Annotated in this window: 52 protein-coding genes, 1 pseudogene and 1 riboswitch (1 of these 54 running past the window's edge); of the genes and pseudogenes, 33 read left to right on the top strand and 20 right to left on the bottom strand. The window is 49.8% G+C overall.

Annotated features, from left to right (window positions below):
- The 3 genes in view from Q0852_RS15195 to Q0852_RS15185 are tightly spaced (each overlapping or abutting the next) and all read right to left on the bottom strand, a layout consistent with a single transcriptional unit that may run on beyond the window.
- Nucleotides 1–840: the 5' portion of an efflux RND transporter permease subunit gene (locus tag Q0852_RS15195; protein ID WP_299019367.1), read on the bottom strand. 2,283 nt of this gene lie to the left of the window's left edge; 840 of the gene's 3,123 nt are visible here — the first part of the coding sequence; the start codon lies at nucleotides 838–840; the stop codon falls past the left edge of the window.
- On the bottom strand, nucleotides 837–2,180 hold the full coding sequence (locus Q0852_RS15190; protein WP_299019365.1) for an HlyD family secretion protein: 1,344 nt from the start codon (nucleotides 2,178–2,180) through the stop codon (nucleotides 837–839). The genes Q0852_RS15195 and Q0852_RS15190 overlap by 4 nt, the downstream gene beginning before the upstream one ends.
- On the bottom strand, nucleotides 2,167–2,820 hold the full coding sequence (locus Q0852_RS15185) for a TetR/AcrR family transcriptional regulator (protein ID WP_299019364.1): 654 nt from the start codon (nucleotides 2,818–2,820) through the stop codon (nucleotides 2,167–2,169). Before Q0852_RS15185 ends, Q0852_RS15190 begins: the two co-directional genes overlap by 14 nt.
- A gap of 576 nt (nucleotides 2,821–3,396) precedes the next feature.
- Between Q0852_RS15185 and leuA the strand changes: the two genes are divergently transcribed.
- From leuA to thiQ, 8 genes are all read left to right on the top strand, one after another.
- The gene (leuA, locus tag Q0852_RS15180) at nucleotides 3,397–4,947 is read left to right on the top strand and encodes a 2-isopropylmalate synthase (RefSeq protein ID WP_299019363.1); all 1,551 of its coding nucleotides are present in this window, start codon (nucleotides 3,397–3,399) and stop codon (nucleotides 4,945–4,947) included.
- A 2-nt stretch (nucleotides 4,948–4,949) separates the two neighbouring features.
- On the top strand, nucleotides 4,950–6,038 hold the full coding sequence (gene leuB, locus Q0852_RS15175; protein WP_299019362.1) for a 3-isopropylmalate dehydrogenase: 1,089 nt from the start codon (nucleotides 4,950–4,952) through the stop codon (nucleotides 6,036–6,038).
- A gap of 20 nt (nucleotides 6,039–6,058) precedes the next feature.
- On the top strand, nucleotides 6,059–7,498 hold the full coding sequence (leuC, locus tag Q0852_RS15170) for a 3-isopropylmalate dehydratase large subunit (RefSeq protein ID WP_299019361.1): 1,440 nt from the start codon (nucleotides 6,059–6,061) through the stop codon (nucleotides 7,496–7,498).
- Between the two features lie 17 nt (nucleotides 7,499–7,515).
- Nucleotides 7,516–8,118 carry a 3-isopropylmalate dehydratase small subunit gene (gene leuD, locus Q0852_RS15165; protein WP_299019360.1) on the top strand — a complete coding sequence of 201 codons (603 nt, stop codon included), beginning with the start codon at nucleotides 7,516–7,518 and terminating at the stop codon, nucleotides 8,116–8,118.
- Nucleotides 8,119–8,259: 141 nt separating this feature from the next.
- On the top strand, nucleotides 8,260–9,048 hold the full coding sequence (locus Q0852_RS15160; protein ID WP_299019358.1) for a DUF547 domain-containing protein: 789 nt from the start codon (nucleotides 8,260–8,262) through the stop codon (nucleotides 9,046–9,048).
- Nucleotides 9,049–9,208: 160 nt separating this feature from the next.
- Nucleotides 9,209–9,317: riboswitch (TPP riboswitch) on the top strand.
- A gap of 103 nt (nucleotides 9,318–9,420) precedes the next feature.
- On the top strand, nucleotides 9,421–10,407 hold the full coding sequence (gene thiB / locus Q0852_RS15155) for a thiamine ABC transporter substrate binding subunit (protein WP_299019356.1): 987 nt from the start codon (nucleotides 9,421–9,423) through the stop codon (nucleotides 10,405–10,407).
- 13 nt (nucleotides 10,408–10,420) lie between these two features.
- A complete protein-coding gene (gene thiP / locus Q0852_RS15150) occupies nucleotides 10,421–12,010 on the top strand; it encodes a thiamine/thiamine pyrophosphate ABC transporter permease ThiP (RefSeq protein WP_299019354.1) in 1,590 nt (529 codons plus the stop codon).
- Nucleotides 12,010–12,741, top strand: coding sequence for a thiamine ABC transporter ATP-binding protein (gene thiQ / locus Q0852_RS15145; protein ID WP_299019457.1), 732 nt, complete (start codon nucleotides 12,010–12,012; stop codon nucleotides 12,739–12,741). The genes thiP and thiQ overlap by 1 nt, the downstream gene beginning before the upstream one ends.
- 97 nt (nucleotides 12,742–12,838) lie before the next feature.
- Here thiQ and Q0852_RS15140 read toward each other — a convergent pair whose 3' ends face one another.
- Nucleotides 12,839–14,215, bottom strand: coding sequence for a PhoH family protein (locus Q0852_RS15140; RefSeq protein ID WP_299019352.1), 1,377 nt, complete (start codon nucleotides 14,213–14,215; stop codon nucleotides 12,839–12,841).
- Nucleotides 14,216–14,522: 307 nt separating this feature from the next.
- On the opposite strand from Q0852_RS15140, the gene rapA reads away from it, so the two are divergent.
- On the top strand, nucleotides 14,523–17,441 hold the full coding sequence (rapA, locus tag Q0852_RS15135; protein ID WP_299019350.1) for an RNA polymerase-associated protein RapA: 2,919 nt from the start codon (nucleotides 14,523–14,525) through the stop codon (nucleotides 17,439–17,441).
- Here the strand turns inward: rapA and Q0852_RS15130 are convergent.
- Nucleotides 17,412–17,582: a hypothetical protein gene (locus Q0852_RS15130; RefSeq protein WP_299019348.1), complete on the bottom strand. Its 171-nt coding sequence runs from the start codon at nucleotides 17,580–17,582 to the stop codon at nucleotides 17,412–17,414. The two genes, rapA and Q0852_RS15130, sit on opposite strands and share 30 nt — an antisense overlap.
- Here Q0852_RS15130 and rluA point away from each other — a divergent pair.
- Entirely contained in the window at nucleotides 17,581–18,300 is a 720-nt protein-coding gene (gene rluA / locus Q0852_RS15125) for a bifunctional tRNA pseudouridine(32) synthase/23S rRNA pseudouridine(746) synthase RluA (RefSeq protein ID WP_299019347.1), read from the top strand. The two genes, Q0852_RS15130 and rluA, sit on opposite strands and share 2 nt — an antisense overlap.
- An 83-nt stretch (nucleotides 18,301–18,383) precedes the next feature.
- Nucleotides 18,384–19,336: pseudogene (locus Q0852_RS15120) on the top strand (D-2-hydroxyacid dehydrogenase).
- A 75-nt stretch (nucleotides 19,337–19,411) separates the two neighbouring features.
- Here the strand turns inward: Q0852_RS15120 and djlA are convergent.
- Nucleotides 19,412–20,248, bottom strand: coding sequence for a co-chaperone DjlA (gene djlA / locus Q0852_RS15115; protein WP_299019345.1), 837 nt, complete (start codon nucleotides 20,246–20,248; stop codon nucleotides 19,412–19,414).
- Nucleotides 20,249–20,449: 201 nt separating this feature from the next.
- On the opposite strand from djlA, the gene lptD reads away from it, so the two are divergent.
- The 6 genes from lptD (at nucleotide 20,450) to Q0852_RS15085 (ending at nucleotide 27,285) form a co-directional block, all read left to right on the top strand.
- Complete coding sequence (gene lptD, locus Q0852_RS15110) at nucleotides 20,450–22,810, top strand: LPS assembly protein LptD (RefSeq protein WP_299019343.1); 2,361 nt, start codon at nucleotides 20,450–20,452, stop codon at nucleotides 22,808–22,810.
- A gap of 68 nt (nucleotides 22,811–22,878) precedes the next feature.
- Nucleotides 22,879–24,183: a peptidylprolyl isomerase SurA gene (gene surA / locus Q0852_RS15105; RefSeq protein ID WP_299019342.1), complete on the top strand. Its 1,305-nt coding sequence runs from the start codon at nucleotides 22,879–22,881 to the stop codon at nucleotides 24,181–24,183.
- Nucleotides 24,170–25,162 (top strand): 4-hydroxythreonine-4-phosphate dehydrogenase PdxA, encoded by a 993-nt coding sequence (pdxA, locus tag Q0852_RS15100; protein ID WP_299019340.1) that lies wholly within the window; start codon nucleotides 24,170–24,172, stop codon nucleotides 25,160–25,162. The genes surA and pdxA overlap by 14 nt, the downstream gene beginning before the upstream one ends.
- Nucleotides 25,159–25,977 carry a 16S rRNA (adenine(1518)-N(6)/adenine(1519)-N(6))-dimethyltransferase RsmA gene (gene rsmA / locus Q0852_RS15095; RefSeq protein WP_299019338.1) on the top strand — a complete coding sequence of 273 codons (819 nt, stop codon included), beginning with the start codon at nucleotides 25,159–25,161 and terminating at the stop codon, nucleotides 25,975–25,977. Before pdxA ends, rsmA begins: the two co-directional genes overlap by 4 nt.
- Before the next feature lie 100 nt (nucleotides 25,978–26,077).
- Nucleotides 26,078–26,455 carry a Co2+/Mg2+ efflux protein ApaG gene (apaG, locus tag Q0852_RS15090; RefSeq protein ID WP_299019336.1) on the top strand — a complete coding sequence of 126 codons (378 nt, stop codon included), beginning with the start codon at nucleotides 26,078–26,080 and terminating at the stop codon, nucleotides 26,453–26,455.
- Nucleotides 26,456–26,463: 8 nt separating this feature from the next.
- Nucleotides 26,464–27,285, top strand: coding sequence for a symmetrical bis(5'-nucleosyl)-tetraphosphatase (locus tag Q0852_RS15085; RefSeq protein ID WP_299019334.1), 822 nt, complete (start codon nucleotides 26,464–26,466; stop codon nucleotides 27,283–27,285).
- Between the two features lie 62 nt (nucleotides 27,286–27,347).
- Here the strand turns inward: Q0852_RS15085 and folA are convergent, their stop codons facing one another.
- The 7 genes from folA to rplU form a co-directional block, all read right to left on the bottom strand.
- Nucleotides 27,348–27,830, bottom strand: coding sequence for a type 3 dihydrofolate reductase (folA, locus tag Q0852_RS15080; RefSeq protein ID WP_299019333.1), 483 nt, complete (start codon nucleotides 27,828–27,830; stop codon nucleotides 27,348–27,350).
- 18 nt (nucleotides 27,831–27,848) lie between these two features.
- Nucleotides 27,849–28,322 carry a threonine/serine exporter family protein gene (locus tag Q0852_RS15075; protein ID WP_299019331.1) on the bottom strand — a complete coding sequence of 158 codons (474 nt, stop codon included), beginning with the start codon at nucleotides 28,320–28,322 and terminating at the stop codon, nucleotides 27,849–27,851.
- Nucleotides 28,322–29,110, bottom strand: coding sequence for a threonine/serine exporter ThrE family protein (locus Q0852_RS15070; RefSeq protein ID WP_299019330.1), 789 nt, complete (start codon nucleotides 29,108–29,110; stop codon nucleotides 28,322–28,324). The genes Q0852_RS15075 and Q0852_RS15070 overlap by 1 nt, the downstream gene beginning before the upstream one ends.
- 154 nt (nucleotides 29,111–29,264) lie before the next feature.
- Entirely contained in the window at nucleotides 29,265–30,440 is a 1,176-nt protein-coding gene (gene cgtA, locus Q0852_RS15065) for an Obg family GTPase CgtA (RefSeq protein ID WP_299019329.1), read from the bottom strand.
- 90 nt (nucleotides 30,441–30,530) lie between these two features.
- Nucleotides 30,531–31,457, bottom strand: a complete 927-nt coding sequence (locus Q0852_RS15060) for a DMT family transporter (RefSeq protein WP_299019328.1) — start codon at nucleotides 31,455–31,457, stop codon at nucleotides 30,531–30,533.
- A 64-nt stretch (nucleotides 31,458–31,521) separates the two neighbouring features.
- Entirely contained in the window at nucleotides 31,522–31,779 is a 258-nt protein-coding gene (gene rpmA / locus Q0852_RS15055) for a 50S ribosomal protein L27 (RefSeq protein WP_007467532.1), read from the bottom strand.
- An 18-nt stretch (nucleotides 31,780–31,797) separates the two neighbouring features.
- On the bottom strand, nucleotides 31,798–32,109 hold the full coding sequence (gene rplU / locus Q0852_RS15050) for a 50S ribosomal protein L21 (RefSeq protein WP_299019322.1): 312 nt from the start codon (nucleotides 32,107–32,109) through the stop codon (nucleotides 31,798–31,800).
- 447 nt (nucleotides 32,110–32,556) lie between these two features.
- On the opposite strand from rplU, the gene ispB reads away from it, so the two are divergent.
- Both ispB and Q0852_RS15040 read left to right on the top strand, forming a co-directional pair.
- Nucleotides 32,557–33,528 (top strand): octaprenyl diphosphate synthase, encoded by a 972-nt coding sequence (ispB, locus tag Q0852_RS15045; protein ID WP_299019320.1) that lies wholly within the window; start codon nucleotides 32,557–32,559, stop codon nucleotides 33,526–33,528.
- A gap of 136 nt (nucleotides 33,529–33,664) precedes the next feature.
- Nucleotides 33,665–33,856: a hypothetical protein gene (locus tag Q0852_RS15040; protein ID WP_299019319.1), complete on the top strand. Its 192-nt coding sequence runs from the start codon at nucleotides 33,665–33,667 to the stop codon at nucleotides 33,854–33,856.
- Nucleotides 33,857–33,924: 68 nt separating this feature from the next.
- Here Q0852_RS15040 and mdh read toward each other — a convergent pair whose 3' ends face one another.
- Nucleotides 33,925–34,863, bottom strand: a complete 939-nt coding sequence (gene mdh, locus Q0852_RS15035; protein WP_299019317.1) for a malate dehydrogenase — start codon at nucleotides 34,861–34,863, stop codon at nucleotides 33,925–33,927.
- 377 nt (nucleotides 34,864–35,240) lie between these two features.
- Here mdh and argR point away from each other — a divergent pair, with 377 nt between their 5' ends.
- The 4 genes from argR (at nucleotide 35,241) to Q0852_RS15015 (ending at nucleotide 40,180) form a co-directional block, all read left to right on the top strand.
- On the top strand, nucleotides 35,241–35,711 hold the full coding sequence (argR, locus tag Q0852_RS15030) for a transcriptional regulator ArgR (RefSeq protein ID WP_299019315.1): 471 nt from the start codon (nucleotides 35,241–35,243) through the stop codon (nucleotides 35,709–35,711).
- A 296-nt stretch (nucleotides 35,712–36,007) separates the two neighbouring features.
- Nucleotides 36,008–36,976 (top strand): TAXI family TRAP transporter solute-binding subunit, encoded by a 969-nt coding sequence (locus Q0852_RS15025; RefSeq protein ID WP_299019313.1) that lies wholly within the window; start codon nucleotides 36,008–36,010, stop codon nucleotides 36,974–36,976.
- A gap of 130 nt (nucleotides 36,977–37,106) precedes the next feature.
- Nucleotides 37,107–39,689: a TRAP transporter permease gene (locus Q0852_RS15020; RefSeq protein WP_299019311.1), complete on the top strand. Its 2,583-nt coding sequence runs from the start codon at nucleotides 37,107–37,109 to the stop codon at nucleotides 39,687–39,689.
- 38 nt (nucleotides 39,690–39,727) lie between these two features.
- Complete coding sequence (locus Q0852_RS15015; RefSeq protein WP_299019309.1) at nucleotides 39,728–40,180, top strand: universal stress protein; 453 nt, start codon at nucleotides 39,728–39,730, stop codon at nucleotides 40,178–40,180.
- Nucleotides 40,181–40,248: 68 nt separating this feature from the next.
- Here the strand turns inward: Q0852_RS15015 and Q0852_RS15010 are convergent, their stop codons facing one another.
- Together Q0852_RS15010 and mpl are read right to left on the bottom strand one after the other, a co-directional pair.
- Nucleotides 40,249–40,866, bottom strand: a complete 618-nt coding sequence (locus Q0852_RS15010; RefSeq protein ID WP_299019307.1) for a flavin prenyltransferase UbiX — start codon at nucleotides 40,864–40,866, stop codon at nucleotides 40,249–40,251.
- 1 nt (nucleotide 40,867) lies between these two features.
- Nucleotides 40,868–42,235, bottom strand: a complete 1,368-nt coding sequence (gene mpl / locus Q0852_RS15005) for a UDP-N-acetylmuramate:L-alanyl-gamma-D-glutamyl-meso-diaminopimelate ligase (protein ID WP_299019305.1) — start codon at nucleotides 42,233–42,235, stop codon at nucleotides 40,868–40,870.
- A 207-nt stretch (nucleotides 42,236–42,442) separates the two neighbouring features.
- Here mpl and fbp point away from each other — a divergent pair, with 207 nt between their 5' ends.
- From fbp to Q0852_RS14990, 3 genes are all read left to right on the top strand, one after another.
- On the top strand, nucleotides 42,443–43,459 hold the full coding sequence (fbp, locus tag Q0852_RS15000) for a class 1 fructose-bisphosphatase (protein ID WP_299019303.1): 1,017 nt from the start codon (nucleotides 42,443–42,445) through the stop codon (nucleotides 43,457–43,459).
- A gap of 172 nt (nucleotides 43,460–43,631) precedes the next feature.
- Nucleotides 43,632–44,162, top strand: a complete 531-nt coding sequence (ppa, locus tag Q0852_RS14995; RefSeq protein ID WP_299019301.1) for an inorganic diphosphatase — start codon at nucleotides 43,632–43,634, stop codon at nucleotides 44,160–44,162.
- A gap of 89 nt (nucleotides 44,163–44,251) precedes the next feature.
- A complete protein-coding gene (locus Q0852_RS14990) occupies nucleotides 44,252–44,632 on the top strand; it encodes a rhodanese-like domain-containing protein (protein ID WP_299019299.1) in 381 nt (126 codons plus the stop codon).
- A 33-nt stretch (nucleotides 44,633–44,665) separates the two neighbouring features.
- On the opposite strand, the gene Q0852_RS14985 is transcribed toward Q0852_RS14990, so the two are convergent.
- The 3 genes from Q0852_RS14985 to Q0852_RS14975 are packed head-to-tail and all read right to left on the bottom strand — an operon-like array spanning nucleotide 44,666 to nucleotide 50,505.
- Entirely contained in the window at nucleotides 44,666–45,016 is a 351-nt protein-coding gene (locus Q0852_RS14985) for a gamma-glutamylcyclotransferase (protein WP_299019297.1), read from the bottom strand.
- 12 nt (nucleotides 45,017–45,028) lie between these two features.
- Nucleotides 45,029–48,787, bottom strand: a complete 3,759-nt coding sequence (locus Q0852_RS14980) for a translocation/assembly module TamB domain-containing protein (protein ID WP_299019295.1) — start codon at nucleotides 48,785–48,787, stop codon at nucleotides 45,029–45,031.
- Nucleotides 48,784–50,505, bottom strand: a complete 1,722-nt coding sequence (locus tag Q0852_RS14975) for an autotransporter assembly complex family protein (RefSeq protein ID WP_299019293.1) — start codon at nucleotides 50,503–50,505, stop codon at nucleotides 48,784–48,786. The genes Q0852_RS14980 and Q0852_RS14975 overlap by 4 nt, the downstream gene beginning before the upstream one ends.
- 174 nt (nucleotides 50,506–50,679) lie before the next feature.
- Between Q0852_RS14975 and msrA the strand changes: the two genes are divergently transcribed.
- Complete coding sequence (msrA, locus tag Q0852_RS14970; RefSeq protein WP_299019291.1) at nucleotides 50,680–51,315, top strand: peptide-methionine (S)-S-oxide reductase MsrA; 636 nt, start codon at nucleotides 50,680–50,682, stop codon at nucleotides 51,313–51,315.
- A gap of 30 nt (nucleotides 51,316–51,345) precedes the next feature.
- On the opposite strand, the gene Q0852_RS14965 is transcribed toward msrA, so the two are convergent.
- Complete coding sequence (locus tag Q0852_RS14965; RefSeq protein WP_299019289.1) at nucleotides 51,346–51,555, bottom strand: DUF1107 domain-containing protein; 210 nt, start codon at nucleotides 51,553–51,555, stop codon at nucleotides 51,346–51,348.
- A gap of 322 nt (nucleotides 51,556–51,877) precedes the next feature.
- Between Q0852_RS14965 and Q0852_RS14960 the strand changes: the two genes are divergently transcribed.
- The 6 genes from Q0852_RS14960 (at nucleotide 51,878) to Q0852_RS14935 (ending at nucleotide 57,229) form a co-directional block, all read left to right on the top strand.
- Nucleotides 51,878–52,429, top strand: coding sequence for a YtfJ family protein (locus Q0852_RS14960; protein WP_299019287.1), 552 nt, complete (start codon nucleotides 51,878–51,880; stop codon nucleotides 52,427–52,429).
- Nucleotides 52,430–52,865: 436 nt separating this feature from the next.
- Nucleotides 52,866–53,558: a DUF2796 domain-containing protein gene (locus tag Q0852_RS14955; RefSeq protein ID WP_299019285.1), complete on the top strand. Its 693-nt coding sequence runs from the start codon at nucleotides 52,866–52,868 to the stop codon at nucleotides 53,556–53,558.
- 61 nt (nucleotides 53,559–53,619) lie between these two features.
- Entirely contained in the window at nucleotides 53,620–54,315 is a 696-nt protein-coding gene (locus Q0852_RS14950) for an ATP-binding cassette domain-containing protein (protein WP_299019283.1), read from the top strand.
- On the top strand, nucleotides 54,312–55,571 hold the full coding sequence (locus Q0852_RS14945) for an ABC transporter permease (RefSeq protein WP_299019281.1): 1,260 nt from the start codon (nucleotides 54,312–54,314) through the stop codon (nucleotides 55,569–55,571). The genes Q0852_RS14950 and Q0852_RS14945 overlap by 4 nt, the downstream gene beginning before the upstream one ends.
- A gap of 11 nt (nucleotides 55,572–55,582) precedes the next feature.
- Nucleotides 55,583–56,065: a DUF3299 domain-containing protein gene (locus Q0852_RS14940; protein WP_299019279.1), complete on the top strand. Its 483-nt coding sequence runs from the start codon at nucleotides 55,583–55,585 to the stop codon at nucleotides 56,063–56,065.
- A gap of 270 nt (nucleotides 56,066–56,335) precedes the next feature.
- Nucleotides 56,336–57,229 (top strand): TIGR03899 family protein, encoded by an 894-nt coding sequence (locus Q0852_RS14935; RefSeq protein ID WP_299019277.1) that lies wholly within the window; start codon nucleotides 56,336–56,338, stop codon nucleotides 57,227–57,229.
- Nucleotides 57,230–57,671 lie beyond the last annotated feature (442 nt).

Here is a 57,671-nt window from a genome sequence, read left to right as displayed (position 1 = left end):
ACTGATCTTCAACAGCGCCGACGGCTTGCCGTCAAACAGTATCTTTTGTTCATCAAGCTCAAACCGATCGGTGATCGTCGCTATATCGCCGAGGCGCAGTAAAGCCCCTCCACTATCGGCTCCGATCACCGTACGTGCCAGCTTCTCTGGGCTGATCTTCTGCTCATCAAAGCGGATCAGTAAGTTTTTCTCTGCCAGCTCAATATTCCCGCTGGGCAATTTAAGGTTCTGGCGAGACAAGCGATCCGCAACATCAGCAACACTCAGCCCCAACTGGCGCAATGGCGCCTCTTTAAGTTCAATTCGGATCTGATGGGTGGAAAAACCAGCCACTTCTACCAATGACACCCCGTAATCCAGCTTCAGCTTACGCTTAAGCTGCTCAGCATACGCTTTAAGGTGCGGCCAACTGGTATCTGCACTAATCGCCACGTCAACCACCGGCTCATTCCAGTCCAGCTCACGGACAATCGGTGACTCTATTTCGGCCGGAAAATCATTAATAGCGTTGATCTGGGTCTGAACATCCACCAGCATCCGCGACACCACATCGCTGCTGGTCAACTTCAGGATCAAAGAGGCCGAACCTTCAACTGCCTCACAGCGGGTTTCTTCTATGTTAGCAAGGCCATCAACCGCATCTTCCATCCGCATACAGATGCTTTCTTCAACCTCCTGCGGCGAAGCACCGGGATACACAACAGAAGCCAGAATATAGGGCGGGGAAAATTCAGGGAAGGTTTCCCGTTTGATCTGCGGCAGAGCCACGATACCGAAAATCAGCAGCGAGACCATCAACAGGTTAGCCGCTGTCGGGTGACGAGAGAAAAAACGGATCATGAGGCGGGCTCCTCTTTCTCCGAGCTCTTCTTAACTGACTCATTGTTTCGGGTGACAATCTGAAGCGACATCCCCGCCACCGCCGGCAACAAGTCATTAACGATCAATTCCTGATTGGCAGAAAGCTCACCGCGAATCGCCACTTTTCCTTCACGACGAAATAACACCGTTATCGGCTTGATCTCCAGTGTATTGCCTTCGCCGACCAGGTAAATCTTATCACCGTGCAAGGCCCGCTCTGGGATCACCCAATGTGCATTAGGCTGCCCGGCCAGACGAGCCTCAACAAACATTCCGTTCACCAAGGGAGGAGCGCTTTCCGGTGAAAGTTGGCTGTAATCCTGGCTCACTTCGAGGATCACCCCGACCGTGGCCTGATTGGCACTGACGGTATCGCTGATCCTGGCCACCTTTGCCGGCCACTGTTGAGTAAAGCTACCGCTGGAAAGTTGAATACTGGCAGTAAGATCCAGCTGATCGGCCCGCGGGCGACCATCGGCATGAGCTGTGTACTGGGTAAGGCTGGATGCCAGAACCTGCATATCATGCAGTGCCACTTGGGCATCAATTTCCACGGTATCAATCCCGTGTGCCACCACCATACTCTGCTGGGCATTGACGACTTGGTTCTGCTCGATACCAACACTGGAAATCCGGGCATCCACCGGCAAAGTGATCACTGTTTTCTCCAGCGAACGACGGGCCTCTGCAACCCGAGACTGGTTCACCTCGAGCTGCGCCTGCGCCACTTTGCGTTCATTAGGCAACACCGTCAGCTGATTTTCGATATCCTGCACCATTTTCTGGCTGGTCAGAGTATTTTGCAGTTCAAGATCAACGGCCGACTGCGAGGTCAGCCCTTTACGCCGAAGCTCCTTTTTGCGAGTCAGCTCTTTCCGGCTGATCTGCAAACGGTTTTTCTCGATTTTCAGAGTCGCACGCAGATTTTCTTCTTCCAGAGCTAATTTTGCCAGCTGCGCCTGACTTGAACTGACATCCGACTCAGCCTGGGCCAAACGCAACTCATAGTCCAGCGGGTCAATTTTGAGCAGTACAGTTCCTGCATCCAATACGCGTCCTTTTTCCAGCCCCGGATGGCGATAGATCACCTTGCCCGACACTTCCGCAATAGCCTGCCACTCCACTTTAGGCCTGACCCGGCCAAACCCCGTGACGACTGGCGCCAGCAGCAACTGTTGTAAATTAATCACATCCACCGGGCGGGCCTTATTCATCGTAGGGTTCACCGCCGGAGCCTGACGCAAATTTATCGCCAGCGCCAGAATGGCTAACCCGGCCAGGATCGCGGGAAAAATAAGATAGTTTCTATTGAACGTCATTAGATTCACTGCCTCCCTGTGCCAAAATTCCCCGGAGCAGGACATTGACGTTATGATCCGCCAGCTCCATCAGCCACTCCTCGTTCAGGTCAATGCCGTGGAAACCAAGCAGCGCCGGCGGCACCAGAAACGGAAATATCATCATGCTCATAAAAGTCATCCGAGCCTTTACCGGTGACACGCCATCCCGCAATATCCCGATATTTTTCATTTTATCGAACATCAGCTGTTCAGCAGGCAGAGCTATCTCATTAAACATTTTTTCAATAGTGGCTCGCTGCAGATCACCGGGCTCCATCATCATCGTTCGGGCAATCAACTTAGGCAGATCCGGTGTCGGAGCCATAATGCGATAGTAAGTACGCATTAACTCACCAATGCTCTCCATATCACCGATGTTAATCGCCTGCTGAAATTTCTCTCGGATCGGGGCCAGCGTTTCCCGCAACATGGTTTCGAACAGCCCGGCCTTGTTACCAAAGTAATAACGAATGAGCGCCACATTTACATCAGCTCTTGATGCAATCATCCGGGTTGATACCTTACTGTAGGGAAGCGCGACAAAAAGCTTTCTTGCCTCAGTAATCAACCGCTCCCTGGCATCAGAATCCCCGCTTGGCCGCCCTGCTTTTCCTGCCATAATGTCTACCCGTCATCCCAATTTTATTAATCAGCTGATTAATAATTTACTCCACATCCCACCACAGCTCGCAGTAGATTTATTCAGCGATAATTAATCATTTGATTAATTTTATATCAGGACAACTTTTTATCAGTTGCCAGCCCCCGCAATCTGTTAAAAAAATGCGAAAAAGTATTCCTTGGTAATACCTTCGTTATACTGAAATATGTTCGGGCAAGCGGCCTTTCGTCGGTAACACTGCAAATAAAAAGACAGGCAAAAGCCATAACAATCAACAAATTAAACAAACAACAAAAATAAATCATCAATTTATGGTTGACGTTTAACCTGTCTATTTGGTATTCATTTGTTAAACAACATCGTGGATATCATTTAAAAAATGCAAAAATATTTCTCTCTACTCCTTAGCCTCCTCATTATCGTGAATAATTCGCGCGGGTAGCTATTGGGTGGGAAACACCACTAACGAATACAGCAAAACCCGCGCAACCTGCGCGGGTTTTTTCATATAGGGCCAGCGCAGCGGATGCAGACCAAGTCATATAACAGGCAGGCCAACATAAGGAAGTAGCAATGAAAGATCAGGTCATAATTTTCGATACCACCCTGCGCGACGGTGAGCAGGCCCTTTCGGCCAGCTTAACGGTAAAAGAAAAACTGCAGATCGCTTATGCGCTTGAACGCCTTGGGGTCGATGTCATTGAAGCCGGCTTCCCGGTCTCATCACCGGGTGATTTTGAATCCGTGCAGACCATTGCCAAACACATCAAGGACAGCCGAGTCTGTGCATTGTCCCGCGCCGTTGCCAAAGATATTGATGTCGCAGCTGAATCACTGAAAATAGCTGAAGCCTTCCGAATCCACACCTTCATTTCAACGTCAACCATCCATGTACAGGACAAACTGCGCCGCAGCTATGATGACGTTATCGAGATGGGCGTCGCGGCAGTCAAGCGGGCACGCAACTACACCGACGATGTCGAGTTCTCTTGCGAAGATGCAGGCCGTACCCCTATTGACAACCTGTGCCGGATGGTCGAATCCGCGATCAATGCGGGCGCTAGTACCATCAATATTCCAGACACTGTCGGCTACACCCTGCCCAATGAATTCGGCGGCATCATCACCCAGCTTTTCAACCGTGTACCCAACATCGACAAAGCCATTATTTCCGTCCATTGCCATGATGATCTGGGCATGTCAGTGGCTAATTCGATGGCAGCTGTCCAGGCCGGAGCTCGCCAGATAGAAGGAACGATCAACGGCATCGGTGAACGTGCCGGTAACTGCTCGCTGGAAGAAATTGCAATGATAATCAAGACCCGCGCCGACTTCCTGGGTGTCCAGACCAATATCAACCATGAAGAAATCCACCGCACCAGCAAAATGGTCAGCCAACTGTGCAACATGCCAATCCAAGCCAACAAGGCAATTGTCGGTGCCAATGCCTTCAGCCACTCCTCTGGCATCCACCAGGACGGCATGCTGAAGAACAAAAACACTTACGAAATCATGACGCCGGAGTCTATTGGCCTGAAGAACCAGGCACTAAACCTGACCAGCCGCTCCGGCCGGGCTGCAGTTAAAAGCCACATGGATTCGCTGGGATACACCGAGAAAGAGTACGACCTTGACCAACTGTACGCCGACTTCCTGAAACTGGCCGACCGCAAGGGACAGGTCTTTGACTATGATCTAGAAGCCCTGATGTATTTTGCCAACCTGCGCGAAGAAGACGACTACTTCAAACTGAACTACCTGAGCGTACAGTCAGGCAGTGTCATGGCTACAACCACAATCAAACTACAGTGCGGCGATGATGAAAAATGCGAGGCCGCTGTCGGCAACGGCCCGGTTGATGCGCTTTACCAGTGTATCTACCGCCTGACGGGCTATGACATTGTGCTGGATAAATTCGACCTGACCGCCAAAGGTGAAGGGGAAGACGGCTTAGGTCAGGCAGATATCATCGCCAACTATAAAGGCCGCAAATATCACGGTACCGGCCTGGCGACCGATATCGTCGAGGCCTCCGGCCAGGCGCTGCTTCACGTGATCAACAGTATTCACCGCGCCGAACAAATTGCAGAAATCAAACAAAAATCCCATATGGAGACAGTATAACCATGGCAGGTACATATAAGATTGCCGTTCTACCGGGTGACGGTATTGGCCCAGAAGTCATGCAGCAGGCACACAAGGTGCTGGCTGCAGTCCAGGAAAAATTTGGCTTCACGCTGGAGTACAGCGAATACGATGTTGGCGGTATCGCCATTGATAACCATGGCTGCCCGCTACCGGATTCAACTCTGAAAGGCTGTGAAGAGAGCGACGCTATCCTTTTCGGATCCGTTGGAGGCCCCAAATGGGAACACCTGCCACCCAACGATCAGCCTGAGCGTGGTGCCCTGCTGCCGCTACGTAAACACTTCCAACTGTTCTGTAATCTGCGCCCGGCAAAAATCCATACTGGACTTGAGCGCTTCTCGCCACTTCGTGCCGACATTTCCGAGCGCGGTTTTGACATTGTCGTGGTACGCGAACTCACTGGCGGGATCTACTTTGGCCAGCCGAAAGGCCGCGAAGGCGAAGGCCCGCAGGAAAAAGCATTTGATACCGAGGTCTACCACCGCTACGAGATTGAGCGCATCGCTCGTATCGCCTTTGAATCAGCCATGCTACGCAATAAGAATGTTTACTCGATTGATAAAGCCAACGTTCTGCAAAGCTCAATCTTATGGCGTAAAGTCGTCGAAGAGGTGGCGAGGGACTACCCGGAAGTAACCCTGAACCACATGTATATCGACAATGCGACCATGCAGCTGATCAAAGATCCTGCGCAATTCGATGTCATGCTGTGCTCCAATATCTTCGGTGACATTATTTCGGACGAGTGCGCCATGATCACCGGCTCAATGGGCATGCTACCGTCAGCCAGCCTGAACCAGGACAAATTCGGCATGTACGAGCCAGCTGGTGGTTCAGCACCGGATATCGCCGGCAAAAACATCGCTAACCCGGTCGCCCAGATCCTGTCTGCAGCCCTGATGCTGCGCTATAGCCTGAGAGAAGAAAACGCAGCCCAAGCCATTGAGCAAGCTGTATCTCAGGCACTGGAAGCTGGCGAGCTGACAGCCGATCTGGCAGGCAATGCCCCGGCACTGAGCACCAGCGAGATGGGTGACAGGATCGCCGCCTATATCCGTCAGGCATAACAACGAGGAGCAACCGAGCAATGTCAAATACCGAAACTAAAGCGCCCAAGACGCTATATGAAAAAGTATACGGTGCCCACGTTGTCGTCGCAGCGGAAGGCGAAAACCCCATCTTGTATATCGACCGCCATCTGGTCCACGAGGTTACATCTCCACAAGCCTTTAACGGCCTGCGTGAAAAAGGGCGTAAGGTACGCCAGACAGGAAAAACCTTCGCCACCATGGATCACAACGTCTCAACCCAGACCAAAGACATTAAAGCCTCTGGCGAAATGGCGCGGATCCAGATGGAAACCCTGGCCAAAAACTGCAAGGAATTCGACGTCACCCTGTATGATCTGAACCATAAATATCAGGGTATCGTCCATGTCATGGGCCCGGAATTGGGCATTACGCTGCCGGGGATGACCATTGTCTGCGGTGACTCACACACGGCCACCCACGGTGCGTTCGGCTCACTGGCTTTCGGTATCGGCACCTCCGAAGTCGAACATGTTCTGGCGACCCAGACCCTGAAGCAGGCGCGCGCCAAAACCATGAAAATCGAAGTCAAAGGCAAAGTTGCACCGGGAATCACTGCCAAAGATATCGTGCTGGCCATCATAGGTAAAACTACCGCATCAGGCGGAACCGGCCATGTGGTCGAATTCAGCGGCGAAGCCATTACCGAGCTGTCCATGGAAGGGCGGATGACGGTGTGCAACATGGCGATTGAATTAGGTGCCAAAGCAGGCCTGATCGCCCCGGATCAAACCACCTTCGACTATATCAAGGGCCGCCATTTTGCTCCGGTCGATAAAAACTTCGAAGCTGCAGTGAAATACTGGCAGACCCTGAAAACAGACGAGGGGGCACAATTCGACGCTGTTGTCACCTTAGATGCCAAAGATATCAAACCACAAGTCACCTGGGGCACCAACCCGGGCCAAGTCATTGCTATCGACGAAAACATTCCGTCACCGGATGACTTCAGCGATCCGGTTGAGAAAGCCTCAGCTGAAAAAGCCCTTACCTACATGGGCCTGGAAGCGGGCAAAAAGCTGGCTGATTTTGATATCGACAAGGTCTTCATCGGCTCATGCACCAACTCCCGGATCGAAGATATCCGCGCCGCAGCAGCCATAGCCAAAGGCCGTAAAGTTGCCCCGAATGTTCAGGCGCTGGTTGTTCCGGGATCAGAGCAAGTGAAAGCTCAAGCGGAACATGAAGGGCTGGACAAAATTTTCATCGAAGCCGGATTTGAGTGGCGCCTGCCGGGCTGTTCAATGTGCCTGGCAATGAACAATGACCGCCTTGGCCCGGGTGAGCGCTGCGCCTCTACCAGCAACCGCAACTTTGAAGGACGCCAGGGACGGGATGGCCGTACCCACCTGGTCAGCCCGGCGATGGCTGCCGCTGCTGCCTGCGCCGGACATTTTGTCGATATTCGCGAACTAAGCCCGGCTTCGGTAACCGCATAAAGGAGAGGAACACTACAATGACAGGTTTTAAACAACATACTGGTTTGGTCGTTCCCCTGGATGCAGCCAATGTCGACACCGATGCCATCATTCCCAAACAGTTCCTGCAAAAAGTCACCCGAACCGGCTTTGGCAAGCACCTGTTTCATGACTGGCGCTTTCTCGATGATGCCGGACAGCAGCCCAATCCGGATTTTGTCCTGAACGCCCCACGCTACCAAGGTGCCAGCATTTTGCTGGCCCGCGAAAACTTCGGCTGTGGCTCGTCGCGCGAACATGCCCCCTGGGCCTTGGCCGACTATGGTATTAAGGTCATGATTGCCTCGAGCTTTGCCGATATCTTCTACGGCAACTCGATCAACAACCAGATGGTACCGGTACGCCTGGCTGAGCAGGAAGTCGATGAGATATTCCAATTCGTTAATACCAACGAAGGGGCTGAGATCAACGTCAACCTGGAAACCATGACGGTCACAGCCAACGGAAAAGAGTACAGTTTCGAGATTGATGAATTCCGCCGCCACTGCCTGCTTAATGGGCTGGACAACATTGGGCTGACCCTGCAGCATGAGGACAAAATTGCTGAATACGAAAGTAAAATTCCGGCCTATCTTGCCTGATGTAACCAATGACTGACTACCGCCCCGGCCATGGTGCTGGGGCGTTTTATTTTCAATTGTGTATAAATGAAAGAAAGATAGCTCAAACAAGGTCATATATAACTAATGAGCCAACAGCATCCCAAAAACTAAGGACAGCCCATGCGACTGCTACTTGCTTTCACCTTGCTCATCACATCGGTCCTGAGCCCGGCTATCGCCGCCCCAAAAGCCGACTTATGGCCCTTCTGGCAACAGAGCAATGAAACGAACCCGACGACTATCGATCACAGCCGCTGGCAGCAAACACTGGATACCTATCTAGTGGAGCTGCCCCAGCAAACTTTATTCCGCTACAACGCAATATCAGAAAATGACAAATGGGAGCTCAATCGCTACATCCGCGATCTCGCCGCCATCGATCCCCGCCAGTATGCCAAGCCAGAACAATTTGCCTATTGGGTCAACCTCTATAATGCCCTGACCGTCCAGTTGATCCTCAATAACTACCCGGTAAAATCGATCACTAAGCTCGGCGGCTTTTTCAGTTTCGGACCCTGGGATGAGGAACTAATCACCATCGCCGGCAAAACGCTGTCACTCAACGACATCGAACACCGCATCCTACGGCCTATCTGGCAGGATGCTCGCATTCATTATGCAGTCAACTGTGCCAGCCTCGGTTGTCCCGACCTCCAGCCAACAGCCTTTACCGCTAAAAACAACGAAGCCTTGCTTGAGCAGGCTGCCAGCAGGTTTATCAACAGTCCCAAAGGGGTCGAGCTCTACGGCAATAACGTCCGGCTATCATCGATCTATGACTGGTACGGCAGCGACTTTGGAACGCAAAGTGAGCTACAACAACATCTCAACCAATACAGGAAAGAACAACCGGTTCAACTCAGCAGCGTTAGCTACGATTACAACTGGTCCCTCAACGAAGCAAAGTAAGTGCACGCTCACCAACCACCTGACATTAACTAAGCTATTAATATTATATGGCTTATTTTGCCAGCCGATATCAGCCACGGACATCACAGACCCGAGAAGCCCTAAGCCAGTGCAACAGTATTGCGCTGGCAACAAGCAGCATAGCGCATTACAATAGCTCTCGTTCTCATTGGGGTGTCTGGACACAAATCTAGACTGAGATTGCAACAGCAGAACCCACAGAACCTGAACCAGATCATGCTGGCGTAGGAATTGAGATAAACAGACAATGACGAACAGTCAGCGTTGCAGCACGATGCTTAGCGCCTGTCTCAACCCTGTGCCGCTCATTTTTATCTCCCTTGCAGGAAGCAAGGACATCAGGAGCGCATAGTGAAAAAAATTCTTCCGACTTTAGCCTTATCGATGGCGGCAGGCTCAGCCTGGGCGGCGACCGATACACTCACCGTCTACACATACAGCTCGTTTGCCTCAGACTGGGGACCGGGCCCGGCTATCGAAAAAGCCTTTGAGGCCCAATGCGACTGTAACCTTGAGTTTATCGCGTTAGAAGACGGCGTTTCTATCCTCAACCGCCTGCGCCTTGAAGGTAAAAGTACCAAAGCCGATATCCTGCTCGGTCTGGACAACAACTTACTGAGTGAAGCCAAGAAAACGAACCTGTTAGCAAAGCATCAGATCGATACCAGCAAGGTAACCCTGCCTAATGGCTGGGCGGACACCACATTCGTCCCATACGATTACGGCTACTTCGCCTTTGTCTATGATTCTGAAAAACTGACTAACCCGCCGAAAAGTCTTACTGAACTGATTGAGCGTGACGATCTCAGTATCATCTACCAGGATCCGCGTACCTCGACACCGGGCCAAGGACTGATGCTATGGATGAAATCTATCTATGGTGACAAGGCTAACTCCGCTTGGCAGCAGCTAGCGAAAAAGACAGTCACTGTCACCAAAGGCTGGTCGGAAGCCTACAATATGTTCCTTAAGGGCGAATCGGATTTAGTCTTGTCCTATACCACCTCTCCGGCCTACCACATCATTGCCGAGAATGAGAGCAAGTATAAAGCCGCAAATTTCAGCGAAGGCCACTACATGCAGGTTGAAGTGGCAGCTAAACTGAAAAGCAGCCCGAATCAGAAGCTGGCCGATCAGTTCCTGTCCTTCATCCTGACGCCGGAATTCCAGTCCGTGATCCCAACCGGCAACTGGATGTACCCGGTCACCGAGCAAGCGCTGCCGAAAGGATTCGATCAGCTTACACTTCCGGCAAAATCGCTGGAGTTCAGTGCCGAGGAAATCGCAGCACAGCGTCGTGGATGGATCCGTGAATGGCAACATGCCCTGACTCAATAATGGCCACTGACCTTTGAATACCCGTGTTACCCAAACTTTGCCCGGCATCCTGTCTGCCGGGCTGATTGTCGCCCTGGTGCTCAGTGCCATCAGCGCCCTGATCAGCCAGGCCAACGAGCTAAGCCCGTTTCTTATCTGGCATGATCCCTACCTGCGCCACGTCGCCGGATTCAGTTTCTATCAGGCACTGCTGTCGACACTGCTCAGCATTATCCCAGCCATTCCTGCCGCCTACGCCTTCTCGCGCCGCCAGTTTCCCGGTCGAAACCTGCTGCTACGGCTATTTGCCATGACCCTGGTACTGCCCGTTCTGGTTGCGGTGTTCGGCCTGCTGGCAATCTACGGTAAGAGCGGCCTGCTGGCTGAATTTTTCCAGGCTAACGGAGAGCCCCTGCCTTTTTCCATCTATGGCCTGAACGGCATCTTGCTGGCCCATGTATTTCTCAACTTCCCACTGGCTACCCGTTTACTGCTGCAAAGCCTGGAGGGGATCCCGTTCGAACAACATCAGCTGGCGACTCATCTCGGTATCCGAGGCTGGCACAAATTTCGTTTCATTGGTTGGCCGCGACTGCGCCAACAGTTACCCCATGTGATCGGCCTGATCTTCATGCTGTGTTTTACCAGCTTTGCCGTGATCATGTCGCTAGGCGGAGGCCCCAAAGCCACCACCATAGAGCTGGCAATATATCAGGCCCTGCGCTACGACTTCGATCTCGCTGGCGGAGCAATCCTTGCCCTATGGCAAATGCTCATCTGCAGCAGCTTGGTTCTACTAACCCAGCGCTTTGCCAAGCCGTTATCAACGCTCAGCGGCTCCGCGTCCCTGCATCCTCTTTACCTTCATGATAGCTGGCAAGCCAAGGCATGGGACGGGCTGTGGATAGGCTTTGCTATCTTGTTGGTACTGCCGCCAATGCTGGCCGTCGTCAGCGCAGGCCTTAACAGTCAACTCCCTGTTCTACTGGCCGAACCGGCACTATGGCAGGCAATGATGAACTCACTGAAAATCGCTATGCTATCCTGCATCGCCGCGGTAACCGCTGGCATCGCAATTCTGCTGACAAGCCGCCACTGGCGGCTACAAAAGAAAACCTTACCGGCAGATGGTATAGAGCTGCTCGGCACTATCATCCTCGTTACTCCTGGGCTGGTGCTCAGTACCGGGATCTTCCTGCTGCTACGCCAGTATACCGATGCCTTTGCCGCGGCTTTCTGGGTGGTCGTCAGTGTCAATGCCCTGATGGCGCTACCTTATGTCATCAAGACCTTGAGTCAGCCAATGCTGCACATCGCCCAACAATACAATCCGCTCTGCCAGAGCCTGGGAATGCACGGACTATCCCGGTTGCGACTCGTGGAATGGCGCGCCCTACGCAAACCGCTCGCCCAGGCGCTAGCGATAGGCTTTGTACTCTCGTTAGGTGATCTGGGAGCAATCGCCTTATTTGGCAGCAAGGACTTCCAAACCCTGCAGCTCTACCTGTTCCAGCTCATGGGCAGCTACCAGATGGATGCTGCAGCCGTTGCCGCGCTAATCCTGCTACTTCTGAGCCTGGGACTCTTTACCCTGGTTGAAAAAATTCTGATCCGGACACCATGATGCTGACCCTAAAACACCTCAGTCACAGCTATTGCCAACCAGGCCTGTCACAACAGGCAGGCAGCACACGACACACCTTTGATCTCACAGTAAATACCGGAGAGATTGTAGCCCTTATCGGCCCAAGTGGGGCTGGCAAGAGCACCTTGCTGGCAATGGTTGCCGGATTTCTAAAGCCCGATAGCGGAGAGCTCACTATTGCCGGGCAGGCCATCGAGCGCCAACTTCCATCAGAGCGACCACTCTCTTTGCTGTTCCAGGATCACAACCTGTTTCCCCACCTGACAGTCTTCGAAAATATTGGTCTGGGCCTGAATCCCGGACTCAAACTCAGTCAGGAAGATAAGGAAAACATCCAGGCCGCAGCGACCCGAGTCGGGATCAAGCAATACCTCGACCGCCTGCCGGAGCAGCTATCCGGCGGCCAGAAACAACGCGTAGCCCTGGCTCGCTGCCTGATCAGGAAACGTCCACTGCTGTTGCTTGACGAGCCATTTTCAGCCCTTGACCCGGCCTTGCGTAAAGAGATGCTGGAACTAGTCAGAAATCTCGCAGAAGAACAGCAAACGACAGTACTCATGGTGACCCATAACCCGGAAGATGCCCTGAAAATTGCCGACAAGTGTGCCTTTATCTGCAACGGCAGTATCAAGGTATTCGGCGACAGTAAGGCGTTGCTCACCCAGCCTGAAGATGAAGAGCTGAAGAAATATTTAGGCTATGACCAATAAGAAATAAAAAATAACAGCGGGTATCCCAACCATTGATATGGGAGCAAGAACTCTTCCTCTTGCTCCTCGAATCTCGTCATTTGAAATGAGTGGGAAATTATAAATTCTCTTCCGCAAATTCGGCCAAACGGCTGCGAATGACACCGTCGAGATAGATGTTGGCACTGCCCTCGAAATTCTTAAAACGCTCAACGATGTACGTTAAACCCGAGGTCACCGGAGAAAGGTAACTGGAGTCAATTTGCGCCAGGTTACCGGAACAGACAATCTTGGTGCCTTCCCCACAACGGGTAATTATCGTCTTGATCTGGGAGGCGGTTAAATTCTGACACTCATCCAGCAATACAAAGGCATTCTGAATTGAGCGTCCGCGCATAAAGTTAATCGACTTGAATTGAATATTGGCTTTGTCATAAATGTACTTCATCGAGCCATCAGTACAGACATCGTGTTTGTGAAGCGCTTCCATGGTATCGGTCACAGCTGCCAGCCATGGCATCATTTTTTCTTCTTCGGTACCCGGCAGGAAGCCGATAGATTCCGCGATTTCCGGGGTATTACGAGTCACAATGATCTTGTCGTACATTCCTTTTTCTATCACCTGCTCCAGGGCTGCCGCCATCGCCAGGATAGTCTTACCACAGCCTGCAGGGCCAGTCAGGATCACCAGGTCAATATCCGGATCCATCATCGCATCCATGGCCATACCCTGATAAATATTTTTCGGATGAATGCCCCAGGCCTGGCGGCTCATCAATCGCTCCTGGCCGATATCTTTCAAGGTCACGCTCACACCGTCAATAACCTTTATCCGTGCGGCAAAATCCGAACTTTCATCCAACAAGTACTGGTTGATAAATGGTTTATCAAAAAGCTCTGAAGGCAAGGTATGCAGCGTCGAACGCCCCTGGCTCTCAGACTGGCACTCGCCGACCCGCTCCCAAAACTCACCCGGATACTGGTAATACCCCTTGGTCAGCAGCTTCACATCATCGACCACCTGATCCGAACGGTAGTCATCCACATTGTAGACCCCGGCCCCCTTGGCGCGCAGCCGCATGTTGATATCCTTGGTGATCAGCACCACTTCCCTCGGCGCATGCTCGGCCTGCAAATAAAGCACCCCGTTCAAGATCCGGTTATCACCGGCCTTATCGGCAAAAGCATGAACCGTCTCTGTCACTTCATAGTCAGCAAAAATGGCAATCGTGCCCTGATTTTCTGCTTGTTCGGCAAAAGGGATCCCGGCAGCAATCTGCTCCGGCGTCGCATCTCGGAAAATATCTTCCAAGGCCCGAATAGCCACGCGGGCATCTCGTGATATATCGCGCTTACTGTCCTTGATGCGATCCAACTCTTCCAGCACGGTCATCGGGATGACGACATCGTGCTCTTTGAATGAATAAATAGCGAGGGGCTCGTGAAGCAGAATGTTCGTATCCAATACAAAAATTTTGCGTTCAACTGCGTCCATAGGTACCTCCTAGGTAACAATCAGACGGCAAAATCAATATGCCATCCTTCTTTTAGCGTACGCCAAATTAACCTGCTTACTATTTATGACCGGAGATAATTAAAAAATTGTGACACTCACACCTAAAATAGTTTGTTGGATCAAGGTCACTTTCGCCGTGACCTTAATCACAGCATGCAGTAACATAACTCCCCTTTTTTACCGGTGCGAATTCTGGCTTACACTTAACCTCAGTGTAGTTCAAAAATGTTAGGGCATCGGCTTAGCATTCTCATTAATATCAAATAATTAGAAGGTTTTAACCACTATGCCATTTGCTTTGGGCCAACGTTGGATCAGTGATACTGAAAGTGATCTGGGTTTAGGTACAGTTGTTGCGGTCGACGCCCGCACTGTTTCCTTAATGTTCTCCGCCAGTGAGGAGAACCGCCTGTACTCTCGAAATGATGCTCCCGTGACCCGCGTAATGTTTAATGTCGGCGATGTGGTTGAAAGCCATGAAGGCTGGTCACTGAAAGTAGAGCAGGTCGAAGAAGATGGCGGCGTGTTCACTTACATCGGAACACGTACAGATACCGAAGAAGAAAATGTTCAGCTACGCGAAATCTTCCTCAGCCACCAAATTCGTTTCAACAAACCACAGGACAAGCTGTTCGCCGGCCAAATCGACCGTATGGATCGATTCGCCCTACGTTACCGCGCACTGAAAAACCAGTACGAACAGCACAAGAGTTCGCTTCGCGGTCTGTGTGGTATGCGTGCAGGCCTGATCCCGCACCAGCTATTTATCGCCCATGAAGTTGGCCGTCGCTACGCGCCACGTGTACTACTGGCTGATGAAGTCGGTCTGGGTAAGACCATCGAAGCCGGTATGATTATCCACCAGCAGGTCTTGTCTGGCCGTGCCGAGCGTATTCTTATCCTGGTTCCGGAAACACTCCAGCACCAGTGGCTGGTCGAAATGATGCGCCGCTTCAACCTGCACTTCTCTATTTTTGACGAAGAACGTTGTGTTGAAGCCTACGCCGACTCAGCTAACCCGTTTGATACCGCCCAGTACGTACTGTGCTCACTGGACTTCCTGCGCAAGAGCCGCCGCCGTTTCGAACAGGCACTGGATGCCGACTGGGATCTGCTGGTTGTCGATGAAGCGCACCACTTAGAGTGGAGCGAAGACAAACCTAGTCGCCAATACCAAGTGGTAGAAGAGCTGTCAGAAAAAACCCCGGGCGTGCTGCTGTTAACAGCAACCCCGGAGCAACTGGGCCATGAAAGCCACTTTGCCCGCCTGCGCCTGTTAGATCCAGACCGCTTCTACGATTACGAAGCCTTTGTCGAAGAAGAACGCCAGTATGCACCGGTCGCCGATGCTGTATCACGCCTTCTGTCAGGCGAAAAACTTGATGATACCGCCAAAAACATTCTGACAGAGCTGCTGCCGGAACAGGATATTGAGCCGATGCTGCGTATCATCGAATCTCAGGATATTGACGACGATCAGCAAGAAACGGTGCGCCATGAGCTTATCGACAACCTGATGGATCGCCACGGTACCGGCCGCGTGCTGTTCCGTAACACCCGTGCAGCCGTTAAAGGCTTCCCGCAGCGTCATCTGAACATGTACCCACTAGCTCTGCCAAGCCAGTACCAAACCGCAATGCGTGTTGCCGGAATGATGGCTGGCAAGGTATCCGATGAGCAAAAAGCGATTAAACTGCTATATCCGGAAGATATTTACCAGGAGTTTGAAGGCGAATCAGCCACCTGGTGGAACTTTGACCCACGCGTCAACTGGCTGCTGGATATGCTCAAAGCCAACCGCAATGAAAAGGTTCTGGTGATCTGCTCCCGTGCCCAGACAGCGCTGACGCTGGAGCAAGCCCTGCGCGAACGCGAAGGGATCCGTGCAACTGTCTTCCACGAAGGCATGTCCATTATCGAGCGCGACAAAGCAGCAGCTTACTTCGCCCAGGACGAGGACGGCGCCCAGGTACTGCTATGTTCAGAAATCGGTTCTGAAGGTCGCAACTTCCAGTTTGCTAACCAGCTGGTGATGTTTGACCTGCCGAATAACCCGGATTTGCTTGAACAACGTATCGGCCGCCTGGACCGTATCGGTCAGCAACGCGATATCGAAATCCATGTACCGCACCTTCAAGGCACTTCACAGGCCCTGCTGGCACGCTGGTACAATGAAGGACTGAATGCCTTTGAGGAAACCTGCCCGACAGGCCGTGCTATCTACGATGCCTTCAGCAGTGACCTTATCAGCCTGTTAGCAAGCGAGAAGCACGACGAGGAAGCGCTGGAGCAGCTGATCGAACGCAGCGCAGACATGCACAAGGAACTCAAGTCGAAGCTGGAACAAGGCCGCGACCGCCTGCTGGAAATCCACTCCAACGGTGGCGACAAAGCTCATGAACTAGTAGAGAGCATTGCATCCAAAGACGGTGACACCAACCTGGTAACCTTTGCCCTTGGCCTGTTCGATACCATCGGCCTGAACCAGGATGACAAAGGCGAGAATGCCATTGTCGTTACGCCATCCGAACACATGATGGTCGCCAGCTACCCTGGCCTGCCATACGATGGGTGCACCATTACTTTCGAGCGTGATACCGCACTGTCACGCGAAGATATGCACTTCATCAGCTGGGAGCACCCGATGATCCAGGGCGGCATCGACCTGCTGCTATCTGAAGGTGTTGGCACAACTGCCGTATCACTGCTGAAGAACAAGGCGCTACCGGCTGGTACCCTGTTGCTTGAGCTGGTTTATGTCGTCGATGCACAGGCACCTAAACAGTCTGGTATTGCCCGCTTCCTGCCTAAAACGCCAATCCGCATCCTACTTGATGCCAAAGGCAATAATCTGTCGGCCAACGTGGAATTCGAAGGCTTCAACCGCCAGCTGAGTCCGGTTAACCGCCACCTTGGCAGCAAGCTGGTTAACTCGGTACAGAAGGATATTCATGTTCTGATCGAACATGCAGAAAAAGCGGTGGCTAAAGAACTGGTCAGCGTACGTGATGCAGCTCAAAGCGAGATGGAAGCCAACCTGCGCGCCGAGCTGGATCGCCTGCAGGCACTGAAAGCGGTCAACCCGAACATCCGTGATGACGAGCTGGAACTGATCGAATCTCAAATCCAGGATCTGACAGCCTACATTGCCAAGGCCCAGGTTCAGCTGGACTCGCTACGCCTGATTGTAGTCAGCCACGGCTAACCCGCCAACACCAAAGTCCAGTGCAAAAATAGCCGCCCGACAGGATCCCTGTCGGGCGGTTTTCTTTCGGCCCTGGTTAACCCTAACCGGGAAAGTGGTATGATGCTCAGCTTCATAACCCAGTAAGCCCGAGTGAAACATGAAACCAACGCCTATGCCGGAATATCATCCGCCAACAGATCCTTGGCTCGATATTTTGCACCTCGACAATGACATTATTGCGCTAAACAAACCATCAGGGCTGTTATCCAACCCGGGACGGGATCCGAAACACCATGATAGTGTCTATAGTCGGGTACTGCGGGATCAAGAACAAGCCCACCTTGTTCACCGACTCGACATGGCGACTTCGGGACTGATCATGCTGGCAATCAACAAAGATTCCGAGCGCAATCTGCACAAACAATTCAGAGAGCGCGAAACAGAAAAGGTCTACTACGCCCGAGTATGGGGCCGTATGGAGCAAGACAGCGGAACGGTTGATCTACCGCTGATCTGTGACTGGCCAAACCGCCCGATGCAAAAAGTCTGCTTCGAGGACGGTAAACCGTCTGTGACCCACTTCCAAGTCATCTCCCGCGATGAAAACAGCACGCTGGTTCGCCTGCGTCCGGTAACGGGCCGTTCCCACCAGCTACGAGTCCATATGCTGGCACTTGGCCACCCTATTCTGGGAGATGAATTCTATGCCCATGAAGAAGCCAGAGAATGCGTACCACGCCTACAGCTTCATGCCGCTGAACTGACGTTCTCCCAACCCGCGACAGGCGAGCCAATGCACCTGTTTGCCCCGTGTGATTTCTACCCTGATGCACCGCACAAAACGCTGCCGGATCAAATATCCAGCGACAAGGCTTGAGCACGCTTTTGAATTTCACAGTATAGAGGTTAGTGTTAACTACACTAACACTAACACTAACCTCACCAACAAAAGCCAAACGTATGGAAACAATCGTCTTTCTTGACCGTGCCACGATTCCCGCACATATCCAGCTCCCACGACCGCATATTGACCATCAATGGCTGGAATACCCGACAACCACTCCCGAACAAATTGTCGAACGGCTACAAGAGGCCACCATCGCCATCACCAATAAAGTAGTGCTGGATGCCAATATCCTCAGCCAACTGCCAAAATTAAACATGATTGCGATCGCAGCTACCGGTACCAACAATGTCGATCTCGACTACTGCAAAAAAACAAAATTGTGGTGAGCAATATCCGCGGCTATGCCACCAATTCAGTTCCGGAACATGTGATAACAATGATGTTTGCCCTGCGACGTAACCTGATGGGTTACCATCGAGATATAGCAAACGGAGTCTGGCAGCAGGAAAAACAGTTTTGTTTTTTTACTCACCCAATTGGAGATATCAACGGCGCTACACTGGGGATCATCGGCGGCGGCAATCTGGGGCTGACAGTTGCCAAGCTAGCTCAAGCGCTGGGGATGAAGGTGCTGTTTGCTGAACATAAGGGAAAACAGTCATGCCGAGAAGGTTACACGCCTTTTACCGAAGTCATAACCCGGGCTGATGTACTCACCCTTCACTGTCCGTTGACAGTGCAGACCACCAACCTGATTGGGGCAAAGGAACTGGAAAGTATGAAACCATCCAGCCTGCTAATCAATACCGGCCGGGGTGGTTTAGTCGACGAACAAGCTCTGGTTGACGCCTTGATAAATGACAAGATTGCCGGAGCCGGAGTGGATGTCTTTACTCAGGAGCCAGCCGATGAGACAAACCCGCTGATTGCTAATACGCATCTGCCAAACCTGCTACTTAGCCCGCATGTAGCCAGGGGGTCTGACTCGGCCATTCAGGCCCTAGTCAACCAGCTCATCGATAACATCAATCAGTTTATTGAAGGCAAACCACAGAACGTGGTGTAAAAGAAAGGTAAATTTTAAGTACTCATTAGAAATAACGAGCACCGAGGGGTAATCACTTGATGCTCGTCATTTACATTACTTAAAGCCTTTTTCCTTACGGATCAGATCATAGGCCGCCTGCAGCTCCTGGGTTTTCTGCTTCGCCAGCTCCATCATCTCCGGCGGCAGACCTTTGGCTGCCAGCTTATCCGGATGGTGTTCGTTCATCAGCTTACGGTATGCCCGCTTCAGCTCCTGGGCCGAGGCTGAAGATTTTATACCAAGCGACTCATAAGCATTCGCTAACTGATCACGAGTCGGAGCCTGGCGGAATGCCCCTTGCTGCTGGTTAAATCCACCTTGCTGGAAGCGGAAAGCGGCTTCCTGCATATGCAAACGCTGCTCCAGTTGGCGATCAGAAAAACCAAGACTGCGGGCAATCACATACAGCAACTGGCGCTCACTTGGGTGCAGGCTACCATCAGCAAAAGCCGCCTGGATTTGCAGCTCAAGGAAAAACTGCAGCAAGTCAGCACGGCCAGAGCAACTCATCCGCACTTTTGCCAACGTCTCCTGCAACGGGAAATCTTCTTCTTTGCCGTCACGAAATGCATTTTGTGCCTGACGGCGGGACTCGCCATGCAACCCCATCCGCTCCATGATTGCGCTGGCAACCCGAATCTCTTCTTGAGTCACCCGGCCTTTAGATTTAGCCAAATGTCCCATTACCGCAAAACCGGCATGGAAAAACTCAGCCTGACGTTCGACACTGCTGGCGCGGCCTGCACCAAAACCACCGAATCCGCCGCCATAATAAATATTTGTTCTGGCTTTATCGAACTTATGCCCCAAATAGAGGCCTAACAACAAGCCAAAAGGGCCACCAAGGAGGAAACCAAAAAATGCGCCTAAAATCTTACCCCAAACCTGCATTCTCGACTCTCTGGTAATTTGCTAAATTTAGCAATATTTATAGTGGTACAAACCCGATACAATAACGCGAAAAGATGCCGTCGGGTAGAATTTGCATTATCATAGCTGTCATTTATCCGGAAAGCTTGTAAAAAGCGCCACCTATCCGTTTTGAAAACTATTTTTTAGCGCTGAAATTTAAATACAGGAAAGTTTAATTAGATGTCATTAACCTCCCGCAGCTTACTGGCCACCATGATTAGCCTCGCGCTTTATGGCCCCGCGATGGCTTATGAGATTCCTGCTCTTAGCGAAAATGTCAATGATGAGTCTGCGGCTGTCAATGACACCCAAAGCGAACTTGAATTAGTCCGCGGGGTCTGTATTGCCCCCCAGGATATGCCAGCCGATCCCAATAATGAACCGATCACGGTTTCTGCAGACAAGATCGAAGCCAAGCCGAACCAGAAAGTAACCTATTCCGGTGACGTTCTCCTGCAACAAGGAAACCGCACGGTTGCCGCGGATTCTGCAACCCTGCACCAACCGGAAAACATTGTATCGGCAGAAGGCAATGTTTATTTCCACGACGGGACTATCGAAGTGTACTCGGATCGCATTCAGAGCAACCTAGATACCGAAGATTCTGAAATGGATAACGCAGTCTACAACATGACTTGCGAAGCCGGGCGCGGTGAAGCCGAACGGGTAACCAAAAACGGCATTGCCTACTACCGATTGAAAAACGGCACTTATACCACCTGTCCTCCTGGCGACAAGAGCTGGTTATTCTCAGCAACCAGCATCGAACGCGAAAGCGATTCCCCGTTTGCCGACTTGTATAATGCCCGGTTTGAAGTAGCCAATGTACCGTTGATCTATTTGCCATACCTGCGCGTCCCTGTCGGTAAAGAACGCCTGACCGGTTTCCTGTATCCGTCAATTAGCTACGGCACCCGAGATGGCTTCGAGTTAGAAACGCCGTTCTACTGGAACATAGCGCCCAACTACGACATGACTATCACTCCAAAGTACATGAGTAACCGGGGCCTGCAGCTCAACTCGGAATTCCGCTACCTGACCAACCTGGGAAGAGGCCACTTGAAAGGCGAATACCTGGGCAATGACAAAAATGCTTCCGACAAAGATCCGCGCTGGGGGTTTAACTGGTCGCACAATGGGAACTACAGTGAACACTGGCTGCTTGATATCGACTACAGCAAAGTCAGCGACGTTACTTATTTCTCAGATATCGACTCTAGTATCGGTGAACGTGAAGACAATAACCTACTACAGACAGGGGAAGTTTCTTACCGGGATCTCAACTGGGATTCAACCCTGCGTGTACGTAACTTCCAATCACTGACACCAGGTGGTTCGTCCAACTATCGCCTGCTACCGCAGCTGGAGTTCAACTACTACCGCCCGGAGCTGCCTTACGGCTTAGATTTCAATCTACTGAGTCATTTCAGCCGCTTTGATAACGATGCAGCCGACAAACCATCAGCGGATCGTGTCCACCTCGAACCAACCCTGGCACTGCCGTACTCCACACCTTGGTGGTCAATCACCTCCGAGGCCAAACTGATGTACACCTACTACAATCAGGACTTTGATCCAACAGTTGCCGGACTGGAGACGCTAGAAGAAACCACATCCCGCACCGTCCCGAGTATTCGTATTCACAGTGGGCTGTATTTTGAGCGAGATACCCAGCTGTGGGATGAAGACTATACCCAAAGCCTGGAACCGCAAATCCAATACCTGTTCGTCAAAGATGTCGAACAAAAGGAAATCTTCGGCGGCTATGACACCACGCTACTTCAGACCGACTACTACGGCCTGTTCCGAGACAAACGCTATTCCAGCGTCGACTATATCGCGCCAGCAAACCAATTTACTCTAGGGGCCAGTACTCGTTACTTTGACAATGATTTTGTCGAGCGCTTCAACCTGTCATTCGGCCAGATATTCTATCTTAATGATGCCGGCCGTAATCTCAGTGGAGCAAACCAATCGACACCGAACTACTCCGCCACCGCGTTCGAGTCAGACTTCAATTACGATGACTGGCTGTTCTTCCACGGCGGGCTACAGTATGACGCCAGTAAGAAAGAAATGCAGTTTAGCAATGCGACAGTGGAATACCGTGAAGGCAGCCTGTTCAGCCAGGTGAACTACCGCTATGTATCAAAAGACTATATCAAGCAAAGCCTGCCTGATAATAATCAAATCGATAACTACACAGAAGACGGGATCTCACAGCTGGGTTTCTCAACCGGTTTTCCGGTCTACGGCGGCTTAAGCCTGCGTGGCGACTACTACCACGATCTAACCGAAAACCAGATGCTGGAAGGTCAGATCACTCTGAACTACCGCTCAGCCTGCTGGATGATCAGCCTGGGCTACAACGAATACCTGTTGTCACGTAGCAATGTAAGCACCTTACCAGCCAAATACGAGCAGAACTTCAGTATCTCATTCAGCCTGTTAGGACTAAGTGGAACCTCTGCGATCGGCGCCGCAACCGAAGGAGGAGGCAATGCGATTGCCTATGGCCGCCCGTTCTATCTCAACAACTAAACAACAGCCGTGGCATTACGCCATGGCTGCCACGATTTAACGCGCTACGGCGCTAAATGGAAAGATGTATGAAAAAGTGGAAGTCTTCTCTGTTAGGCCTGACGTTATGGAGTCTGGCTGCCGGCAGTATCGCTGCCCCGCAAGAACTTGATAAAGTGGTCACCATCGTTAATGACAGTGTGATCCTACAAAGTGATGTCGACGGAATGCTAAAAACGGTACGGATGAATGCTGCCAGCCAGAATCAGCCACTACCATCAAATGACATCCTGTCAGAACAGATCATGGAAAAGCTGATCATTGAAACCCTTCAGCTTCAGCAAGCCGAGCAATTTGGGATCCGTATCGACGATACCCGTTTGGACCAAGCTATTGCCCAGCTAGCCAAAGAGCGTAAGATGAGCATCGCTCAGCTACAAAAAATGCTGACCAGTAACGGGCTCAGCTTTACCATGTTCCGTGAACAAATGCGCCGGGATATGACAGCCAGCGAAGCTCGGACAATCCAGGTCCGCCGTCGTATCAACATTCTGCCGCAGGAAGTCGAAAACCTGGCTGAACAGCTGAACAAGCAAAACCAGCAAGGTGTTAAATTCAATATCAGCCACATTCAGCTACGTATTGATGAGAATGCCAGCGCGGTACTGCGTGAAGAAGTCCTTGCCCAGGCAGACGAGATCGTTAAGGAACTAAAAGGTGGAGCTGATTTTGCCAACCTTGCCTATAGCTATTCCAAAGGCCCCAAAGCCCTGCAAGGTGGTGAGTGGGGCTGGATGCGACAGGAAGAGATGCCGACCATCTTTGCCGATCAAATCAAGGCTTATGGTAAAGGTGCTATTATCGGTCCGTTCCGCAGCGGTATCGGCTACCACATTCTGAAAGTCAACGATGTCCAAGGCCTTGAAACCGTTTCAGTGACTGAAATTAACGCTCGACACATCCTGATGAAAACCTCGGTGATCATGAGCGACGAGGGAGCCCAGCGCCAGCTTGAAAAAACACGCCGTGCCATCATGGCTGGTGAACAGAGCTTTGCTGACGCCGCTCAAGCACTCAGTGCCGACCCGGGCTCGGCAGCCAACGGCGGCGAGCTAGGCTGGCAAACTCCGGACATCTACGTACCAGAGTTCAAAGATAAGGTTGAAAACCTATCGGTCGGAACTATCAGCCAGCCGTTCAAAACAGTTCATGGCTGGCATATTGTCGAAGTACTTGAACGCCGTGATGTCGACCGTACCGATGCAGCAGTGAAAAACCACGCTTACCGGATCCTATTCAGCCGTAAATTCAACGAAGAAGCACAGGCATGGCTACAAGAACTCCGTGCTGGTGCCTATATCGAACAGCCGGAAGACGATAATGACCAAGGTTAAACGTATTGCAATTACCCCCGGAGAGCCTGCGGGGATTGGCCCTGACCTTGTGCTCGCCATGGCGCAGCACGACTGGCCTCACGAACTGGTAATTTGTGCTAGCTCTCAGCTTATGGTAGAACGTGCAACCCAGCTCGGGTTGCCGCTGGAAATCATTGACTACAATCCGGCCCGACCGCCCCAGCCTCACAAGGCCGGTACACTGGTTATCACAAACTGTGAACTAAAAGTACCGGTGAAGGTAGGAGAGCTTAATGAACAGAACGGCCACTATGTTCTCGACACCCTTAGCCGAGCCACAGAAGGCTGTATGAGTGGTGAATTTGCTGCGGTTGTGACAGGCCCTGTCCATAAAGGGATTATCAACCGCGCCGGTGTGTCATTCAGCGGGCATACCGAGTTTTTCGCCCAGCAGTCAAACACCGCTCAGGTTGTTATGATGCTGGCCACCGAAGGACTACGAGTCGCACTGGTGACCACCCATATCCCGTTGGCCTATGTGTCAAAGGCGATTACCGCAGAGCGGCTGCAACAAATCATCCGCATCCTGCATGCCGATCTCGTGAGCAAATTCGGGATCGAGCAACCGAAAATTTATGTGTGTGGCCTGAACCCGCATGCAGGCGAAGACGGTTGTCTGGGCAAAGAAGAGATCGAAGTGATCACTCCTGCCCTTGACCAGCTTCGCCAGGAAGATGGAATGAAACTAATAGGCCCTTTACCGGCAGATACCATCTTTCAGGAAAAATATCTGGCCGATGCTGATACAGTATTGGCTATGTATCACGATCAAGGGCTGCCAGTGCTTAAATTCAAAGGCTTTGGCAAGTCAGTTAACATTACGTTAGGCCTGCCCTTTATCAGAACTTCAGTAGATCATGGTACCGCACTGGAACTTGCAGGTACCGGACAGGCGGATACCGGTAGCCTTTGGACAGCGCTATCGCACGCCCTTGAATTGGTAGAAAAACAGAAATGAGCAGCGATCAGGTCCACCTGGGTCACCGCGCACGTAAGCGCTTTGGCCAGAACTTTTTGAATGACCCATACATCATTGATGGCATTGTGTCGGCAATCAACCCTCTACCAGGCCAGAACCTAGTTGAAATTGGCCCGGGTCTGGGTGCTATCACCGAGCCGGTAGGCAAAATGGTAGACAAATTCTCGGTTGTCGAACTTGACCGCGATCTGGCCGAACGCCTGCGCAACCACCCGGATCTGGGTAGCAAGCTGACCATCTACGAAGGCGATGCCATGCGCTTCGACTTTACGCAGCTGATCAAAGAAAACAACAAGCTACGCATTTTCGGTAACCTGCCATACAATATTTCAACACCGCTGATGTTCCACCTGTTCAGCTTCCATGCGAATGTCCAGGATATGCACTTCATGCTTCAGAAAGAAGTAGTGAACCGCCTGGCAGCAGGTCCTGGCAGCAAGGCTTACGGCCGTCTGACCGTGATGGCGCAGTACTACTGCAAAGTCATGCCTGTGCTGGAAGTACCGCCATCGGCCTTCAAACCAGCGCCGAAAGTGGACTCTGCGGTTGTTCGTCTGACACCATATGAAACACTGCCTCATCCATGTACTAACCTTAAATGGCTAGACCGAGTTTGTCGCGAAGGTTTCAACCAGCGTCGTAAGACCATTCGCAACTGCTACAAGCAGCTAATGACTGTCGAGCAGCTAGAAGCGCTGGGTATCAACCCAGGCATGCGCCCTGAGAACCTGACCCTGGAACAGTTTGTAGCGATGGCAAATTGGCTGGATGCCAACCACAACGCATCAAAATAAGCAGGAATAGCCGCGTGAATCGAGGCTATTTAATATGTTTGTCTGGGGCTGACCTTCAGCCCCCGGCAAGCAGTCAACGAAAGGAAGCACGACATTGACGATGAACGCAATCCCCACAATCAAGTGCAGAGTAGTCACTCACTATATTGAAGACCAATCTGAACCTGAAAATCAGCGCTACGTGTTCTCGTATACGATTACGATCAGTAATCTGGGTAGTGGCGAAGCACAACTACTCAGCCGACACTGGCAAATTACTGACGCCAACGGCAAAAAGCTGGTTATTGAGGGTGAAGGTGTCATAGGTGAACAACCAACGATTTCCGCCAACGAGGAATACACCTATACCAGTGGAACCGTTATCGAGACCCCATTAGGGGTCATGCAGGGCCACTACCTCATGGTCAATGAACAAGGCGACAAATTCAAAGCCGAAATCTTACCGTTTCGACTTTCTATTCCCAACATTCTTCACTGAGGCGTTTCATGTCGACATACCTTGTCGGAGATATTCAAGGCTGTTTGGACGATCTCCATTTTCTCCTCGGTCAGGCTAATTTCAATCCCGAACATGATGAACTGTGGTTATCCGGCGATCTTGTGGCCCGCGGTCCGCAATCCCTGGAAACACTACGCTTTGTCAAAAGTTTAGGCGCGAAAGCAACGACAGTGCTTGGCAACCACGACCTGCACCTGCTAACCGTGGCCCAAGGCCTGGCCAAAGTCAAAAATCGCGACAAGATCCAACCGATCCTTGATGCGCCGGATCGCGACGATCTACTCGACTGGCTACGTAACCAGCCACTGCTAGCCGAACATCCCCACCACCCATTTGTCATGACCCATGCCGGTATCCCACCGCAATGGGATCTGCCAACGGCCAGAAAGCAAGCCAGCCTCGTCGAATCCTGCCTGCGCAGTAACGATTATGTCTGGTTACTGAAAAACATGTATGGCAATGGACCAGACCTTTGGACGGATGAACTCGAGGGAATTGAACAATATCGCTATACCATCAACGCCCTAACCAGAATGCGTTTCTGCCACCCGAATGGCAGGCTGGATATGGAATGTAAGCTTTCTCCCGATAACCTGAAAACCAAGCCGCTCAAGCCCTGGTTTGAGCTGTCTCGAACCAAGCCATTAGAGAAGAAAGTTATCTTTGGCCACTGGGCAGCCTTAATGGGTCATGAGGATGAACAGGTGATAGGCCTGGATACCGGCTGCGTTTGGGGCAACAGTATGACCCTGCTTCGCTGGGAAGACGGTGCCCGCTTTGAAAAAGCCTGCCCGGTCCACGCTGAATAAATCAAAAAAATAAGGCCGGGTAATAACCAGGCCTTGTTATTCATTTGCTGAGTATGAAGGTATTACTGACGCTCTAAGATAACAAAGCGCATATCATGGGCATTCTTCTCATCTGCCTGATAAGTTTCGCTATGAGTTTCCTGCCAACCGTCTCCCCATTCAGGGAAACAGGTATCACCATTCACACTTAGATCGATAAATGTCAGGTATAGACGATCCGCCTCGGGCAGACAAGCGGTATAAATACTGCCGCCACCGATGATCATCAATTCATCCACCTCACCGGCAGCCACCTTGGCCGCAGCAATATCAGCAACCACAGTTACCCCTTCAGCCTGGTAGTCAGGATTACGGCTGATCACAATATTATAGCGCCCCGGCAACGGGCGGCCAATCGACTCAAAGGTCTTGCGTCCCATCACTATCGGCTTACCCAGTGTCGACTGCTTAAACCAGGCGAAATCTGCCGGTAGATGCCAAGGCATCGCGTTGTCTTTACCAATCACCCGATCATGGGCCATCGCCGCGATCATACTGATCTTCATCTTATCCCCTAGGAATATCTAAACCACCGGACGGCGACGATAAAACAATAGTCCCGGCATTGCCAGTCCTATAGCCAATGCAGCAATGATAAACACAGCCTTAATGACATTTTCCACCAGCAAAGCAAGCAACTCGGGAGAAAAACCACGGTGGTTGATCTCCACCAACGCAATCATAGCCTTATAGGCAAAAACTCCCGGCACCATAGGGATCATGGCTGCAACGGTAAACACTTTCGGATGGGCGAGGAAACGGTGTGACCAATGAATACCAATCATCCCCACCAAGGTTGAGGCTCCTAGAGTAGCCCACTCGATCGGAACGCCCCATTGCATCAGAACAAAACGCCCGCCATGACCTAAAGCTCCGCCAATAGCACAATATTTAAGGGCCTTTTGCGGCACGTTAAACACTAGGGCAAAACCAACAGCCGGGATCATGGCAAAGAACATATCATTAAGCAGGGCTAGCAAAAAATCAATTATCGTCATTACAGCCATCCCCAAACACCTAACACGTTCATTGCCGCCACAATCCCCATACTGGTTGATAACGTCAGCAGGCTCGCCATCGTCCAGCGAGCAATCCCCATATTGACAAACCCTTTCACCATATCAGAAATGGCATTAATCAACGGAAAACCGGGTACCAGCATCAAAACAGAAGATGCCATCGCCAAAAAAGGAGCTTCGCCGATTTGGTAGACTTGCCCAAACCCAGAGATCAGTGTTGTTACAAAGGCCGTTACACCAAAATTGACCAGAGGGTTGAAGTGGCAATGGGCTATTTCCTGGCGGACAAACATTCCGACCGAAGAAGCAAAGAAGGTTAGAAAGAAAACAGGCCAGTCTGCGCCAGCCAAGCGACTAAATGAGGCACATGACAGCCCGATCATCACAATAACAAGGAAACGGTTATAACGTAGAGCCTTAATCTTGAGCAGACGCTCGTGTACGGCCTCAATATCCAGCAATCCACGCTCGGCCATAATGCACACCCGTTGGATCTCCGTCACCACCTGCATGTTGATGCCCCGGTCCTGGCAACGCCTGGTTGTGGTAATACAACGTTCGTTGCTCACTGTCGTCAGGACCATTGAGCTGGCTGATAACGATACCTCGACACTATCAACCCCCAGCGCCAAACCCAATCGCGTTGCGACATCCATGACCAAGGTGCTTTCAGCACCATGCTGCAATAATCTCTGGCCAGCCAGCACAGCCAGCCTTGATATCTCCCGTTGTTCTGATTCCGCCAATGGCGCCGGGCCACTTTCCATTTTCATCCCTCAGCTAAATTTCATAATGGTCAAGATATAAAACCGCGTAATTATCCGGCAAATCAAGCTAACACGCGTTGATTAGACACAAAAAAGCCGCTCCGAAGAGCGGCTTTTCTCATGTTCAACCGATTAACGGGCTGAGCAGCGGTAATTACGGCTTGTAGATAATCTCCACATCGTAATCATCCTCGTCCCAATCATCCCAGTCATCGTCGTCATCATCACTCTCAGCATTCTTGACCTGCTGCTCGTGATAATCATCCCACTTGAACTCAACTTTCTTCTCTTCGGCCTCTTCGTCTTCTTCGAAGGTCTCGACAGGGATCTGTTCAATCTGACTCATCAGATCATAAGTCAGCTCTTTAGTACCCATGCGGTTCAAAGCAGAAATACAGTAGTAGTCGCCTTCCCAAGCCAGTGCTTCAAGGATCTCCTCGATCTTCGCTTGAGCTTCTTCTTCCGGCAACAGATCCACTTTGTTGAACACAATCCAACGCGGCTTGTTAGCTAGCTTGTCGCTGTACTGTTTCAGCTCGTTCAGGATCGTAAAGGCATTCTCAATAGGATCTGAACCATCCGCTGGCAGCAGGTCGATCATGTGCAGCAACACACGGCAACGCTCAAGGTGCTTCAGGAAGCGAATACCCAGGCCAGCACCATCAGCTGCCCCTTCGATCAATCCAGGAATATCAGCAACTACAAAGCTACGCTCACTATCAACACGAACCACACCCAGGCTTGGTACCAGGGTAGTAAACGGATAATCCGCCACTTTCGGCTTCGCCGCAGACACAGAACGAATAAAGGTTGATTTACCAGCATTAGGCAAACCCAGCATACCTACATCAGCCAACAGCAGCAGCTCAAGGCGCAGGTGACGTACCTCACCTTTGGTACCCATCGTCTTTTGACGAGGAGCACGGTTAACCGATGACTTGAAACGGGTGTTACCCAAACCGTGGAAACCACCTTTGGCGACCATCAGCTTCATGCCATGCTGAGTCAGATCCGCAATCACCTCACCGGTTTCTTCATCAATAGCACGAGTACCCACAGGCACAGACAATACGCAGTCTTCACCACGCTTACCCGTACAGTTGCCGCCACGGCCATTTTCGCCACGCTGCGCAGCATGGAATCGTTCAAAGCGATAATCAATCAGCGTATTAAGGTTTTCATCAGCCAGCAGGTAAACATCACCACCGTCGCCTCCGTCACCTCCGTCAGGGCCACCTTTCGGGACGTATTTCTCACGACGGAAACTCACTGTACCGTTACCACCGTCACCAGCATCAGCTCGAATTACCGCTTCATCTACAAACTTCATCTCTTTCTCCGCACTGTGGCGTTAAAATCTCTCGACCAGGCTTTGTCAGCAATTACCTGGAAGCTATTAACTTATTGTAATGGACCTTGACTATTTATGCTGCCCCATAAGCTTATGGCCAATGGCGCAGAACATGGCACCACTTACCACAACAACAGCACCGACATAGCCCAGTACATTCAGGGCGGCGGCAGCAAAAAACTCCGGCCAGAACAGGCTGGCAAGGTCAACAAATAAAATTGTGAACAAGGGAGCCAGGGTTATCACCGCGCTCACTTGTGAGGCCTGCCAACGCGCCATCGCTTCCGCGAATGCACCGTAGCCGACCAGGGTATTGATACAGCAAAATGCCAACATACCCAATTGTCTCTGATCCATCAGCAGGATCTGTTCTGGTGATGCCATCGGTGTCAGCATCAAAGCGCAGATCACATAGATCATCAGCAAGATCTGGGGTGAACTGAAATGCTTCAGCATCAGCTTCTGGTTCAAACCGTAGATCACCCACACTAACGCCGCCAGTACAGCCAGCATCACGCCTTGGGTATAACCGGTAAAGCTGGTAAACAGTTCAAGTAGCCGTTCATTAAAAAACAACAGCAACCCAAACATCAGGCATGTCACACCAATGATTTGGTGCCGCCCCAGCGTTTCCTTAAACAGCCAGACACTGGACAACAGTAAAATTACCGGAGCCAGCTGGATAATCACCTGTACCACAGGCGGGTTAAGGAATTCCAGCGCGCTGTTAAACAGGACAAAGTTGCCTGCCAGTCCGATACTAGCCAGCATCAGGCTCGCACTTCCCGCCACACCTAACGCCTTGGGACTAGGCAACTGCTTACGCCAATACAGCCATAATCCAAGGCCGATAGAAGCTGTCACAAAGCGATACCAAACAATGGTAAATGGTGCCATGACTTCGACGGCTTGCTTCATGGCGATCGGCAGGGCGCCCCAAAATAATGCCGTGACCAATGCCAACAGAATACCTGCCGTCGGGTTTTGATTCGGCATAAACCCTTCCATAACAAAAAGCCCCGCCAGTAGGCAGGGCTTTATAATTCGTTACGAGACTGAATTATTCAGCTTCGATAGATACGAATTTACGGTTCTTAGGACCTTTAACTTCAAACTTCACTTTACCGTCAGATAGAGCGAATAGAGTGTGGTCTTTACCTAGGCCTACGTTGTTACCAGCATGGAACTTAGTACCACGCTGACGTACGATGATGTTACCTGCTAGTACAGATTCGCCACCGAAACGCTTAACACCAAGACGTTTACTTTCTGAATCACGGCCGTTACGAGTAGAACCGCCAGCTTTTTTGTGTGCCATCTTTAAATTCTCCTGTTATTAAGCGCTGATGCCAGTAATTTTGACTTCAGTGAACCACTGACGGTGGCCCGCTTGCTTACGAGAGTGCTTACGACGACGGAACTTAACGATTTTAACTTTATCGCCACGACCGTGAGAAACTACTTCTGCAGTTACTTTACCGCCAGCTACGAAAGGTGCGCCTACAGTTACTTCTTCGCCGTTAGCTACTAGAAGTACTGAGTCGAATTCAATGTTAGCGCCAGTTTCAGCGTCTAGTTTTTCTAAGCGTAGGGTTTGGCCTTCGCTTACACGGTGTTGTTTACCACCACTTTGGAAAACAGCGTACATGTCTTACTCCGCTTGTCCGCATAGGCCATTAGCCGCATAAATTTCGGGCTATGGGTATGCGCTTAATCTTGTCATCAATAGGGCGCGAATGTTACGCGAAAATGGGACTTCTGGCAACCCATTAAGCAAAGAAAATTGGTGAAAAGCTGTCCAGTAATGAAAGTCCCTGATTTAAACGTAAACGAGGTTATGAAGATAGCGGGGTTTTAGTGTAATATTCGATGATTATTTTCTTGATACCTATTCGCAATTGCAGCCAAATAATTCAACGCCTAACGGGATATCAACGACGGTAGCTCATCGTAGCAGTGTTTTTATAAGCATCCCGTATAATAAGGCCATGACATTTGCCTGTGCCCTGCAGCCAGTGCTGATCGTCAGTTATTTCTGTGAATTGGTTCGTTTAACATTCCGCCTGGTGCGGCAAACAATTTTGCTGGATGTACAATGGATTTTAAAGCTATCCAAGCGCTCACCGCCAATGACATGGCGGAGGTTGACGCGAAGATACTGTCACAACTGAATTCAGATGTGGCTCTGATCAATCAACTCGGTTTCTACATCGTCAGCGGCGGCGGAAAACGCCTGCGTCCGATGCTGGCTGTCCTGGCTGCCCGCGCTTTAGGCTACGAAGGTGACAAACACACCACAGCAGCCGCTTTTATCGAATTTACCCATACTGCTACCCTGCTGCATGACGACGTCGTTGACGAGTCTGATATGCGACGCGGCAAGGAAACCGCCAATTCCATGTTCGGTAATGCGGCCAGTGTATTAGTCGGTGATTATATCTACACCCGCTCTTTCCAGATGATGACCAGCCTACGATCCCTAAGGATCCTCGACATCATGAGCGAAGCTGTTAATGTGATCGCAGAAGGTGAAGTGCAGCAACTGATGAACTGCAACGATCCTGACACAACAGAAGAAAGCTACATGCAGGTTATCTACTCCAAAACTGCCCGCCTTTTTGAAGCAGCTACCCAAGTTGCAGCGATACTGGCCGAAGCTCCGGCAGAAGTAGAAACAGCCCTGCAAGATTATGGCCGTTACCTGGGCACAGCCTTCCAGCTTGTCGACGACATTCTGGACTACACCGCAGACGGCAAAGAAATGGGCAAGAATGTGGGTGACGATCTGGCTGAAGGTAAACCGACCCTGCCACTGCTACACGCGATGCACAACGGTAATGAAGAACAGTCTGCAATGATCCGTGGAGCCATCGAGAAGGGCAATGGCCTCGACAAGCTAGAACCGATCCTGGCTTGCATGCGTGAAGTCGGATCGCTGGAATACACCCAAAAACGCGCTGAAGAAGAAGCGGATAAAGCCATTGCCAGCTTGTCTGCCATTTCAGACTCTGAACACAAAAATGCCCTGATTGCCTTGGCTCACCTGGCAGTCAAACGCAATAAATAACCAGATTCGTTTCTGCTTTATACAGAATAAAAGCCTGCCCTGCGCAGGCTTTTTTGATCCCGGCAAACCAAATTAGATCAAACAAGATATTCTATAGTTAAAAAAGATCGTTGTGATCCTTGAAAGGAGGTCTGTGATGCAAGCAAAAGATTTGAAACCGGGCATGTGGGTCGAATGCCAGCAAGGTATTGCAGAAGTGGTTGATGTTGATAAGTCGCACAATACCGCACTCATCGAAAACATGAGTGATCACAAACGGATCAATATCAATTGTAATGACATAAAAGATCAACCACAGCTTCACGCCGGATGTGATCGCTATTACTAGCTTCTATATATAGACACACACAAAAAAAAGCGGCCAGTAACTGGCCGCAGTTTTAGTCTTTATAAAACTTACTGCGCTGCGAATGCTTCACCCTTGGCAATATCACCATGTAGCGTCTCTAGCATGCCTTCCAGTGCCTCTTGTTCAAAAGCACTCAGCGTACCGTAATCCATCACTTCTTCTACACCCTCTTTACCCAGTAATACAGGCTGAGCAAAGAAGCGTGCATGCTGACCGTCACCTTCGACATAAGCACACTCAACAACACTTTCTTCACCCTGAAGGGCACGAACTAAAGCAAGGCCGAAACGGCATGCCGCCTGACCCATAGACAGTGTCGCAGAACCGCCACCAGCTTTCGCTTCAACAACTTCAGTGCCGGCATTCTGAATACGCGGAGTCAAAGACTTGATCTCTTCTTCAGTAAACTCAACACCTTCAACCTGAGAAAGCAGAGGAAGAATCGTCACACCGGAGTGGCCTCCAATCACAGGAACTCGAACCTTACCTGGATCAACCCCCTTAAGCTCGGCAACAAAAGTCTCAGAACGGATAACGTCCAGTGTCGTCACCCCAAACAGTCTACGCTTATCATAAACGCCTGCTTTTTTCAGTACCTCAGCCGCAATCGCAACCGTGGTGTTAACCGGATTGGTAATAATACCGACACACGCTTTCGGACATACTTCCGCAATTTTTTCTGCCAGCGACTTAACGATACCAGCATTCACATTGAACAGATCTGCACGATCCATGCCAGGCTTACGTGCGACACCTGCAGAAATAAGAACAACATCAGCACCCTCCAGCGCTGGCGTCGGATCTTCTCCACCATAACCTTTGATCGAAACTGGTGTTGGAATATGGCTAAGATCAGCAGCGACACCCGGTGTTACCGGAGCAATATCATACAATGCCAGATCAGAACCTGCTGGCAGACGGTTTTTTAATAGCAGGGCTAGAGCCTGGCCAATACCGCCAGCAGCGCCAATTACAGCAACTTTCATGTTCGTTCTCCTTTACGATAGAAGTATATTTTTTTCAGACCTAATACCAATTCACATAAAATCACAGTTCACCTAAGGCTATGATTTTATGTGAATGATAGAAATGACGTTATAGCAAGCCCCTGCTAAATACAATTAAACCCAACCAGCTTTGCGAAGTCACGCAGAACGCAAAACAAAAAACGTTACATCTGTATAACATTCTGGTTTTTGTGTAGCAGAGCGACATGAAAATAAAAGGAGGTTTCCAGCCATAACTATTCAAAACCAACCACAATTAAAGTGATGCACACGCCAGTTTACGTGCACACTGTTTGCTACCTGCCAAAAGGTTATGCCAGAATACAGCACCTCGTCCCTGTACATGAAATTTACTTATGCGTAATTCAGATAAACAAGAACGCTTAATCAAAGCATTCAAAGCCATTCTAAAAGAAGAAAAATTCAGCTCCCAAGGTGAAATTGTTGATGCCTTGAAAGCTCAGGGGTTCGACAATATCAACCAGTCAAAAGTCTCTCGCATGCTGACTAAGTTCGGCGCGGTTCGCACCCGTAATGCAAAGATGGAGATGGTTTACTGCCTGCCCGTTGAGCTTGGTGTACCAACTACCAGCAGCCCGCTAAAAGAACTCGTCATGGAAATCGGCTTCAACAGTGCGCTGGTTGTTATTCATACCGGTCCGGGTGCTGCACAGGTTATCGCTCGACTATTAGACTCCCTTGGTAAAGCCGAAGGTATTCTGGGCGTAGTCGCAGGCGACGATACCATCTTTATTACCCCGACCAACACCATCACAACTGAAAATCTATACGACTCCGTATGCGAGCTTTTTGACTATAGCAACTAAGCAAAACACCTGATCCTCTCTCTCAGCAAATGAGAGAGAGCTCACAATAAGACAAACTTTTGCGATCAGCACAAAAAAAAACGACAAGTATTTGATTGCTAAAAATAATTATTCCTTCCCAACACTTATTCCCTGCATATTATCCAGCACTTTTCAGTAATTAATTGTTAACGTGATTTTAATTTTTGTGTTTTCTTTTGCTATCCTCGTTTTGATTTCCTTAATCAAATATGCCTTTTCCATCGATGGAAAATGTTTCCGTAACTGGAGATAACAACAATTAGTAAGGGACAAACATGGCATTCAAACAACTTGTAAAAATCAGTGCCTTAGCCGCTGCAGTCATCACTAGCGGCATGGCCAATGCCCAAAACTTCATCACAATTGGTACCGGTTCCGTCACTGGTGTTTACTATCCGACTGGCGGTGCTATCTGTAAGCTGGTCAACAAAGATCGCAAGCAACACAATATCCGCTGCTCCGTCGAATCCACAGGCGGTTCAATCTATAACGTTAACACCATGCGTGCCGGTGAGCTGGACTTTGGGATCGTCCAGTCCGATTGGCAGTACCATGGTTACAACGGTACCAGTAAATTTAAAAAACAAGGCCCATACAAAAAACTCCGTGCCGTATTCTCACTACACACCGAACCATTCAACATCATTGCTCGTACTGATTCAGGCATCGAAAACGTGGATGATCTGAAAGGCAAACGCATCAATATCGGTAATCCTGGCTCTGGCGACCGTGCGACCATGGGCGTGGTCATGGATGCCATGGGCTGGACTAAGGCCGACTTCAAACTGGCCTCAGAATTAAAAGGTTCCGAACGTTCTCAGGCTCTGTGCGACAACAAAATCGATGCCTTCGTCTATGTCGTCGGCCACCCGAACGGCTCTATCAAAGAAGCAACGACCTCCTGTGCTGCTAAGCTGGTTTCAACAACAGGAACAGCCATCGACAAGATTGTTACCGACAATCCATACTACGCTAAAAGCACCGTGCCAGGCGGTATGTACAAAGGCACAGATAAAGACGTGAACAGCTTCGGTGTTGCCGCAACACTGGTCTCCTCCACCGAGGTCTCTGATGACGTAGTCTATGCCGTTGTAAAATCAGTTTTTGAAAACTTCAGCACCTTCAAACGCCTACACCCAGCCTTCGCTAACCTGAAGCCTGAAGATATGGTGAAAAGCGGTTTGTCCATCCCGCTGCACCCTGGTGCGGTACGCTATTACAAAGAAGCAGGTTACCTAAAGTAACCTCACGAAATAGAGCAATAACGACATATTGCCAACCATGCGCCGCAACAGCGGCGCATGGTGTTTCGCCTACCTAATAAAAACAACAAACAACTTAATAATTACCTCGCCCATCTAAAAAGGATTATGCATGACGAAGACAACTAAAACGTCGGCAGATGTGCAGGATATGGTGGCCCAGGCTGATACTGGGGCAAGGGATCCTGTCGGAATGGCTGGACGTCTCCTGTGGCTCATCCCACTCTGTTGGTCTCTGTTCCAACTTTGGTACGCCTCACCATTACCATTTGTTTTTGACTTTGGGGTATTGAACGATACCGAAGCCCGTTCCATTCACCTGGCATTTGCGACCTTTCTCGCTTTCACTGCCTACCCAGCTCTAAAACACTCTCCCCGTGACCGAATTCCAGTTATAGACTGGATACTGGCATTAATGGGAAGCTTTTCCGCGGCGTATATCTATCTCTTTTATACTGACCTCGCAGAACGTTCTGGGGCACCAACCTTTTTTGACATTGTAATAGCCGTTACCGGTATGGTGCTGCTCCTTGAAGCAACCCGTCGGGCCCTCGGCCCACCGCTGATGATCGTCGCAGCAGTATTTTTACTTTACACCTTCGGCGGCCCTCACATGCCGGATGTGATCGCCCACAAAGGGGCCAGCCTTAACAAGGCTATGTCACACCTGTGGCTAACGACTGAAGGAGTATTTGGTATAGCCCTTGGGGTATCAACCTCATTCGTATTCCTGTTTGTGCTGTTCGGTGCCATGCTGGAACGTGCCGGTGCCGGTGCCTACTTCATCAAAGTTGCCTTCTCCCTGCTTGGCCATATGCGTGGCGGACCAGCTAAAGCGGCTGTTGTGGCTTCCGGCCTATCCGGCCTGGTCTCTGGTTCATCCATTGCCAACGTAGTTACTACTGGCACCTTTACCATCCCGTTGATGAAAAAAGTCGGTTTCCCCGGCACCAAAGCAGGAGCCGTTGAGGTAGCCGCTTCGACTAATGGTCAGCTAACACCGCCTATCATGGGGGCGGCAGCCTTTCTGATGGTCGAATATGTTGGTATTTCCTATGTCGAAGTTATCAAAGCCGCCTTACTGCCGGCCCTGATCTCCTATATTGCCCTGCTCTACATTGTTCATCTAGAAGCCTGCAAAGCAGGAATGACCGGGCTGAAACGCCATTACAAACCTACCCTGGCGCAAAGCCTGCTGTCATTTAGCGGCACGATACTCGGCCTGATCGTGATCAGTGCTGCTGTTTACTATGGCATCGGCTGGACCAAAGATGTTTTCGGCGCAGCCGCCACCCCGATCATCGCCATACTGATCCTGATTGCCTACGTTGCACTGATCCGAGTATCCGCTAACTACCAAGATCACTTGATGGAAGACCCAAATGAAGAGCTCACAGATGTACCGGCTCCCGGCCCAACCATTAAATCTGGACTGTACTTCCTGTTGCCCATTGTTGTCTTAGTCTGGTGCCTCACCGTTGAACGTTTCTCTCCGGGACTATCGGCCTTCTGGGCGACTATCTTTATGATATTTATCCTGCTGACTCAACGACCTTTACTGACAGTGTTCAACAAAGAAAAAACCATCGCTGAAGCAACGGTCGAAGGTGGTGTCGATCTATTGGAAAGCCTTGTCTCCGGAGCCCGGAACATGATTGGTATCGGTGTTGCAACCGCTGCCGCCGGGATTGTTGTCGGGGTCGTAACCCTGACCGGTATAGGGCTGGTCATGACGGAGTTCGTTGAGTTCATCTCCGGCGGTAACATCATATTAATGCTGCTGTTTACTGCTGTGATTAGTCTGATTCTGGGAATGGGGCTACCAACTACCGCCAACTACATTGTTGTTTCAACCTTGATGGCTCCGGTCATCGTCACCCTCGGAGCACAAAGCGGCCTGATCATCCCGCTGATCGCTGTCCACCTGTTCGTGTTCTACTTTGGCATTCTGGCTGATGATACCCCGCCGGTAGGCCTCGCCGCTTTTGCCGCTGCGGCAATAGCCAAAAGCGATCCAATCCGCACCGGTATCCAGGGCTTTACCTATGATATCCGTACTGCCATTTTGCCATTCATGTTCATCTTCAATACTCAATTGCTGATGATGAATATCGATACATGGTGGCACCTGCTACTCACTGTCAGCTCGGCGATCATTGCCATGCTTACCTTCTCGGCGGCCACCCAAGGATGGTGGTTTACCAAAACCAAATGGTGGGAAGTTGTGGCATTGCTGCTGATAACCTTCTCATTGCTCCGTCCGGGTTTCTGGTGGGATATGGTCTATCCACAAAAACATGAAATGCCCGGCGTACTGATCGCCGATGCTGCCGACAAGCTGGCTATCGGACAACCGCTGGAGATTCAGGTTAAAGGTGAAAACCTTGAAGGCAAGATAGTCAACAAACATGTGTTACTGCCGTTTAACGAAGACGCAATCACCCCAGAAGAGCGAATCGCCTCCACGGGTCTGATGCTTCGTCAGGAAGACGACAAAATGCTGGTCGATCTGGTTGAATTCGGCAGCCCGGCAGAGGCCGCAGGCATCGACTTTGACTGGGAGATCACTACAGTCAGCCTACCTGCGGTCAGGCCGCTGAAAGAGTGGGTCTTCATCCCAACCCTCATATTGCTCGGCGCTCTTGGCTGGAACCAACACCGCCGAGCCGAAAAAAAATCACAGGCTAAACTATAGGGAGAGCCTCTCTCCCTTTCTAAACTAAAGAGAATAATATGTATAAACAGATTTTAGTGCCCGTTGATCTGAGTGAAGAGGGATTTGCAGACAAAGCTGTTGAGCAAGCGGTCTGGCATGCCAAGTACGCCAATGCCACTATCCACCTGCTCTATGTCTTACCCGGCATTCACATGTCTATGGTATCAAGCTATTTCCCCAAGGATGCGGCGCGGAAAATGATGCAAGATGCCCAGCACCAGTTAAAGGTATTTGCCACTAAGCATATCCCGGAACAAATTGTTCACCACCAACACATTACGGAAGGAAAGCCCTGGGCGACAATCTTAGAAAATGCCGCAAGAATTGGCGCTGATTTGATCATCCTGCCAAGCCACAAACGCTCCAGGTTGGATAAAGTCATGCTGGGCTCTGTGGCATCCAAAGTGGTAGAAAACTCCCCCGTCAATGTATTAGTGATCAAGCCTCAGGCTTACCTGAACGACGAATAGTTCATAGACCCAAACATAAAGAAGCCCGCAAAACGCGGGCTTCCTTGTATCTGTTTACTAATAAGCAGTTATCGGCGCTGATCATAGCCCCAGCGAGGAACCAATCCCTGCTCGACACCCAGATGGTCCAGGATCCGTGCGACCATGAAATCAACAAGATCTTCAATGTTTTCAGGCTGATGATAAAAACCAGGTGCCGCAGGCATAATCGTCACCCCCATCTTCGACAACTTGAGCATATTTTCCAGATGTAGGGTCGAAAATGGCGTCTCACGCACCACCATCAGCAACTGCCCACGCTCTTTGAGGACAACATCCGCCGCTCGCTCCAGCAAATTATCAGACATCCCATGTGCGACCGATGCCAGCGTACCAGCCGAGCAAGGACATACCACCATCTGTTTCGGTGCCGCCGAACCGGATGCTACAGGAGAGAACCAGTCTTCCTTGCCGCAAACCTTCAGATTACTAGCATCACAATTCAGGTGTTCAACCAATGCCTGCTTCGCTGCATCCGGACCTGATGGTAGCTTTAAGCCATGTTCCGTCGCCAGTACCACCCGTGCCGCAGATGAAATCAGCAAGTACACCTGATAATCTGCCGCCAACAAACACTCCAGCAAACGCAGCCCATAAGGCGCCCCGGAGGCACCTGTCCAGGCAAGAGTAATTCGCTTATCTGACATGCTACTTATCACCTTCCGACTGCGCCAATGCTGCCAACAGCTTGTCATGAATACCACCGAACCCACCGTTGCTCATCACCAGGATATTATCTCCCGGACGAGCCGCCGCAACGATTTTCATCACCAGCTTGTCCAAATCAGTATCCGTTACCGCCAGCTGGGTACACGCCTTCGCAATCTCATCAACCGACCATGGAATATTATCCGGCTGGTAAATAAAGACCTCGTCCGCAGCCCGTAAAGCCGGGGCCAAATCCTGCTTATGAACTCCCAGCTTCATGGTATTCGAACGCGGCTCCAGCACTGCTAAAATACGCTCACTCCCCACTTTGGCACGTAAGCCACCCAGTGTTAGCTCAACCGCTGTCGGATGATGGGCAAAATCATCATAAACCCGGATGCCGTTTTGCTCACCTTTCAACTCCAGACGGCGCTTGGTATTGATAAATTTTCCAAGAGACTCACAGGCTAAATCCGGCGTCACACCCACATGGCGGGCCGCCGCAATAGCCATTAGAGCATTACTAACATTGTGATCACCCACCAGCTCCCAGCGAACCGTACCAACCTGCTTGCCATCTAAGAAAATGTCAAACTGACTGCCATCCTCAACCAACTTACAAGCCTGCCAATGGCCGTCCTCTCCTGTGTATTCGAGTTCACTCCAGCATCCCATATCCAAGGTTTGCTGCACATTATCGACATTATTCGGTGCCAGGATCCGACCATTACCCGGCACAGTCCGCACCAGATGGTGGAACTGACGCTGGATCGCTTTCAAATCATCGAAAATATCTGCGTGATCGAACTCAAGATTGTTGATCACCAATGTTCGTGGTCGATAATGAACAAACTTCGAACGCTTATCGAAAAAAGCGCTATCGTATTCGTCCGCCTCAACGACAAAGAACATACTTTCACCTAACCGTGCAGAAACACCGAAGTTTCCAAGCACACCGCCAACCAGAAACCCTGGCTGATAACCACAATCTTCCAGAATCCATGCCAGCATACTGGCCGTCGTTGTCTTACCGTGGGTGCCGGCCACTGCGAGCACCCAGCGATCATGGAGCAGAATTTCCTGCAGCCATTGCGGTCCGGAGGTATAGCGCAAGTTATTGTTCAGCACATACTCCACACAAGGGTTACCGCGGCTCATGGCATTGCCAACAACCACCAGGTCCGGTGCAGGATTTAATTGTGAAGGATCGTAACCTTGAATAATTTCAATACCTTGAGATTCAAGCAAGGTGCTCATCGGGGGATATACATTGGCATCACAGCCCGTCACTTTATGGCCTAACTGGCGAGCAAGAATCGCAGCTCCGCCCATAAATGTGCCGCAAATTCCTAGAATATGGATATGCATAACTGTCGGCTCACTGGTTTAATTCTGTTAATTTCACGCTTACTGGTTACTTCAGTACCATAAAAAAGATCTTTATATACAATTCTTTATACGCAAATTGTACACACAATAACAGGCTACAAAGCCAAACTTGGTACTGAAATGGTCCGTTAGAGACATTGTACCTGACTTAACTGCCCCAATGACAACATGATGCAAGGATTGTATATGCCCGATATTAGAACCCTGGGTGAGTTCATTGTCGAGAAACAGACCGACTTCCCCCATGCCAGCGGCGAGCTTTCCTCTCTGCTTGGCTCAATCAAACTGGCGGCTAAGATCGTCAACCGCGAAATCAACAAAGCAGGGCTGGTTGATATTACCGGCTCGGTTGGCGGCCAGAATGTTCAAGGAGAAGAACAGCAAAAGCTTGATGTCTACGCCAATGAAAAATTCAAAGCTGCCCTGGAAGCCCGAGATCAGGTATGCGGTGTCGCCAGTGAAGAAGAAGACGAGGCAGTCGCCTTCAATAAAGAGCTCAACCGTAACGCGAAATACGTCGTTTTGATGGATCCACTGGATGGTTCTTCGAATATTGACGTAAACGTTTCCGTTGGTACTATCTTCTCGATTTACCGCCGGGTATCACCGGTTGGCACTCCACCAACGCAGGAAGATTTCCTTCAACCCGGACACCGACAAGTAGCAGCCGGCTATATCATTTACGGCTCATCGACCATGCTGGTATACACCACCGGCAACGGAGTCCATGGCTTTACTTATGATCCTTCGCTGGGCGTATTCTGTCTCTCCCACGAAAACATGCGGATCCCGGAAGACGGCCAGATCTACTCGATCAACGAAGGTAACTATATCCGCTTCCCGATGGGGGTGAAAAAGTACATCAAGTTCTGTCAGGAAAATGCGCCGGAAGATAATCGCCCGTATACCTCCCGCTACATTGGCTCTTTAGTTGCAGACTTCCACCGTAACCTGCTTAAAGGCGGTATCTACCTGTACCCAAGCACAGCGACCCACCCAAAGGGCAAGCTACGCCTGCTGTATGAGTGCAACCCGATGGCCTTCCTGATTGAACAGGCTGGCGGTTCAGCTTCCGATGGCAAAATCCGCATCATGGATCTAAAACCGACTGAACTCCACCAGCGAGTACCGTTCTTTGTTGGCTCAACCAATATGGTTCGCAAGGTAGAAAGCTTCCTCGAAACCTTCCCAGACGGTGAGTAACCACTCACCAACAGGCTGCTCCGGCAGCCTGTTTTTTATCAGCCACTCTTTCCAACCCCATCCCCTCTTGCTCAATGACACAGGTTACAAAATAGACAACCCGTTAACGAAGTTGGTATTATAATTTCTCACATCATCAACAATTAGTTAACTTACCAATAAGGAAGACATCATGAGCCTTAATCAGGTCCCTGCAGGAAAGGACATCCCTGAAGATATCTATGTTGTTATTGAGATACCGGCCAATGCTGATCCTATCAAGTATGAAATTGACAAAGACACCGGTGCCGTCTTTGTTGACCGTTTCATGGCAACGCCAATGTTTTACCCATGCAACTATGGCTATGTAAACCATACTCTCTCACTTGATGGCGATCCGGTTGATGTATTAGTTCCAACTCCTTATCCGCTACAACCAGGCTCAGTGATCCGTTGTCGCCCAGTCGGTGTACTCAAAATGAGTGATGAATCAGGTGAGGATGCCAAAGTCGTCGCTGTCCCACACAGCAAACTAAGCAAAGAGTATGACCACATCCAGGACATCGGTGATCTTCCAGAACTACTCAAAGCACAAATCACCCATTTCTTTGAGCGTTACAAAGAACTGGAAGCGGGAAAATGGGTAAAAGTGGATGGTTGGGAAGATGCCGCAGCAGCAAAAGAAGAAATCCTGGCTTCGTATAAGCGGGAACAAGAGAAGTAACTGAAATATAATCTTCTGAAATATAAGCTTCGCTCCCTGGTATTGGGCCCGGGAGCGATGGCCATAAAATAAAAGGCTAACAAAGCAATATGCGAAGCATTTTAAGTCAACCTCTGCTATTTAGTTTCCTATTTGCCTTCTCCGCTCAGGCAGAAGTCGTCACTCCCGAACAATTTTGGCAGGAATTCCAACAATACCCACCAGGGCAACCACTGATCATTGATGTCAGAACCAATGAGGAATTTATAACAGGTCATTTACCTCAAGCCATCAATATTCCCCACCAAGATATCAGTAAACTGACCACTTTCGCGAAAGATAAAACCCAGCCTATTTTTATCTATTGCCGCTCCGGCCGCCGCTCTGAGATAGCAGAAAATGCTATTGCTGAACTGGGTTATAAGCACATCTATAACGGTGAGAGCTATGAAACTCTCCAGACAAGTATGCCGGCAGCTCTGAACAAATAAATCATCAAGTCCAACTTCCCCCCCTTTGTTTTCTTACTTCTGGCACCAATCACCACTTCTGATTTCCGGAAGCTGCGAAACAGATAAGCGATATAAGTAGATCCAAGCCTGCCCATAGTCAGTTTCTACCAACTCGCGGGTATACTCTTGCGGATACTCTTCCAGCTCATCGAGCGCCGCAAACATATCGTCATCAATTTCATACACTTCCCCCACCAGAGGCCTGCTTTCATCCCGGCATTTTACCGCTGCCGGATAGAGGCCGAGATCATACAGCCAAAAACCACATGTCAGCCTGGCGGGCCCGAGCAGAGAGGCTTGACGGAGGAAGTGATGGTTCGACTCTCCTGCCCGCAACGTGCCATAAACAAACACTCGAGTCATGGCAAAACCCGCCTATTTAATTTCAAACTGATACAGCAAGTCGGCAGCACTATCCAGGCCGGAGACCACCTCCACATACAGATCTTTCATAAGACGATAGCGCACAGTGAATTCACCGATCGAATCAAAGATCCCGACCCCGTATTTCACCTGTAAGCCCGGCGCGATATAACCACTGATGGTCACCTGTGAATCCTGACCCGAGCCAGTGGTATCCAACGCTAAATCCTGTACACCAAACGCTTCACCAACATCACCCACCAGCTTACCGCTTCGGGCCAGTCCCATGCTGATCAATGCCGTGGTCATCGCATCGCCACTATTAGCCGACTCACTATCGAGGTTTTTACCTCGCAGCAGATAAGACAACGCATTTTGTTGTGCCATAGCGGGATCTGAGAATATTTCCACCGATGGTTCATCCGCTGGGCCATTGACCCGAATGCCGGCAATCACATCATCCTCGACATTATCCGGATCCCGAATTGCCTCAATGGCCAGGTAAGGCTGATCTGCCGGGCCATTAAACAGGATCTGCCCTTTGCGTATCACCAGCTCCTGGCCAAATGAACGATAAGTACCTTTTTGCAGGTTCACCTCACCGTATACCATCGGCCCTTTATCCCGTTGGCGTACATTTAGCCCACCAATTAATTCCGACTTCAGACCGAAAGCCGACAGCTTGACATCATCACCAATCTTAACCTGCACATTGGTTTTCACTTCAAACGGAATGACGGGCTCATCTTCGATTGGCTGCAAATCGCCGGTCAGCAGAACTTCATCGTCCGACACGGATACCGCAGATTCCGGAAGCTGATCGACAGTGATCCGCCCCCATGGAATCGCCACACTCCCGGTGATTTCGGCATATTTAGGCGATGCCTTAATTGTCAGATCCGGGGTGACTTTCATAGCCAACAGCGGTGGCATATGAAGCTCCAGCTCCTTGCCATTAATCCTCAGCTGGCTTTTCCAGTTTTCCAGCTCTTTCCAGTCCGCATCACCTTTAAGTCGCAACATGCCATCCGGTGTGACAATATCGCCGCTGACGGTCGCAGTATATCCCTTAAACGTCGCAGAAATATCTGCCTGTTCGACATCCAGCGGAACCTGACGGCCTAACGCTTCAATCTTAGTCACCCTCAGCAAACCGGTTACTGCCGGATGCATCACCAGGCCGCTCACCTCAAGATTCGCATCCACCTCACCATCAAAATGGTGGTAACCCTTCACCAGAGGTTCAAGGACCCCCAGCGTCATACGATCAATATTCAGGTTTGCCGCTAACTGCTGCTCACCGGTCAGTTGGGTTACGCGAGCCCGTCCCGACACATCGCCGTTATTTCTTATGCTGATGAGCCAGTCGGCATTCAGCACACCCTGCTTCATCTCTGCATTCAGCGTTATCTGATCCCATCCCACTTTTAATGGTTTGGCCTCGGAATCGTCCTGCTGGCTTACCTCACCTTCAGGCAAAGTGATCCTGGCTTTTAGATAAGGGGAAGCACCTGAGGTCCAGGTCGCCTCCAGATTGGCACCAAGTTCTCCGCGAAGCTCTATGGCCTCCGGCATGTAAGGTGCAATCAGGTCAAAATCAAAATTGTTGACCGCCACTTTTGCATGCCCTGATGTCCCGGCTTCTAAAGCTTCAATCAGACACAGGGAGGCACCTTTCTGCTCCCAACAGTGTCGGTCAACATTAGCCAGTTGATTTTTAAAACCATACCCAAGCTTGGTCGGACGATTCAAACGCCACAGCCCCACTTCAGTTTCAAAGACACCCTTCTGCAGGATTCCCTGCCAACCTGTCTTACGATCCAGCTTACCGGCCAAGCTAAGCTCGGCACTGACAGGCTCGGCATCCATGTCCAGAGACAAATTATGCTTCGATTCTGAGCCTTTAAAAACCAGCGCCAGCTTACCCAGCTTGAAGTCATCAAATTCCCCGTCAGCCGCAGTCAGGTTAATATCAGCCTTCAGCTCTGGCAGCGGTGTGACCCGCCCTTTCAGTACAAAACGCTGCAGTGATGCCTGTTCCTGCCACCCCAGGCTCTCACCGTCCAACTGCAGGCGAATATCCGGCTCGGTCATCTTGCCACTCAGTTCCAGGTCGCCCTGAACCTTGCCTCTCAATCCCGGCAATGATTGCGCCAAATCAGGTGCATTCACCTGCGCCGTCAACGCCCAGACTTTATTCAATGTCCCTTTTGCCGTCAGACCATTTGGTCCGTGCTGTAACCGAAGTCGCTCCGTTGCCAGCTTAATATCTCCCTTTCCGGCTCGATCGGAGGCGTCCAGCTGACCTTTCAGCGTAAAGGTTTTATCCAGCACCACACCGTCAATATCGAGCTCCGGCAACTTAACGAACCAGCCTCCTTTTTGGATTAACCCACCGGACGTTCTCAGCTTACCGCTAAGATCCCCTTTGGCTTCAGGCCACTCTAATCCCGGCTGAATATGATTGAACTCCAACTCTCCCTGCCAGTTAACCAAATCTTTCCAGCTAGCCTTAGCTTTCCCGGTAACCTGACCGCCCAGCGAATCAACCACTAGCCTGTTAAGTGCGACCTGGGTTAAATCCCCCTTCCCCTTTAGCTTGGCGGCCACTGGCGGCATTGGAACACCATCGACCTTGGTTATCGCTTCAAACTGGTAGCCCTGAAGATTACCTGCCGCTGTGATCTTGGTATCAGAAATTTCAAACTCCGGTTTATTGTCAACAGGCCACTGAAGGTGATTACTCGACAAACGAAGATCAAATGGCAGTTGCGGATCAAGTGGCGAGAGCTGCCCACTCAACAGGGCATCCAGTTTTCCTTTCAGGCTAGCATCCAAAGATAATGTAGCAACAGAACCATCAGCCTTTAACGCAAGCTGATGTCCCTGTAACGGTGCCATTTCAATATCCACCATGGCATTAAGAGTCAGCGGATAATCGCCGGATAATGACACTTCGCCACTGGCATCCAGCTTAGCCTGTGGGATATCCAGCACCAGTTTACTCAGCGTCACATCGCTACGTTCGGCGGTTCCCACCAGATCCAACAACGCCACTTGCTGAGGCACTTCACCATTCAGCTTGAAATCTTTAACTGTAAACCGCTGAATATCTACGGATAAAGGCAGCACAACTTCCGGCATAACAAGCGGTTCACTGCCATTCGATTCTGCGGATGGTGGCGGGTTATCTTCCGGGGTGGCCGGAGCAAGTGTGAGAGCTATCCCCTGCCAATCTGTTGGTTTGAGGATCAGATGACTGTCAGTCATTTCTGCGGCAGTCGAGAACTGCTGCCAGTTGATTTGATTACCCAGAATATCCAGCCCGATGTCATCCAGACGAAGACGCACCACCCGGATAGGTACCGGCATCGCAATCTCTGTTACAGGTTCATTATCAGCCTCAGAGGCTTCTGGTTCCGGTGATGAAGGTGATACAAGCGGGAGCTCGGGCATAGCAAAACGAACTCCCGTAATCCCAAGCTCTTTAACACAAACCGCAGGCTCCAGCAGGCAGGCGTCATCAATGATCAGAGAAAGCCTGTCGGCAGCCAGGTCAATCGGCGAGTCCTGATAGCGAACCTGCTCCAGAACAAACCCCCGCAACAAACTACCGGAAGTGTTAGTAACAGATAACGCAGGTAAAGCCTTTTCAGCTCCCCACACAGCGACTTTCACCCCCGCAGGGGTATAGAGCAGAACCGCCAGAGCAATGACCAAACACAATAGCAGGACAAGCAGACCTAATGAGATACGCTTTACCCAAATCATATTTCAGGCCCCAAAATAAAGTGGATCTGGAACTTGTCCGTTGCCTTATCAAGTCCCCATGCAAAATCCAGGCGGATAGGTCCAACTGGCGACGCCCAACGGACGCCGCCCCCCGTTCCCCGTTGCCAGTCGGGACTATCAATCCAGGCCGAACCATAATCATAGAAAGCCGCCGCCCACCAGTCTCCATAAATGCGATACTGATATTCCAGTGTCGAGGTCAGCATATATTTCCCCCCTCGCAGCTCATCTTTACTGTCTCTCGGCCCAATAGAGTCATAGCTATAACCCCGAAGACTGTTATCCCCCCCGGCAAAAAAGCGCAATGACGGTGGTACATCTTCAATTGTTTCGGCAATGGTGGCACCACCATCAACCCTCAGTAATCCACGATGATCCTTCCCGACACTTCGAATCCAGGCCGAGCGTCCACGAAAACGGACCAGGCGGGTATCGGAGCCAATAGCTGGATCTGAATATTCAACCGCGATCAGTTGTTTATCCCCCCAACTCGGCATCGCTCCGCCTCGCGCGCGGGTTTTGCTATAGCTGATCCCTGGCAATACCATCCGGAGTACACCTTCTTCTTCTGCCCCCTGCTTATAATTCTCGTAAAGATAACGGATAGAGGCGACCCGCTTCCAGCCGGATTCCAGTTGCCAGTGACGTTCAACACCTATGCTTGTCTCGGTGCTGATGGTGTCGTGATTATCAACATAACGAATCCCGCCGACTACCTGGTAGTAATCATTCAATACATCATCAAGAGGAATTTTATAAGTTGCTTCGATCTTAGGTTGGACCTCAGAAATTTCAGTTTTAACACTGAGGCTATGACCGCGACTGTTAAACCAGGGCTTACGCCAATTAAACTTCAATCGCATCCCGGTATCGGTGGAATAACCGATACCAGTTTCAAACTGGTTTCTGACTTGAGGCTCAACCACCACATTGACGGGGATCTTATCGCCCTCAATATTTGCCATATCACCGCCGACAAAAATCGACGAAAACCAGCCGACATTGGACAACCGCTGGTTGAATACACCCAAGCTTGATGCAAGGTATGGCTCACCTTCTTCGTAAGGGATCAGTGATTGCAGGCGATCTTCTTCTATCTGGCTACCGGTAAACAGAGTCTCACCAAAACGGTAACGGGTGCCGGCGGCATATTCGATAGTGATGAAGGCTTCATTACGGCTAGGAACAACTGCTAACTCGCTTTTTTTCAGTTCAGCGTCAAAATAGCCCTTACGCAATGCAAGGCTTTGAAGAGATGACTTGAAGGATTCATATTTACCGTGATTGAGCGTTTTATCCAGGCCAAGGCCGCTTTTCCTGACCAGCGCAATAAAATCAGGATCATCTTGGGCCATACCGGTGATCTGGATATCACTCTTGACGATCTTCGTTTTAGGCCCCGGATCAACAGTCACCTTCAGCTTTGTCTCCTCCCCATCTTTATCGACACGATAAGAAAAAGTTGGCTGATAGCGTCCCAGCGCCTTTAATGCATCACGGATTTCCTCTTCCAGCTGCTCACGAAAACGCAGCGAAATACTGTAATCTTCTTTAGGAATCGCCGAGACATAAGCCTCGACATTTTCTTGCAGACTTCCTTTCAGCCCCTTAATGGTCAATGTGGTTTCCGCCAATCCCGGCGAAGAAACAACAAGAACAATCACAGTAAGGCAAAACCGCTTCAACTTCTTTTTCATTCTTATTTAGCTTCACTAATCAGAGCTTTATTGTTCTTTATTTGCGCATATCCCTAATGATGACAAAGGGCAGCTAGAACTGCCAACAATTAATAAAGGTAAATTCCACAATATTGAATGTCGGCTGGGATTCCTCTACTTTCTTTGTACAGACAGCGTAAAAAGGAACGAACAATGTCCACGAAAAAAACCATGATGATCACGCCGGAAGTGGCACTGATAGGAAGAGCAACCCCCATCCTTCCAACCCAGGTCCATGCCGTGAATGGCACCCTGCTCAGTGACGATAAACCGGAAGGAATTGAAGAAATCATTATCGGAATGGGCTGCTTCTGGGGAGCTGAACGATTGTTCTGGCAACAACATGGCGTTTACAGTACTTCAGTAGGCTATAGCGGCGGCTTTACCCCAAATCCGACCTACCAAGAAGTCTGCACCGGTAAAACCGGACATACAGAAGTAGTACGGGTATTGTTTGAACCTTCAGAAGTATCACTAAAGGAATTGCTTTCCTTGTTTTGGGAAAACCACGATCCAACTCAGGGGATGAGGCAAGGAAATGATACCGGCACCCAATACAGATCTGCTATTTATGCCAGCTCTAACGCCCAGCTTGAGCAAGCTAAATTGAGTAAAGAGCGCTATCAGGAAGCCTTGTCAGTACAGAAAATTCCACACCCAATCACCACTGAGATAGCGCTTGCAGGTAATTACTATTTTGCCGAGGAATACCACCAGCAATATCTGGCTAAGAATCCCAACGGTTATTGTGGACTTGCCGGAACAGGAATCTGTCTACCTCCAGAATAACCTCCAGTAGAGCCGGAGCCTCTGCTCCGGCTACACCACCTCCGCGGCCAGTAGCTGTATTTCTTTATTTACTTCAGAGAATACCCCCAGCACTTTTTTGTCCTGACGTTTTGGTGGTAACAAGCGGCCACAATCAAACTCAAAACCTCCCACGCCGACAATAAACAAGCGACCGCGGAAGTAACTTTTCACATAACGTGCAACCTGATTCGGACGGTATTGTTTGAATATTCTAAGCATATATCCCTCGCTCAACTGATATTGCTATAGATCTTGCCATATCGAATATGTTTCAACCCTCACTAAAATTAAAGCAACTTACTTGCCAAATTTAGCTTAATGTCCCTAAATAACCTGTCGAAACCAATCATCACTGTAGAACAAATAATGCTACAGTGCGTAAAAAATTAACCTCAAATTTGATTGATTCTGCGTTTTTGTCGCTCAATAACAAAACCATAGTTTTTTAGTGATTCAGATCGAGAATTTGAAGCTGGTTCAACCAGTTCTTTTACATTGCACTAAGATAATGTAGCGTTTAATGAAAAATGGAATAAATACAATGAATAAGAAGCCCTTGATTGCTTTACTGGCAGCATTTTTACCATGTCTGGCTAACGCTCATACCCTTCACGTCGGCGAGCAATTACCGACAACCTCTGTCTCTGATAAAGGGGAAATAGTGATAAAAGGGGATGATGTTGCCTACCAGAATTGGAACAGTGCACAACTTACCGGTAAAGTTCGGGTTATACAGGCAATCGCCGGCCGTAGCTCAGCTAAAGAAATGAATGCCGAAATGATCCAGGCAATTAAAGACGCTGATTTCCCTCAAGACAAGTACCAGACTACCACCATTATCAACCAGGACGATGCTATCTGGGGTACTGGAGGTTTTGTGAAATCCTCAGCAGAAGATAGTAAACGTGAATTCTCTTGGTCATCCATGGTGCTGGATGCAAACGGTGAGGTTCGTACAACTTGGGAACTCCAAGAAGAAAACTCTGCCATTATTGTTTTGAATCAGCAAAGCCAGGTATTGTTTGTCAAAGAAGGCAAGTTAAGCCCTGGAGAAATCGAGCAAGCAATGAACTTAGTTAAAAGCAATTTGTAACAATTCCTTTTAATCCAAGTCCCTTAGCAACAAAGCCATGACTGACGCTAAAAAGTAATGTTATATTATTACAATTGTGGCGCAGTGATGGCTTTCTTTTTAAACGTGTTTCATTTCAAACTCCGGTGGTCCCACCTTTGTATAATACTTTGTATCGGACTGATCGCTATGATCGGACCGATTTCTGTATTGCACAAATTTGAAATTGACAGCAGCCACCATCACCTACAAGAATGCAGCGTTTGCCATCTGGTACATGATGTGACAAGCGCTCCTGAACTGGCGTTCTTGCCTTTCTCTGCTCCTGAACGCCACACCCCGACCAGCCTCCCCCTTAAAGGTCACAGGCTACCCTCTCCGCCACTGGCGAGAGCGCCTCCGATAACAACCTGAATCTAATCTATTGAACTATATTTATTTTTAGACAGGAGTTATCATGCCTTTTCCATACCGTCTTTCTCAGTGTGCCCTACTAATCGGCACTATTACACTTTCTACCTCTGTCGTTGCGGAAACGTCTTTCTGTCAACATGATGCCCACGTACACGGTGTTGTCGAGCTTAATATTGCTCAGGACGGCAAAGACCTACTCATGGAGATCACCGCACCAGGATCGGATGTCGTCGGTTTTGAGCACACCCCGTCAAATGAGCAACAACAGCAAGCACTAGAAAATGCAGTTCGACAACTCAAGAATACAAATTCACTATTTGCCTTTACAAGCTCGGCAAATTGCCAACTGACAGAGGCACAGATTACTGAAACCCTGACCGCTCATAATGACCACGCCCATAAACACCATGATGGTCATGAGCATGATGAACACGATCATGAGCATGATGAACACGATCATGAACACCACGACGGTCATGAGCATGATGAACACGATTATGAACACCACGACAGTCATGAGCATAATAAACTCGGTCATGACCACGAACACCATGCACATGGCGAGTTTTCAGCCCAGTACACATTCAGCTGTGACAATATCGAGCAGCTAAAAGAACTACAGGTAAGTTGGTTCAAGCACTTTCCAAACACTGAAAAAATTACAGTTCAGGCCATTACCGAATCCAGTCAAAAAACGGAACAACTTACTGCGAGCAGTACCCAGTTTAAGTTCTAAATACAGCCCGATATAAAAAATCAGTGATGGCGGAGGCAACCCCTCCGCCTTAGGAAACCCAATGAACGTGATAGAACTGAGCAACCTGCAATTTAGGTGGCCAAAGCAAACAGCTAACCTGCTCGATATTCCATCCCTGAGCGTTAGAAAGGGAGAAAAAGTATTCCTGAAAGGCCCAAGCGGAAGCGGAAAATCAAGCCTACTCAGCTTGCTGGCCGGGATCACGCAGCCAACATCCGGTGAAATCAACTTGCTTCAGCAACCATTCAGCCGACAAAAACCAACCCAGAGAGATAAATTTAGGGCAAACCACATCGGCTATATTTTCCAAATGTTTAACTTGCTGCCTTATCTTTCTGTCATAGATAACATCCTGCTACCTTGCCGTTTTTCTAACCAACGTAAGCGTCAGGTCACTGGAAGTATGGAGCAGGAAGCCAAACGGCTACTCAGCCAACTCCATTTACCCCTCGAGTGCCTGGAAAGACCAATTAACGAACTCAGTATCGGTCAGCAACAACGCGTTGCCGCTGCCAGAGCGCTTATTGGCAAACCCGAACTTCTAATTGCCGACGAGCCAACTTCAGCACTGGATCATGATAGCCGAGAAGCATTCATCCAACTCCTGATGGCAGAGTGTGAACAAGCTAACACCACCCTGCTTTTCGTCAGCCATGATGAAACACTCGAGTCACTATTTGATCGCAGCATTGCCCTGAACGACATCAACAAAGCAACAAGGGAGAACCGTCAATGACCGCTATCTTCCGACTGGCATGGCAAAGCCTGGCCAACCGCAAGACGACTGCACTGCTGACCCTACTGACTGTTGCAATTTCAGTCACCCTTCTACTGGGTGTCGAAAGGGTTCGCACTCAGGCAAAATCAAGCTTTGCCAATACGATTTCCGGTACGGACTTAATCGTGGGTTCCCGTTCCGGCCAAGTTAACTTGCTACTTTACTCTGTATTCCGTATCGGTAATGCCACCAACAATATCGACTGGAAAAGCTATCTGGAGCTCAGTCAGCACCGCTCGGTAAAATGGGCAATACCTATCTCACTTGGTGATTCTCACCAAGGCTACCGCGTTATCGGTACCAATGACTCCTACTTTTCCCATTATCAATATGGTAAAAAACAGCCTCTGAACTTTGCGACCGGACACCATTTTACGGGGTTGTTCGAAACGGTTCTTGGCGCAGAAGTTGCAAAAAAACTTAACTACCAACTCAACGACGAAATCATTATTGCCCATGGTATTAGCGATAAGTCATTCAACCGTCACGATAACCTACCATTCAAAGTTGTTGGTATCCTTGAACCAACCGGTACACCCGTCGATCGAAGCGTTCATGTTTCCTTAGAAGCCATCGAAGCAATCCATGTTGGGTGGGAATCCGGAGCCAGACTAGGTCATACACCTAATGCCGAAGTACTGAAAAAGAATCAATTCGAACCCAAACAAATCACAGCATTTATGCTTGGGCTCAATTCAAAAGTGCAAACTTTTGCTTTGCAACGCTATATCAACACCTATAACAAAGAACCGCTAAGTGCCATAATGCCAGGTATTGCCCTTCATGAACTATGGGGAATGATGTCAATTGCCGAGCAGGCTCTGTTAATCGTTTCTGGATTCGTGGTGATCGCCGGGCTATTAGGTATGTTGACCAGCCTGTTGACCAGCCTGAATGAAAGACGGCGGGAAATGGCGATACTACGAGCCATGGGAGCAAGGCCTAGTCATATATTCTTCCTGCTAATTAGTGAAGCCACTGTCCTGACCGCTATCGGTATCGGACTTGGTATCACCTTACTCTATAGCTTCATGACTATAGCCCAGCCTATAATCCAGCAACAGTTCGGGCTATATATAGAAATAACCACGCCGACTTCCTATGAGCTGACTTTGCTTGGTATCGTCCAAATGGCAGGAATTATGGTAGGAATCATTCCGGCCCTTCGGGCTTATCAACATTCTCTGGCAGATGGCATGACCATTAAAGTTTAAAGGAATACAACATGAAGAAATGGTTAATCGTTCTATTTTGCTGGCTACCATTGTTCGCACATGCCAGTGATGTATTAAAACTAGACTGGCTCGATTTGATACCAGAAAAGGAAAGAGAACAATTCAGTCAAAATACCATGCCCCTGCTCCGCCATGATGGCGATGCAGCCAGGCAAACAATGATTGGAGGGGTTCGCAACGAACTCAACGGAAGCAAGGTGAAAATACCCGGTTTCGTGATCCCTCTGGAAGGTGATGATAAAGTCGTGACCGAGTTTTTATTAGTACCTTACTTTGGAGCCTGCATTCATGTTCCGCCACCGCCACCAAATCAGATCATCTACGTGAAGTTTGAAAAAGGAGCTCCAATCCAAGAGCTCTGGGATGTAGTTTATGTTGTCGGTACATTACAAACCCAGCATATTAGCCATGATATGGCCGAAGTAGGCTACCTGCTACAAGGAATGGCACTAGAAGAGTACGATGATATGTAATTCTTTCGTATCACTATCACCTTAACTTAAAAGACTGGTTTACTTTGTTTCTTATCTTAAATGTATGTAGCAAGGTAAACCAGAATTGTGGCATAACCTAAAACCAACAGCACATCCATTAACCTCTTGCCGAATTTATTCATCAGCATCTCCTTAAAGCTCCCTTCGCCAACAAATCTAACCATCCCTTAACACAAAAGTCACGCATATTGCCAAGCTATAGTGTCAGCTGGTAAAACTATAACTAGTCATATCAACTATGAGCCCACTATGAATCAGGAAAAAAAGGAAGTCCCAGTAGATACTCCTGCAGTACCTGCCGTAAATACCAATAAAGAGGACAATAGCAGTCATATAAGAAGCAGCCGGACACGAACCAAAGATATAGCAACCCAATACGCAATTGCGCACCTCATAACTAATGATCCAGATAGAGATTTAGCAGAAAGAACGACATACAGACTACAAAAGGAAACCCAACACCAGCAGGAAAACCTAGAACGTATCTTCAAGCTAGCTTACGACAGCTGCAGTGATGAAACTGCCGGAGATCCCGACCCTGACTGGCTATATCACTTTTCCTGCCTTGCCAGAAACATCCGTAATGCCTCAATGCAAAAGCTATGGAGCCGAATCCTCAAGCAAGAAATCATTTCGCCTGGCTCAACCTCATTAAAAGCCCTCGACACACTAAAAAATATGACGCAGCGTGAAGCGCAGATCTTCCATAGAGCTTGTATCCTTACCTGTCATTTCGGTAATGACAACAGTAAAAAGTTACTTACCAGTATAAAGGCCCGCCATGGAGGCTTATCTCTGTTTCGCTCCCCATCAACCGATAAACTGGCATTAGGAAATTTCCAACTTCCCTACTCTAACTTACTCGTTCTAATGGATTTAGGCTTATTACTTCGTAGCGAACTAGAATCCGGAGAAATCAGCATCGAATCCCCCCTCGCTTTTGGCTATCAAGACACAAATTATCTATTAAGACCAATTAAAAAAGGCATTACCTTAACCTATTACCGCCTATCTCCCACCGGCCAGGAGATTGCCAATTTACTAGGTACAAGAAACAACGAATCTTACAAAGAAAGCCTGCTGGAGCTACTCTGTAAACACTTCATAGTCGAACAAGGGGCTGGCAGCCAAATCAATATCTAGCTAATACGAAGCATTGGGAGTACTTATACCAATCTGAACAATAATCTGATCCAATCAGAGCGTTTTCAGACGCTAGAGAACAACCTAAATTGATGAAAGATATAGTGGCTCTTTTGGGGCCGTTATCGAGCGACTGAAACGCTCCCGAAGGGCGAGTTTAAAAGGTACAGCTACTGTGTAGCTTGATTTTGATGGATATGAATACACCTAAAATCAAGTGCCTTGTATATGTGCTTTTTCATTCTCGCTGATAGGCCAGATTATTATTCAATTTGGTATCAGATTAGTAGAACTACCGTTCCACTCAGAGCCTTTACCCAAATTTCAGACGTAAAAAAGCCCGAGTCTTTCAACTCGGGCTTAGTATAAGTGGCGGAGCGGACGGGACTCGAACCCGCGACCCCCGGCGTGACAGGCCGGTATTCTAACCAACTGAACTACC

Source organism: uncultured Photobacterium sp. (genome assembly GCF_947502415.1).
Taxonomy (GTDB): domain Bacteria; phylum Pseudomonadota; class Gammaproteobacteria; order Enterobacterales; family Vibrionaceae; genus Photobacterium.
This window is presented reverse-complemented; position numbering and strand designations above follow the sequence as displayed.

What these genes read in the sequence shown, in the direction of transcription:
- Q0852_RS15190 (WP_299019365.1), bottom strand. Translation starts at nt 2,180, where the DNA reads ATGACGTTCAATAGAAACTATCTTATTTTTCCCGCGATCCTGGCCGGG.
- Q0852_RS15185 (WP_299019364.1), bottom strand. Translation starts at nt 2,820, where the DNA reads ATGGCAGGAAAAGCAGGGCGGCCAAGCGGGGATTCTGATGCCAGGGAG.
- leuA (WP_299019363.1), top strand. Translation starts at nt 3,397, where the DNA reads ATGAAAGATCAGGTCATAATTTTCGATACCACCCTGCGCGACGGTGAG.
- leuB (WP_299019362.1), top strand. Translation starts at nt 4,950, where the DNA reads ATGGCAGGTACATATAAGATTGCCGTTCTACCGGGTGACGGTATTGGC.
- leuC (WP_299019361.1), top strand. Translation starts at nt 6,059, where the DNA reads ATGTCAAATACCGAAACTAAAGCGCCCAAGACGCTATATGAAAAAGTA.
- leuD (WP_299019360.1), top strand. Translation starts at nt 7,516, where the DNA reads ATGACAGGTTTTAAACAACATACTGGTTTGGTCGTTCCCCTGGATGCA.
- Q0852_RS15160 (WP_299019358.1), top strand. Translation starts at nt 8,260, where the DNA reads ATGCGACTGCTACTTGCTTTCACCTTGCTCATCACATCGGTCCTGAGC.
- thiQ (WP_299019457.1), top strand. Translation starts at nt 12,010, where the DNA reads ATGCTGACCCTAAAACACCTCAGTCACAGCTATTGCCAACCAGGCCTG.
- Q0852_RS15140 (WP_299019352.1), bottom strand. Translation starts at nt 14,215, where the DNA reads ATGGACGCAGTTGAACGCAAAATTTTTGTATTGGATACGAACATTCTG.
- rapA (WP_299019350.1), top strand. Translation starts at nt 14,523, where the DNA reads ATGCCATTTGCTTTGGGCCAACGTTGGATCAGTGATACTGAAAGTGAT.
- rluA (WP_299019347.1), top strand. Translation starts at nt 17,581, where the DNA reads ATGAAACCAACGCCTATGCCGGAATATCATCCGCCAACAGATCCTTGG.
- Q0852_RS15130 (WP_299019348.1), bottom strand. Translation starts at nt 17,582, where the DNA reads ATGTTTCACTCGGGCTTACTGGGTTATGAAGCTGAGCATCATACCACT.
- djlA (WP_299019345.1), bottom strand. Translation starts at nt 20,248, where the DNA reads ATGCAGGTTTGGGGTAAGATTTTAGGCGCATTTTTTGGTTTCCTCCTT.
- lptD (WP_299019343.1), top strand. Translation starts at nt 20,450, where the DNA reads ATGTCATTAACCTCCCGCAGCTTACTGGCCACCATGATTAGCCTCGCG.
- surA (WP_299019342.1), top strand. Translation starts at nt 22,879, where the DNA reads ATGAAAAAGTGGAAGTCTTCTCTGTTAGGCCTGACGTTATGGAGTCTG.
- pdxA (WP_299019340.1), top strand. Translation starts at nt 24,170, where the DNA reads ATGACCAAGGTTAAACGTATTGCAATTACCCCCGGAGAGCCTGCGGGG.
- rsmA (WP_299019338.1), top strand. Translation starts at nt 25,159, where the DNA reads ATGAGCAGCGATCAGGTCCACCTGGGTCACCGCGCACGTAAGCGCTTT.
- apaG (WP_299019336.1), top strand. Translation starts at nt 26,078, where the DNA reads ATGAACGCAATCCCCACAATCAAGTGCAGAGTAGTCACTCACTATATT.
- Q0852_RS15085 (WP_299019334.1), top strand. Translation starts at nt 26,464, where the DNA reads ATGTCGACATACCTTGTCGGAGATATTCAAGGCTGTTTGGACGATCTC.
- folA (WP_299019333.1), bottom strand. Translation starts at nt 27,830, where the DNA reads ATGAAGATCAGTATGATCGCGGCGATGGCCCATGATCGGGTGATTGGT.
- Q0852_RS15075 (WP_299019331.1), bottom strand. Translation starts at nt 28,322, where the DNA reads ATGACGATAATTGATTTTTTGCTAGCCCTGCTTAATGATATGTTCTTT.
- Q0852_RS15070 (WP_299019330.1), bottom strand. Translation starts at nt 29,110, where the DNA reads ATGGAAAGTGGCCCGGCGCCATTGGCGGAATCAGAACAACGGGAGATA.
- cgtA (WP_299019329.1), bottom strand. Translation starts at nt 30,440, where the DNA reads ATGAAGTTTGTAGATGAAGCGGTAATTCGAGCTGATGCTGGTGACGGT.
- Q0852_RS15060 (WP_299019328.1), bottom strand. Translation starts at nt 31,457, where the DNA reads ATGCCGAATCAAAACCCGACGGCAGGTATTCTGTTGGCATTGGTCACG.
- rpmA (WP_007467532.1), bottom strand. Translation starts at nt 31,779, where the DNA reads ATGGCACACAAAAAAGCTGGCGGTTCTACTCGTAACGGCCGTGATTCA.
- rplU (WP_299019322.1), bottom strand. Translation starts at nt 32,109, where the DNA reads ATGTACGCTGTTTTCCAAAGTGGTGGTAAACAACACCGTGTAAGCGAA.
- ispB (WP_299019320.1), top strand. Translation starts at nt 32,557, where the DNA reads ATGGATTTTAAAGCTATCCAAGCGCTCACCGCCAATGACATGGCGGAG.
- Q0852_RS15040 (WP_299019319.1), top strand. Translation starts at nt 33,665, where the DNA reads ATGCAAGCAAAAGATTTGAAACCGGGCATGTGGGTCGAATGCCAGCAA.
- mdh (WP_299019317.1), bottom strand. Translation starts at nt 34,863, where the DNA reads ATGAAAGTTGCTGTAATTGGCGCTGCTGGCGGTATTGGCCAGGCTCTA.
- argR (WP_299019315.1), top strand. Translation starts at nt 35,241, where the DNA reads ATGCGTAATTCAGATAAACAAGAACGCTTAATCAAAGCATTCAAAGCC.
- Q0852_RS15025 (WP_299019313.1), top strand. Translation starts at nt 36,008, where the DNA reads ATGGCATTCAAACAACTTGTAAAAATCAGTGCCTTAGCCGCTGCAGTC.
- Q0852_RS15020 (WP_299019311.1), top strand. Translation starts at nt 37,107, where the DNA reads ATGACGAAGACAACTAAAACGTCGGCAGATGTGCAGGATATGGTGGCC.
- Q0852_RS15015 (WP_299019309.1), top strand. Translation starts at nt 39,728, where the DNA reads ATGTATAAACAGATTTTAGTGCCCGTTGATCTGAGTGAAGAGGGATTT.
- Q0852_RS15010 (WP_299019307.1), bottom strand. Translation starts at nt 40,866, where the DNA reads ATGTCAGATAAGCGAATTACTCTTGCCTGGACAGGTGCCTCCGGGGCG.
- mpl (WP_299019305.1), bottom strand. Translation starts at nt 42,235, where the DNA reads ATGCATATCCATATTCTAGGAATTTGCGGCACATTTATGGGCGGAGCT.
- fbp (WP_299019303.1), top strand. Translation starts at nt 42,443, where the DNA reads ATGCCCGATATTAGAACCCTGGGTGAGTTCATTGTCGAGAAACAGACC.
- ppa (WP_299019301.1), top strand. Translation starts at nt 43,632, where the DNA reads ATGAGCCTTAATCAGGTCCCTGCAGGAAAGGACATCCCTGAAGATATC.
- Q0852_RS14990 (WP_299019299.1), top strand. Translation starts at nt 44,252, where the DNA reads ATGCGAAGCATTTTAAGTCAACCTCTGCTATTTAGTTTCCTATTTGCC.
- Q0852_RS14985 (WP_299019297.1), bottom strand. Translation starts at nt 45,016, where the DNA reads ATGACTCGAGTGTTTGTTTATGGCACGTTGCGGGCAGGAGAGTCGAAC.
- Q0852_RS14980 (WP_299019295.1), bottom strand. Translation starts at nt 48,787, where the DNA reads ATGATTTGGGTAAAGCGTATCTCATTAGGTCTGCTTGTCCTGCTATTG.
- Q0852_RS14975 (WP_299019293.1), bottom strand. Translation starts at nt 50,505, where the DNA reads ATGAAAAAGAAGTTGAAGCGGTTTTGCCTTACTGTGATTGTTCTTGTT.
- msrA (WP_299019291.1), top strand. Translation starts at nt 50,680, where the DNA reads ATGTCCACGAAAAAAACCATGATGATCACGCCGGAAGTGGCACTGATA.
- Q0852_RS14965 (WP_299019289.1), bottom strand. Translation starts at nt 51,555, where the DNA reads ATGCTTAGAATATTCAAACAATACCGTCCGAATCAGGTTGCACGTTAT.
- Q0852_RS14960 (WP_299019287.1), top strand. Translation starts at nt 51,878, where the DNA reads ATGAATAAGAAGCCCTTGATTGCTTTACTGGCAGCATTTTTACCATGT.
- Q0852_RS14955 (WP_299019285.1), top strand. Translation starts at nt 52,866, where the DNA reads ATGCCTTTTCCATACCGTCTTTCTCAGTGTGCCCTACTAATCGGCACT.
- Q0852_RS14950 (WP_299019283.1), top strand. Translation starts at nt 53,620, where the DNA reads ATGAACGTGATAGAACTGAGCAACCTGCAATTTAGGTGGCCAAAGCAA.
- Q0852_RS14945 (WP_299019281.1), top strand. Translation starts at nt 54,312, where the DNA reads ATGACCGCTATCTTCCGACTGGCATGGCAAAGCCTGGCCAACCGCAAG.
- Q0852_RS14940 (WP_299019279.1), top strand. Translation starts at nt 55,583, where the DNA reads ATGAAGAAATGGTTAATCGTTCTATTTTGCTGGCTACCATTGTTCGCA.
- Q0852_RS14935 (WP_299019277.1), top strand. Translation starts at nt 56,336, where the DNA reads ATGAATCAGGAAAAAAAGGAAGTCCCAGTAGATACTCCTGCAGTACCT.